49 protein-coding genes and 2 pseudogenes (1 of these 51 running past the window's edge) are annotated in these 56,162 nt (G+C 68.5%); 23 read left to right on the top strand and 28 right to left on the bottom strand.

Annotated features, from left to right (window positions below; translation table 11 throughout):
• A protein-coding gene (locus F1599_RS24700; protein WP_149318681.1) for a LysR family transcriptional regulator crosses the window boundary here: on the top strand, window positions 1–905 show its 3' portion. It extends 19 nt beyond the left edge of the window; 905 of the gene's 924 nt are visible here — the last part of the coding sequence; the start codon falls outside the window, past its left edge; it ends in the stop codon at window positions 903–905.
• Between the two features lie 86 nt (window positions 906–991).
• Here F1599_RS24700 and F1599_RS24695 read toward each other — a convergent pair whose 3' ends face one another.
• Complete coding sequence (locus F1599_RS24695; protein WP_150084820.1) at window positions 992–2,002, bottom strand: LacI family DNA-binding transcriptional regulator; 1,011 nt, start codon at window positions 2,000–2,002, stop codon at window positions 992–994.
• A gap of 291 nt (window positions 2,003–2,293) precedes the next feature.
• Between F1599_RS24695 and F1599_RS24690 the strand changes: the two genes are divergently transcribed.
• The 3 genes from F1599_RS24690 (at window position 2,294) to garD (ending at window position 6,103) form a co-directional block, all read left to right on the top strand.
• Window positions 2,294–3,430 carry an L-talarate/galactarate dehydratase gene (locus tag F1599_RS24690; protein ID WP_150084819.1) on the top strand — a complete coding sequence of 379 codons (1,137 nt, stop codon included), beginning with the start codon at window positions 2,294–2,296 and terminating at the stop codon, window positions 3,428–3,430.
• A gap of 125 nt (window positions 3,431–3,555) precedes the next feature.
• Window positions 3,556–4,515: a Bug family tripartite tricarboxylate transporter substrate binding protein gene (locus F1599_RS24685; protein WP_150084818.1), complete on the top strand. Its 960-nt coding sequence runs from the start codon at window positions 3,556–3,558 to the stop codon at window positions 4,513–4,515.
• Window positions 4,516–4,540: 25 nt separating this feature from the next.
• Window positions 4,541–6,103 carry a galactarate dehydratase gene (gene garD / locus F1599_RS24680; RefSeq protein WP_150084844.1) on the top strand — a complete coding sequence of 521 codons (1,563 nt, stop codon included), beginning with the start codon at window positions 4,541–4,543 and terminating at the stop codon, window positions 6,101–6,103.
• On the opposite strand, the gene eutC is transcribed toward garD, so the two are convergent.
• The 3 genes from eutC to F1599_RS24665 form a co-directional block, all read right to left on the bottom strand.
• Window positions 6,081–6,866 carry an ethanolamine ammonia-lyase subunit EutC gene (eutC, locus tag F1599_RS24675; RefSeq protein WP_149318478.1) on the bottom strand — a complete coding sequence of 262 codons (786 nt, stop codon included), beginning with the start codon at window positions 6,864–6,866 and terminating at the stop codon, window positions 6,081–6,083. The two genes, garD and eutC, sit on opposite strands and share 23 nt — an antisense overlap.
• Window positions 6,867–6,884: 18 nt before the next feature.
• On the bottom strand, window positions 6,885–8,267 hold the full coding sequence (locus F1599_RS24670) for an ethanolamine ammonia-lyase subunit EutB (RefSeq protein ID WP_149318479.1): 1,383 nt from the start codon (window positions 8,265–8,267) through the stop codon (window positions 6,885–6,887).
• Between the two features lie 407 nt (window positions 8,268–8,674).
• Entirely contained in the window at window positions 8,675–9,376 is a 702-nt protein-coding gene (locus F1599_RS24665; protein ID WP_190286448.1) for a FadR/GntR family transcriptional regulator, read from the bottom strand.
• A 297-nt stretch (window positions 9,377–9,673) separates the two neighbouring features.
• Here F1599_RS24665 and F1599_RS24660 point away from each other — a divergent pair, with 297 nt between their 5' ends.
• The 5 genes and pseudogenes from F1599_RS24660 (at window position 9,674) to F1599_RS24640 (ending at window position 15,427) form a co-directional block, all read left to right on the top strand.
• Complete coding sequence (locus F1599_RS24660; RefSeq protein ID WP_223819869.1) at window positions 9,674–10,627, top strand: (Fe-S)-binding protein; 954 nt, start codon at window positions 9,674–9,676, stop codon at window positions 10,625–10,627.
• Window positions 10,624–11,343, top strand: a pseudogene (locus tag F1599_RS24655) (LutC/YkgG family protein); the annotation flags it as partial. The gene F1599_RS24660 and the pseudogene F1599_RS24655, both read left to right, overlap by 4 nt.
• Window positions 11,344–11,471: 128 nt before the next feature.
• Window positions 11,472–12,917: a LutB/LldF family L-lactate oxidation iron-sulfur protein gene (locus tag F1599_RS24650; RefSeq protein WP_150084816.1), complete on the top strand. Its 1,446-nt coding sequence runs from the start codon at window positions 11,472–11,474 to the stop codon at window positions 12,915–12,917.
• Between the two features lie 180 nt (window positions 12,918–13,097).
• Window positions 13,098–14,819 (top strand): lactate permease LctP family transporter, encoded by a 1,722-nt coding sequence (locus F1599_RS24645; protein WP_150084815.1) that lies wholly within the window; start codon window positions 13,098–13,100, stop codon window positions 14,817–14,819.
• 176 nt (window positions 14,820–14,995) lie between these two features.
• Entirely contained in the window at window positions 14,996–15,427 is a 432-nt protein-coding gene (locus F1599_RS24640; protein ID WP_149318483.1) for a hypothetical protein, read from the top strand.
• A gap of 56 nt (window positions 15,428–15,483) precedes the next feature.
• On the opposite strand, the gene F1599_RS24635 is transcribed toward F1599_RS24640, so the two are convergent.
• From F1599_RS24635 to F1599_RS24605, 7 genes are all read right to left on the bottom strand, one after another.
• Entirely contained in the window at window positions 15,484–16,674 is a 1,191-nt protein-coding gene (locus F1599_RS24635; protein WP_150084813.1) for a M24 family metallopeptidase, read from the bottom strand.
• 7 nt (window positions 16,675–16,681) lie between these two features.
• Window positions 16,682–17,650: a Bug family tripartite tricarboxylate transporter substrate binding protein gene (locus tag F1599_RS24630; protein ID WP_149318485.1), complete on the bottom strand. Its 969-nt coding sequence runs from the start codon at window positions 17,648–17,650 to the stop codon at window positions 16,682–16,684.
• A 197-nt stretch (window positions 17,651–17,847) separates the two neighbouring features.
• The gene (locus tag F1599_RS24625) at window positions 17,848–18,447 is read right to left on the bottom strand and encodes a TetR/AcrR family transcriptional regulator (protein ID WP_149318486.1); all 600 of its coding nucleotides are present in this window, start codon (window positions 18,445–18,447) and stop codon (window positions 17,848–17,850) included.
• A 121-nt stretch (window positions 18,448–18,568) separates the two neighbouring features.
• Window positions 18,569–18,922, bottom strand: coding sequence for a DUF1428 domain-containing protein (locus F1599_RS24620; RefSeq protein WP_149318487.1), 354 nt, complete (start codon window positions 18,920–18,922; stop codon window positions 18,569–18,571).
• Window positions 18,923–19,111: 189 nt separating this feature from the next.
• Window positions 19,112–20,248, bottom strand: a complete 1,137-nt coding sequence (locus F1599_RS24615; RefSeq protein WP_149318488.1) for a CaiB/BaiF CoA transferase family protein — start codon at window positions 20,246–20,248, stop codon at window positions 19,112–19,114.
• Window positions 20,249–20,317: 69 nt separating this feature from the next.
• Complete coding sequence (locus tag F1599_RS24610) at window positions 20,318–21,307, bottom strand: Bug family tripartite tricarboxylate transporter substrate binding protein (RefSeq protein WP_150084812.1); 990 nt, start codon at window positions 21,305–21,307, stop codon at window positions 20,318–20,320.
• A 244-nt stretch (window positions 21,308–21,551) separates the two neighbouring features.
• Window positions 21,552–23,342 (bottom strand): acyl-CoA dehydrogenase family protein, encoded by a 1,791-nt coding sequence (locus tag F1599_RS24605; RefSeq protein ID WP_150084811.1) that lies wholly within the window; start codon window positions 23,340–23,342, stop codon window positions 21,552–21,554.
• Between the two features lie 321 nt (window positions 23,343–23,663).
• On the opposite strand from F1599_RS24605, the gene F1599_RS24600 reads away from it, so the two are divergent.
• Entirely contained in the window at window positions 23,664–24,644 is a 981-nt protein-coding gene (locus tag F1599_RS24600; protein WP_150084810.1) for a tripartite tricarboxylate transporter substrate binding protein, read from the top strand.
• Between the two features lie 26 nt (window positions 24,645–24,670).
• Here the strand turns inward: F1599_RS24600 and F1599_RS24595 are convergent, their stop codons facing one another.
• Window positions 24,671–25,729: a DnaJ C-terminal domain-containing protein gene (locus tag F1599_RS24595; RefSeq protein WP_190286447.1), complete on the bottom strand. Its 1,059-nt coding sequence runs from the start codon at window positions 25,727–25,729 to the stop codon at window positions 24,671–24,673.
• Between the two features lie 253 nt (window positions 25,730–25,982).
• Here F1599_RS24595 and F1599_RS24590 point away from each other — a divergent pair, with 253 nt between their 5' ends.
• Complete coding sequence (locus F1599_RS24590) at window positions 25,983–26,879, top strand: LysR substrate-binding domain-containing protein (protein ID WP_149318493.1); 897 nt, start codon at window positions 25,983–25,985, stop codon at window positions 26,877–26,879.
• On the opposite strand, the gene F1599_RS24585 is transcribed toward F1599_RS24590, so the two are convergent.
• Genes F1599_RS24585 through F1599_RS24575 form a run of 3 tightly spaced genes read right to left on the bottom strand, consistent with a single transcriptional unit; the run spans window position 26,876 to window position 29,473 of the window.
• The gene (locus F1599_RS24585; RefSeq protein ID WP_150084808.1) at window positions 26,876–27,652 is read right to left on the bottom strand and encodes an enoyl-CoA hydratase/isomerase family protein; all 777 of its coding nucleotides are present in this window, start codon (window positions 27,650–27,652) and stop codon (window positions 26,876–26,878) included. The two genes, F1599_RS24590 and F1599_RS24585, sit on opposite strands and share 4 nt — an antisense overlap.
• A complete protein-coding gene (locus F1599_RS24580; protein ID WP_149318495.1) occupies window positions 27,645–28,238 on the bottom strand; it encodes a cysteine dioxygenase family protein in 594 nt (197 codons plus the stop codon). The genes F1599_RS24585 and F1599_RS24580 overlap by 8 nt, the downstream gene beginning before the upstream one ends.
• Complete coding sequence (locus F1599_RS24575) at window positions 28,235–29,473, bottom strand: CaiB/BaiF CoA transferase family protein (protein WP_149318496.1); 1,239 nt, start codon at window positions 29,471–29,473, stop codon at window positions 28,235–28,237. The genes F1599_RS24580 and F1599_RS24575 overlap by 4 nt, the downstream gene beginning before the upstream one ends.
• 163 nt (window positions 29,474–29,636) lie before the next feature.
• Here F1599_RS24575 and F1599_RS24570 point away from each other — a divergent pair, with 163 nt between their 5' ends.
• The 10 genes from F1599_RS24570 (at window position 29,637) to F1599_RS24525 (ending at window position 39,520) form a co-directional block, all read left to right on the top strand.
• The gene (locus F1599_RS24570; RefSeq protein WP_149318497.1) at window positions 29,637–30,434 is read left to right on the top strand and encodes an IclR family transcriptional regulator; all 798 of its coding nucleotides are present in this window, start codon (window positions 29,637–29,639) and stop codon (window positions 30,432–30,434) included.
• 364 nt (window positions 30,435–30,798) lie between these two features.
• The gene (locus F1599_RS24565) at window positions 30,799–31,914 is read left to right on the top strand and encodes a branched-chain amino acid ABC transporter substrate-binding protein (RefSeq protein ID WP_149318498.1); all 1,116 of its coding nucleotides are present in this window, start codon (window positions 30,799–30,801) and stop codon (window positions 31,912–31,914) included.
• Between the two features lie 184 nt (window positions 31,915–32,098).
• Window positions 32,099–33,025, top strand: a complete 927-nt coding sequence (gene livH, locus F1599_RS24560; protein WP_006576581.1) for a high-affinity branched-chain amino acid ABC transporter permease LivH — start codon at window positions 32,099–32,101, stop codon at window positions 33,023–33,025.
• A 10-nt stretch (window positions 33,026–33,035) separates the two neighbouring features.
• On the top strand, window positions 33,036–34,280 hold the full coding sequence (locus F1599_RS24555) for a high-affinity branched-chain amino acid ABC transporter permease LivM (RefSeq protein WP_150084807.1): 1,245 nt from the start codon (window positions 33,036–33,038) through the stop codon (window positions 34,278–34,280).
• Window positions 34,277–35,053: a high-affinity branched-chain amino acid ABC transporter ATP-binding protein LivG gene (gene livG / locus F1599_RS24550; RefSeq protein WP_149318500.1), complete on the top strand. Its 777-nt coding sequence runs from the start codon at window positions 34,277–34,279 to the stop codon at window positions 35,051–35,053. Before F1599_RS24555 ends, livG begins: the two co-directional genes overlap by 4 nt.
• Window positions 35,053–35,754 carry an ABC transporter ATP-binding protein gene (locus F1599_RS24545; RefSeq protein ID WP_149318501.1) on the top strand — a complete coding sequence of 234 codons (702 nt, stop codon included), beginning with the start codon at window positions 35,053–35,055 and terminating at the stop codon, window positions 35,752–35,754. The genes livG and F1599_RS24545 overlap by 1 nt, the downstream gene beginning before the upstream one ends.
• A 304-nt stretch (window positions 35,755–36,058) precedes the next feature.
• Complete coding sequence (locus F1599_RS24540; RefSeq protein WP_223819868.1) at window positions 36,059–36,373, top strand: FeoA family protein; 315 nt, start codon at window positions 36,059–36,061, stop codon at window positions 36,371–36,373.
• 23 nt (window positions 36,374–36,396) lie between these two features.
• Entirely contained in the window at window positions 36,397–38,283 is a 1,887-nt protein-coding gene (feoB, locus tag F1599_RS24535; RefSeq protein WP_149318502.1) for a ferrous iron transporter B, read from the top strand.
• A gap of 17 nt (window positions 38,284–38,300) precedes the next feature.
• Window positions 38,301–38,696 (top strand): DUF6587 family protein, encoded by a 396-nt coding sequence (locus F1599_RS24530; protein ID WP_150084806.1) that lies wholly within the window; start codon window positions 38,301–38,303, stop codon window positions 38,694–38,696.
• Between the two features lie 185 nt (window positions 38,697–38,881).
• Window positions 38,882–39,520, top strand: coding sequence for an OmpW family protein (locus F1599_RS24525; protein WP_395897162.1), 639 nt, complete (start codon window positions 38,882–38,884; stop codon window positions 39,518–39,520).
• Window positions 39,521–39,678: 158 nt separating this feature from the next.
• On the opposite strand, the gene F1599_RS24520 is transcribed toward F1599_RS24525, so the two are convergent.
• On the bottom strand, window positions 39,679–40,887 hold the full coding sequence (locus F1599_RS24520) for a hypothetical protein (RefSeq protein WP_223819867.1): 1,209 nt from the start codon (window positions 40,885–40,887) through the stop codon (window positions 39,679–39,681).
• 828 nt (window positions 40,888–41,715) lie between these two features.
• On the opposite strand from F1599_RS24520, the gene leuA reads away from it, so the two are divergent.
• Window positions 41,716–43,398 carry a 2-isopropylmalate synthase gene (leuA, locus tag F1599_RS24515; RefSeq protein ID WP_150084805.1) on the top strand — a complete coding sequence of 561 codons (1,683 nt, stop codon included), beginning with the start codon at window positions 41,716–41,718 and terminating at the stop codon, window positions 43,396–43,398.
• A 132-nt stretch (window positions 43,399–43,530) separates the two neighbouring features.
• Here leuA and F1599_RS24510 read toward each other — a convergent pair whose 3' ends face one another.
• From F1599_RS24510 to F1599_RS24495, 4 genes are all read right to left on the bottom strand, one after another.
• Window positions 43,531–45,009, bottom strand: coding sequence for an AMP nucleosidase (locus F1599_RS24510; RefSeq protein WP_150084804.1), 1,479 nt, complete (start codon window positions 45,007–45,009; stop codon window positions 43,531–43,533).
• Between the two features lie 183 nt (window positions 45,010–45,192).
• Window positions 45,193–46,215, bottom strand: coding sequence for a Bug family tripartite tricarboxylate transporter substrate binding protein (locus F1599_RS24505; RefSeq protein ID WP_223819866.1), 1,023 nt, complete (start codon window positions 46,213–46,215; stop codon window positions 45,193–45,195).
• Window positions 46,216–46,321: 106 nt separating this feature from the next.
• Window positions 46,322–46,669, bottom strand: coding sequence for an AtuA-related protein (locus F1599_RS24500; RefSeq protein WP_150084803.1), 348 nt, complete (start codon window positions 46,667–46,669; stop codon window positions 46,322–46,324).
• A 2-nt stretch (window positions 46,670–46,671) separates the two neighbouring features.
• The gene (locus tag F1599_RS24495) at window positions 46,672–48,036 is read right to left on the bottom strand and encodes an acyclic terpene utilization AtuA family protein (protein WP_150084802.1); all 1,365 of its coding nucleotides are present in this window, start codon (window positions 48,034–48,036) and stop codon (window positions 46,672–46,674) included.
• Between the two features lie 328 nt (window positions 48,037–48,364).
• Between F1599_RS24495 and F1599_RS24490 the strand changes: the two genes are divergently transcribed.
• Complete coding sequence (locus F1599_RS24490; protein ID WP_149318686.1) at window positions 48,365–49,291, top strand: LysR family transcriptional regulator; 927 nt, start codon at window positions 48,365–48,367, stop codon at window positions 49,289–49,291.
• A 12-nt stretch (window positions 49,292–49,303) separates the two neighbouring features.
• On the opposite strand, the gene F1599_RS24485 is transcribed toward F1599_RS24490, so the two are convergent.
• From F1599_RS24485 to F1599_RS24450, 8 genes and pseudogenes are all read right to left on the bottom strand, one after another.
• Entirely contained in the window at window positions 49,304–50,086 is a 783-nt protein-coding gene (locus F1599_RS24485) for an SDR family oxidoreductase (protein ID WP_150084801.1), read from the bottom strand.
• A gap of 29 nt (window positions 50,087–50,115) precedes the next feature.
• Window positions 50,116–51,039, bottom strand: a complete 924-nt coding sequence (gene gcvA / locus F1599_RS24480; RefSeq protein ID WP_150084800.1) for a transcriptional regulator GcvA — start codon at window positions 51,037–51,039, stop codon at window positions 50,116–50,118.
• Window positions 51,040–51,247: 208 nt separating this feature from the next.
• Entirely contained in the window at window positions 51,248–51,760 is a 513-nt protein-coding gene (locus F1599_RS24475; RefSeq protein WP_149318510.1) for a DUF1269 domain-containing protein, read from the bottom strand.
• Between the two features lie 305 nt (window positions 51,761–52,065).
• Window positions 52,066–53,493, bottom strand: a complete 1,428-nt coding sequence (locus F1599_RS24470; protein WP_150084799.1) for an acetate kinase — start codon at window positions 53,491–53,493, stop codon at window positions 52,066–52,068.
• A 144-nt stretch (window positions 53,494–53,637) separates the two neighbouring features.
• Window positions 53,638–54,507, bottom strand: coding sequence for a flagellin (locus tag F1599_RS24465; protein WP_150084798.1), 870 nt, complete (start codon window positions 54,505–54,507; stop codon window positions 53,638–53,640).
• 27 nt (window positions 54,508–54,534) lie between these two features.
• A complete protein-coding gene (locus F1599_RS24460) occupies window positions 54,535–55,227 on the bottom strand; it encodes a C39 family peptidase (protein WP_149318687.1) in 693 nt (230 codons plus the stop codon).
• A gap of 44 nt (window positions 55,228–55,271) precedes the next feature.
• Complete coding sequence (locus F1599_RS24455) at window positions 55,272–55,751, bottom strand: hypothetical protein (RefSeq protein ID WP_150084797.1); 480 nt, start codon at window positions 55,749–55,751, stop codon at window positions 55,272–55,274.
• A gap of 135 nt (window positions 55,752–55,886) precedes the next feature.
• Window positions 55,887–56,162 (bottom strand): annotated as a pseudogene (locus F1599_RS24450) (hypothetical protein); the annotation flags it as partial.

Here is a 56,162-nt window from a genome sequence, read left to right as displayed (position 1 = left end):
GCCTGTTCGTCGATATCGTCGACGCCGGCAACCTTTCCGCCGCCGCACGCAAGCTCAAGATGACGCGCGCCAACGTCAGCTACCGGCTCAAGGCGCTGGAGGAAGAGCTTGGCGTGCAGCTGCTGCGCCGGACCACGCGCCATGTCGAGCCGACGCCGGTGGGCGCCGGCCTCTACGAGCACGGCCGCAACATCCTCGCCGAGGTGGCCGCGGCCGACGCGCTGATCAGCAATATGGGCAAGACGCTGCAGGGCCATGTGCGGCTGTCGGTGCCGACCGGCCTGGGCCACGCGCTGCTGTCGCCGCTGCTGGTGCAGTTCAAGCACCGCTACCCGGACATCACGCTCGATGTGGTGTTCGACAACCGCATCCACAACCTGGTGTCGGAGGACGTCGAGGTCGCGTTGCGGATCATTTCGACCCCGCCCGATTCGGTGGTCGCGACCGAGATCGGCGAGGTCGATTGGGTGGTGTGCGCCTCGCCGGCCTATCTGGCCGCGCAGCCGGCGCCGCGGACGCTTGCCGATCTGCAGCGCCATGCGATCGTCTGCGCCTCGCCGGTCGGGCAGAAGCTGAAGGCCTTCGGCGCGCGCGCCGGCGAGGACGAACGCGAGCAGGTCGCGCTGGAGCCTACGCTGAGCTCCGAGAATTTCGCCTTCCTGAAGGAGGCCGTGCTGGGCGACGTCGGCATCGGCATCTTTCCGCTCTACGCGATCGGGCGCGAACTCGCCGCCGGCCTGGTGACGCCGGTATTGCGCGACTACCGCATCAGCGTGTTCGGCAGCCGGCTCTACATGCTGACCCTGCCGAACCGCTACCAGACCATGGCGACGCGCTGCCTGCTGACGTTCCTGAAGGGGGAATTGCAGGCGATCTGGCCGCGGCTGGCGGCGATGCCGCAGTGACGCAGCGATTCAGTGACTCCGTGGCGCAGTGGCGCAGTGATGCAGTAACGCGGTGACCACAAGCCGCCGGCGGGCGCGCAGCCCCTTTAATCCGCCCCGCCCGTCGACGCCCGCTCGATCACGCGAAAGCCCACGTCGACGATGCGCGGCTCCACCGGCAGGCCCTTGCACTTGTCCAGGATCAGCCGCGCGGCGGTCGCGCCGATACGCGCGGCATCGACCTGGACCGTGGTCAGCGACGGCGCCATGTGCGCGGACGCCTCGGCATCGCCGAAGCCGCAGACCGCCAGATCCTCGGGCACGCGCAGGCCGCGCGCCTGCGCTTCGACCAGCACGCCCTGCGCCAGCTGGTCCGAGCTGCAGCAGATCGCCTGCAGCCGTGGCTCCTTCTCCAGCAGCTCCGCTAGAGCGCGCCGCCCCAACGGCAGATTGCTGGGCGCCGGCACGACCGCGGTCGGCACCGGCCGGCCGAAGGTCGACACGAAGGCCTCCGAGCGCAGGCGTGCCCGGCGATCGTCGCCGGTGGCGATGCCCACGCGCTGCCAGCCCTTCGACAGGAAATAGCCCGCCACCGCGCTGCCGACCTTGACGTGCGAAAAGCCGACCGCCATGTCCACCGGCCGGTCGCTGAGCTCCCACGTCTCGACCACCGGAATGCCGGACTGCCGCAGCCGCTCGCGCGCCGCCTCCGACTGGATCAGCCCGGTGACGACGATGCCGTCCGGGCGCCGGCCGATCATCGCGTTGAGCAACGCCTCCTCGCGCGAATCGTCGTAGCTGCTCTGGCCGAGGATCAGGTGGTAGCCGGCCGCCTCCAGCGTCTCGGTCAGCGCCTTGATGGTCGGCAGGAACTGCGTCACCGCGATATCGGGCACGACCGCCGCCACCATCAGGCTGCGCCGCGACTTCAGTCCGCCTGCGATCAGGTTCGGGATATAGCCCACCGCCTCCGCCGCCTGCTGCACGCGTTCGATGGTCTTGGCCGACACCATGCCGGGATTGCTGAGCGCGCGGGACGCGGTGATCAGCGACACGCCGGCCTCGCGGGCGACGTCATGCAGGGTCACGGACTTGTTCTGGGCTTTGGTGGGGGCCACGTCGGGGTCTCGGATCAAGGCAAAAGGTAGGGCAACGACAAGGCAACGACAGGGCAACGGATAGGCGGCCTCGGGAAAGCCATTAGCCGGCATCGTGGCGAAGCGCGTTGACAGCGATGATATGACAACGTTAGCATTTCGCCGAAACGTGCCCGTTCCTGTCGCGCCGTACAAAATCGCTGTGCACGGCGCCCGACATTGTAACGGGCTTGTTTTGGCGGCGAAATGACAACGTTGTCATTTCGCACCGCAAGACGAAGACGATTACCCCCCGCCCAACGGAGACACCCCATGACCCTCGCCGCCGACCGCATCGCCTGGATCCGCCTGTCCAGCTGCTTTCTGCCGCTGGCCACCCCGATCAGCGACGCCAAGGTGCTGACCGGCCGCCAGAAGCCGATGACCGAGGTCGCGATCCTGTTCGCCGAGATCACGACCGCGGACGGGCGCGAGGGCATGGGCTTCAGCTATTCCAAGCGCGCCGGCGGTCCCGGCCAGTACGCCCATGCCTGCGAGCTGGCGCCGACGCTGCTGGGCGAAGACCCCAGCGACATCGCGCGGCTGTGGGACAGGCTGTGCTGGGCCGGCGCCTCGGTCGGGCGCAGCGGCATGGCGACGCAGGCGATCGGCGCCTTCGACGTCGCGCTGTGGGACCTGAAGGCGCGCCGGGCGGGCCTGTCGCTGGCCAAGCTGCTCGGCGCGCAGCGCAATGCGGTGCGCTGCTACAACACCTCGGGCGGCTTCCTGCATACGCCGCTCGATCAGCTGTTGGTCAACGCCGCCGCCTCGGTCGAGCGCGGCATCGGCGGCATCAAGCTCAAGGTCGGCCAGCCGGACGGCGCGCGCGACCTCGAACGGGTCGGCGCCGTACGCAAGCAGCTGGGCGACGCCGTGCCGCTGATGGTCGACGCCAACCAGCAGTGGGACCGCCCCACCGCGCAGCGGATGTGCCGCACGCTGGAGCCGTTCAACCTGGTCTGGATCGAGGAGCCGCTGGACGCCTACGACCACGAGGGTCATGCCGCGCTGGCCGCGCAGTTCGATACACCGATCGCCACCGGCGAGATGCTGACCAGCGCCGCCGAACACTGGGACCTGATCCGCCACCGCGCCGCCGACTACCTGATGCCCGACGCCCCGCGCGTGGGCGGCATCACGCCCTTCCTGAAGGTCGCGGCGCTGGCCGAGCACGCCGGCCTGATGCTGGCCCCCCATTTCGCGATGGAGCTGCACATCCACCTGGCGGCGGCGTATCCGCGCGAGCCCTGGGTCGAGCATTTCGACTGGCTCGAGCCGCTGTTCAACGAGCGGCTGGAGATCCGCGATGGCCGCATCGCCGTGCCGACGCGGCCGGGCCTGGGCGTATCGATCAGCGAGCAGGCGCGTGCGTGGACCCGCGCGCAGGCCGAATTCGGCGAGCGCCCGTAACGGCGACCAGCCGACGAGAACCCGGCAGACGGGGCAGTAAACAGGCAGGAATAGACAGAAACAGGCCGGCGCCCAAGACCGGCCGATGCACGACAAGCGCAGACCCCATCCTCAAGGAGACACTGATGAAACGCCTGATCGCCACGCTGGCCCTCGGCCTTGCCACCACGCTGTCCGCCCACGCCGCCTGGCCCGACAAGCCGGTCGCGATGGTGGTGCCCTTCCCCGCCGGCGGCTCGACCGACGTGATTGCGCGCATCCTCGGCGCCAAGCTGCAGGAGCAGACCGGCGCCAGCTTCGTGGTCGAGAACAAGCCCGGCGCGGCGGGCGCGATCGGCGCCAGCTTCGTCAAGCGCGCGCCACCGGACGGCTATACGCTGCTGGTGTCCTCGCTGGGGCCGCTGGTCATCGCGCCGCATCTGATCAAGAGCACGCCCTACGACCCGGCCCGCGATTTCGACTACATCTCGGTGGCGGTGCAGGCGCCCAACATCCTGGCCGTGCCGGCCAACTCGCGCTTCCAGACGTTGCAGGAAGTCGTGGCGTACCTGAAGGGCAATCCCGGCAAGCTGACCTTCGCCTCGGCCGGCAACGGCACCAGCGACCATCTGACCGCCGAGCTGTTCTGGCAGCAGACCGGCACCAGCGGCACGCATGTCCCCTACAAGGGCGGCGCGCCGGCGATGAACGACCTGATCGGCGGCCAGGTCGATGCGACCTTCATGAACATCAATACCGCGATGCCGCACGTCAAGGCCGGCAAGATCCGCGCGCTGGCGATCACCAGCACGCAGCGCTCGCCGGTGCTGCCCTCGGTGCCGACCATGGAAGAAGCGGGCATCAAGAACCTGGTCGTCTATTCGTGGCAGGCCGTGGCGGCGCCCAGGGGACTGCCCGCCGATATCCGGGACAAGCTGCACAAGGGCATCGTCGCCGGGCTGAACGACCCCGCGGTCAAGAACAAGCTGCTCGAGGTCGGCTTCGAGATCGTCGGCAACACGCCCGAACAGTTCACCCGCTTCCAGGCCGCCGAGTCGGCCCGCTGGAAGCGCGTCATCGAAACCGGAAAGATCGCCGCCGACTGACGGCGGCACAGGAGAACCACTCATGATGCAAACGGCGAGCCGCGGCCCCGGCCAACCGCTCTATATCCGCATGCACGAGGCCGACAACGTCGCCATCGTCGCCAACGACGGCGGCCTGCCGGCCGGCGCTACCTTCCCGTGCGGGGTGCAACTGGTCGAAAACGTGCCGCAGGGCCACAAGGTCGCGCTGGTCGATCTCGACGAGGGCGCGCCGGTGCTGCGCTACAACGTCGTCATCGGCTACACGGTCAAGCCGCTGCCGCGCGGCAGCTGGGTCAACGAGCGCGTGCTGCGGATGCCGTCCGCGCCCGAGCTTGATGCGCTGCCGATCGCCAATCGCGTGCCGCCCGCGCTGCCGCCGCTGGAGGGCTACACCTTCCAGGGCTACCGCAACGCCGACGGCTCGGTCGGCACGCGCAACATCCTCGCCATCACGACCACGGTGCAGTGCGTGGCCGGCGTGGTCGACTTCGCCGTGCGCCGGATCAAGGCCGAGCTGCTGCCGCGCTATCCGAACGTCGACGACGTCGTCGCGCTCGAGCACGGTTATGGCTGCGGCGTGGCCATCGACGCGCCCGATGCGGTCATCCCGATCCGCACGATCCGCAACCTCGCGCTCAATCCGAACTTCGGCGGCGAAGTGATGATCGTCAGCCTGGGCTGCGAGAAGCTGCAGCCGGCGCGCCTGATCGAGGCCGGCACGATACCGCTGCAGGTCGAGGGCGGCGCGCCCGATGTGGTGTGCCTGCAGGACGAGCGCCATGTCGGCTTCGGCTCGATGATCGATTCGATCCTGGAGACGGCCGAGCGCCATCTGCAACGGCTGAACGCGCGTCGGCGCGAGACCTGCCCGGCGTCGGACCTGGTCGTTGGCGTGCAGTGCGGCGGCAGCGATGCGTTCTCCGGCGTCACGGCCAATCCCGCGGTCGGCTTCGCCACCGACCTGCTGGTGCGGGCCGGCGCCACCGTGATGTTCTCCGAGGTCACCGAGGTGCGCGACGGCATCGACCAGCTGACCGCGCGCGCCGCCACGCCCGAGGTCGCGCAGGCGATGATCGAGCAGATGGCGTGGTACGACCATTACCTCAGCAAGGGCCGCGTCGACCGCAGCGCCAACACCACGCCGGGCAACAAGAAGGGCGGCCTGTCGAACATCGTCGAGAAGGCGATGGGCTCGATCGTCAAGTCGGGTACCGGGCCGATCCACGGCGTGGTGGCCCCCGGCGAGAAGGCCACGCAGAAGGGCCTGCTCTATGCGGCGACGCCGGCCAGCGACTTCATCTGCGGCACGCTGCAGCTGGCCGCCGGCATGAACCTGCATGTGTTCACCACCGGACGCGGCACACCGTACGGACTGGCCGAAGTCCCGGTGATCAAGGTCGCCACGCGCAGCGATCTGGCACGCCGCTGGCACGACCTGATGGACATCGACGCCGGCCGCATCGCCACCGGCGAGGCCACCATCGAAGAGGTGGGCTGGCAGCTGTTCCGCGCGATGCTGGACATCGCCAGCGGCCGCAAATCGTATGCCGAGCAGTGGAAGCTGCAGAACGCGCTGGTGCTGTTCAATCCGGCGCCGGTGACCTGAGGGCGGCGGCCTCGTTCTGGCCCAGGTCGCCGCTGTCCTCCTTGAGCCGCACGCCGCTGCAGCCGAGCGCGAGCGCGCCGCGCAGCAGCCACGCCAGCCGATCGGCCGCCTGCTGGTAGGACAGTCCCTCGGGCCGCACGTTGGAGATGCAGTTGCGCTGCGCGTCGGTGCGCCCGGGGTGCGGATCGTAGGTCAGGTAGATGCCGAGGCTGTCCGGCGAGCTGAGCCCGGGGCGTTCGCCGATCAGCATCACGACCTGGCGCGCGCGCAACAGCTCGCCGATCTCGTCGCCGAGGGCGACGCGCGACTGCTCGGCGATCGCGACCGGACCGATCCGCCAGTCGGGCAGCCGCTCCCGTACCAAGCTCAGCACCGGCACCGCATGACGCTGCGCCGCCTGTGACGACAGGCCGTCGGCGATCACGAAGGCGACGTCGCACGGCTCCCCCGCCGCCTGGCGCAGCCGCTCGCGACTGTCCCCGTCCAGCCGGCGGCCCAGATCCGGGCGGCGCAGATACTGCGCGCGATCCGCCGCGGCACTGTGGACCCGCAGGTTGGCAAACCCGGCCTCGTCCAGCGCCGCCTCGACGGCCTCGCACGACAGCGGCTGGTGCACCGCGTCGCGCGCCTGCGCATGGGCGAGGCCGAACGCGAGCACCGCATCGGTGGGCTGGCTGTGCCCCGCCCGCCCGAGCGCGATGCGCGCCGAGGTGAACTGGCGCAACCGTTGCCAGGGATGCGGCGGAGCAAGGTTCGAAGGCATCGTTGGCTCCCGGAGCGGTTACAGGTCGTGCGCCAGTTGCAGCAGCGGCTGGCGCTCGGCCGGCTCGACCAGCCTGCCGTCGTCGCCGAGGATGCCCGTGCGCTGCAGCCATGCCTCGAACTCCGGCGCCGGCGCCAGGCCCAGCGTCTCGCGCAGATACAGCGCGTCGTGGAAGGCGGTGCTCTGGTAGTTCAGCATGATGTCGTCCGCGCCCGGCACGCCCATGATGAAGTTGACGCCGGCCACGCCGAACAGCGTCAGCAGCGTGTCCATGTCGTCCTGATCGGCCTCGGCGTGGTTGGTGTAGCAGATGTCGCAGCCCATCGGCACACCGAGCAGCTTGCCGCAGAAATGGTCCTCCAACCCCGCGCGCACGATCTGCTTGCCGTCGTACAGGTACTCCGGCCCGATGAAGCCGACCACGGTATTGACCAGCAGCGGCGAGAACGCGCGCGCCACCGCGTACGCCCGCGCCTCCATGGTCTGCTGGTCGACGCCGTGGTGGGCGTTGGCCGACAGCGCGCTGCCCTGCCCGGTCTCGAAGTACATCAGGTTGTCGCCAACCGTGCCACGCCCGAGCGACAGCGCGGCGGCGCGGGCTTCGGCCAGCAGCGCCAGGTCGATGCCGAAGCTGGCGTTGGCCTGTTCGCTGCCGGCGATCGACTGGAACACCAGGTCCACCGGCGCGCCCTGCTCGATCGCGCGCAGCGTGTTGGTGACATGGGTCAGCACGCACGATTGCGTCGGCACGCCGTGCCGCTCGCGCAGCTCGTCGATCAGCCGCAGCAGGGCCACGATCGACGCCAGGTTGTCGCCGGCGGGATTGATGCCGATGGTGGCGTCGCCGCAACCGTAGAACAGGCCATCGATGATCGATGCGGCGATCCCCTTGGGGTCGTCGGTCGGATGGTTCGGCTGCAAGCGCACCGACAGCCGGCCCGGCAGCCCGATCGTGTCGCGAAAGCGCGTGACCACGCGGCATTTGCGGGCCACCGCGATCAGGTCCTGGTTGCGCATCAGCTTGCTGACCGCCGCCGCCATCTCCGGCGTGATGCCCGGCGCCACCCGCGCCAGCACCGTGCCGTCGGTCTCATGCAGCAGCAGCCAGTTGCGGAATTCGCCGACCGTCAGCGCGGCGATCTCGGCGAAGGCATCGGCGTCGTGGCGATCGACGATCAGGCGCGTGACCTCGTCGCTTTCATAGGGAATCAGCGCCTCGTTCAGGAAGCGCGACAGCGGCAGGTCGGCCAGCACCATGCGCGCGGCCATCCGTTCTTCCTCGGTGTCGGCCGCGAGGCCGGCCAGCTGGTCGCCCGAGCGGGCCGGGCTGGCCTTGGCCAGCAGGGTCTTCAGGTCCGCGAACGCATAGCGCCGCGCGCCGATCGTTTCAGTGAACGCCATCTGTTCCCCCGGCAAGGAGTGGTGGCCCGGTCATCGCGCAGCTTGGCGTAGCTTGACGCGGCTTGGCGTGGCTTGACGCGGCTTGGCGCGATGGCGGGGCCCCTGGTCCGCAATATAGCGCGCAAACGTTACGGGAGCGGGGGGAGGGGCATATCGCGGGGTGGCTGGGCGCAAGGCGTACCCGTTTCTGCGTGCCGCTATTGCTGGCTCGGCGACCCGACCATGGGCTGGATTTCCGGGGTTGTGACGGCTCCCGCGGCTCGTTTGAGCGTCCCACCGTAGGGCGATCCGCCCGTTCAGCAGGTGTGACCGTACCCGTTTCTGCGTACGTTCGCGAAGGTTTTCCCGGGGGAGGCATCCGACTCCAAAATACCGAAGAAAGCGCGTCGCTTCCCTGGTCCTCGCCGTTACTCCGCCCGGCTTCGCACGTAATCGATATGCGCCTGCATCGCCGTGCGCGCCTCTTCCGGACGCCGCGCCAGGATCGCCGCGCACAACGTCCGATGCTGCAGCAGCAGTTGTTCGGAGGCCTCCGGGTCCTGCTCGCGCAGGCCGGTGCCATTGGTCGTGATGTGCTCGCGCAGCATGCCGATCACGCTGGTATGCAGGTGCAGGAACATCGTGTTGTGCGAGGCCAGCGCGATCGCCTCGTGCAGCTTGGCGTCGGCATCCGCCTCCGCCTGCTTGTCGTCGCGGCCTCGGGCTCGCTCCAACTGGTCCAACAGCGCGCGGATCCGCCGCAGATCCTGCGTGTCGGCGCGCAGCGCGGCGAAATAGGCGGTGGCGCCTTCCAGCACGCGGCGAAATTCGAGGATGTCCTCGCGCAGCGCCGGATGATCGGCCACCAGCTGGCGCCACGGCGAGGCGATGCCGCTGCGCAGCTGCTCGGTGACGAACACGCCGGCGCCGCGCCGGCTCTGCAGCAGGCCGCGCGCGGCCAGCCGCTGGGTGGCCTCGCGCACCGTATTGCGAGCCACGCCGTAGGTCTCGGCCAGGACGCGCTCGGCCGGCAGGCGCGTACCGGCCGGCCACGTGCCGTCCAGCAGCGCGGTCTCGACCTTGCGCATCACCTCTTCCACCCGGCCGCGCTCGCGCATGCCTGCCGCCATCGTTTTCTCCCTTCGCATCGCCATGCCACGTGCTGGTCCGCCGACCGGCCCGCCACCGGGGCTGGCCACCTGGTCCGCCACCCTGCTTGCCGCCCGGTTCGCCAACTGGTCCAACCAATTTGAACCTTGTCGCCGCAGCGGGAATTATGCCGCCGAAGCGGACGCGCCTTGCGGTGCCCGATCGCGCCCCGGTCCCACCCATTGCGCCCCATCGCGCCCGCCATCAGACGCATGACGACGTCCCCAGCACCACGCATCGAGCCCGCCATTGCAGGCGGGCCATCTCCGGAGCGAGACATGATTCCGAGGCAATACCCCGAGGCCCCCGCCGAGGTGTACCTGTTCGCGACCTGCCTGGTCGACCTGTTCGTGCCGCAAGCCGGCCTGGATGCGGTCCGCCTGCTCGAGCGCGAAGGGCTGACCGTGCATTTCCCGCGCGGGCAGAGCTGCTGCGGCCAGCCGGCCTACAGCAGCGGCAACCCCGAGCAGGCGCGCGCCGTCGCACGCGCGCAGCTGGACCTGTTCGCACAGCCCTGGCCGATCGTGGTGCCCTCCGGCTCCTGCGCCGGCATGATGCGCCATCACTGGCCCAGGCTGTTCGAGGACGACGCCGTCGCCGGGCCGAAGGCGCGCGCGCTGGCCGAGCGCGTGTACGAACTGAGCGAGTTCCTGCTGCGCGTACTGAAGGTCCGCTTTCCCGCTGCGGCGGCCTCGGGGTCGAAGTCCAGATCGGGGTCGGGGTCGGACTCGGGCTCCGGATCCGCCCGACCCGAAACCGTGGTGCTGCATACCTCCTGCGCGGCCCGCCGGGAGATGGGAACGCGCGTGCACGGGGTCGAGCTGATCGACGCGTTGCCTGGCGTCGCACGGCTGGAACACGAGCGCGAGTCCGAATGCTGCGGTTTCGGCGGCACCTTCTCGCTCAAGCATCCGGACATTTCGGGGGCGATGGTGCAGGACAAAGTCCGCTCGGCCTGCGCGACCGGCTGCGACACGCTGGTATCGGCCGACTGCGGCTGCCTGCTCAATATCGGCCACGCCGCGCGCCGGCAGGCGCTCGGGCTCAAGGTCGAGCACATGGCCACGTTCCTGTGGCGCCGCCTTGGCAGCGGCGATGGCAGCGGTGACAGCGGTGACGATGGCAGCCGTGACAGCATCGGCGGCGGAAGCGGCGGCAGAGGAAGCGGCGGTAGCGGCGGCAGCGGCGGCGGTCGGGATGTGGCCATCGCCGGAACGGAGCCACAGCGATGAACGCCGACGACGCCCGCACCCGCATTCTCGAACGGCTGCGCGCCGCCGCGCCGGATGCAGCGAACGCAGCCGACGGCCACGCCGCCGCGCCAACGCTGAGCCGGCGCATCGATGCGCATTTCGACGTCCGGCGCGCGATGCACGCGCCCGCGGACGCCGCCACGCTGACGGACGCGATGCAGGTCAACTTGCAGGCCGCCCACGCCGAGGTGTGGCGCACCGACAAGGCCGGCTGGCCCGCGCTGCTCGCCGGGCGCCTGGCCGCCGATGGCGTGCACCGGCTGCTGTTCGATTCCCAGGGTCCCGAGGGCGCCGCGCTGTCGCGCGCCCTCCCGTCTACCGTGGAAGCCGTCGCCTATCAACGCCCCATCGAAGACTGGAAACGCGAGCTGTTCGACACCATCGACGCCGGCTTCACGGTGGCGCGCTCCGGCATCGCCGGCACCGGCACGCTCGTGCTCGTGCCCGACGCGCGCGCACCGCGCACGGTCTCGCTGGTGCCGCCGCTGCATGTGGCGCTGGTCTACGCCGACACGCTGCATGCCGACCTGCACGCGGCCATGCGCGCCGAACGCTGGCAGGACGGCATGCCGACCAACCTGGTGCTGGTGTCCGGCCCGTCGAAGACCTCCGACATCCAGCAGACGCTGGCCTATGGCGCGCATGGACCGCGCCGGCTGTGGGTGCTGATCGTCGAGCGCGCCGGCAAGGCGCCATCGGCCGCTGTATCGGCCGCTGTATCGGGCGCTGTATCGGGCGCTGTATCGAGCGCGTTATCGGCCGCGGTATCCGCCACGCCATCGAGCGCGGTACCGGGCGCGGTACCGGCACAGGGAGAATCCGCATGAGCGCGACCCCGATGCATTTCGTCCCCTCCGCAGATTTCAAGGCGCGCTCGCGCGCGGCGCTCGACGACCCCAAGCTGCGCAGCAGCTTCCGCGGCGCGATGGACTTCCTGCAGAACAAGCGCGCGATCCAGTTTCCCGACGGCGACGAGCTGCAGGCGCTGCGCGATCTCGGCGAGGCGGTGCGCCAGCACGCGCTGGCGCATCTGCCCCAGCTGCTGGAGCAACTGGAAGCGAAGCTGACCGAAGCGGGCGTGCAGGTCCATTGGGCACAGACCCCCGACGAGGCCAACGCGATCATCGCCGGCATTGCCGAGCGCCACGGCGCCCGCAGCGTGATCAAGGGCAAGTCGATGGCCAGCGAGGAGATCGCGCTGAACCATTACCTGGCCGAGCGCGGCATCCGCAGCCTCGAGTCGGACATGGGCGAATACATCGTCCAGCTGGCCGGCGAAGGCCCCTCGCATATCGTGATGCCGGCGATCCACAAGACGCGCGGCGATATCGCCGCGCTGTTCGCGCAGCATATCCCCGACACGCCCTACACCGAGGACGTCGACACGCTGATCCAGACCGGCCGCCGCGCGCTGCGTCACGCCTTCGTCGAGGCCGATATCGGCCTGTCCGGCGTCAACTTCGCCGCCGCCGATACCGGCACGCTGTGGCTGGTGGAAAACGAGGGCAACGGCCGGCTGTCGACCACCGTGCCGCCGGTCCATATCGCGATCATGGGCATCGAGAAGGTGGTGGCGAGCCTGGACCATATCGTGCCGCTTGCCACATTGCTGACGCGCTCGGCCACCGGCCAGGCGATCACCACCTACTTCAACCTGATCACCGGTCCGCGACGCGCCGGCGAGCTCGACGGCCCGCGCGAGATGCACGTGGTGCTGCTCGACAACGGCCGCACCCAGGCCTATGCCGACGCGCAACTGCGCGCGACGCTGCAGTGCATCCGCTGCGGCGCCTGCATGAACCACTGCCCGGTCTATACCCGCATCGGCGGGCACGCCTACGGCACGACCTATCCGGGCCCGATCGGCAAGATCATCTCGCCGCATCTGCTGGGACTGGACGCCACCGCCGACCTGCCGACCGCGTCGAGCCTGTGCGGCGCCTGCGGCGAGGTTTGCCCGGTGCGGATTCCGATTCCCCAGTTGCTGATCCGGCTGCGCACCGAGGCCAACCGCAATCCCGACGAGGCGGTGCAGCACCCCTTGCGCGGCCAGGGCGCGCGCTACAGCCGTGGCGAACAGCTGATCTGGCGCTTCTGGCGCGGCGCGTTCGCCCATCCGCGCCTGTATCGGCTGTTCCGCTGGGCGGCGACGCGGCTGCGGGCCTTCACGCCATCGCGGCAGATGGGGTGGACCGACCACCGGGAGCCCCTGCGGCCGGCCGCGCGCAGCCTGGCCGATCTGCTGCGCGAGCGCGGACAACCCGAATAAGCCCGGCACCCTCGCCGACAAGAGCCCCTCGTCCCCGCCAAAGCGCGGACCCAGCGGCTTCCGAAGACGCTGGATTCGCGCATTCGCGGCAACGACGCGGTGGCAACCGCAACCTCGTCGGTGGCTTCGCCGGCCACGATTTTTTCCTTTCTAGACTCGCATCCCTCGGAGGAGACCGATATGCAAACCTGGCAACAGGTCTATATGCCGCTGGGCAGCCTGTGGCTGTCCTCGCTGGCGGCCGCCATTCCCATCCTGTTCTTCTTCGTCGCGCTGGCGCTGCTGCGCATGAAGGGCCATGTGGCCGCCGCGATCACGCTGGCGCTCGCGCTGGCCGTGGCCATCGCCGGCTACGGCATGCCGGTGCCGCAGGCGCTCGCCGCCGCGGGCTACGGCTTCCTGTACGGCCTGTGGCCGATCGCCTGGATCATCGTCACCGCGGTGTTCCTCTACAAGATCGTCGTCAAGACGGGCCAGTTCGACGTGATCCGCGCCTCGGTGCTGGCGATCACCGACGACCAGCGCCTGCAGGTGCTGCTGATCGGCTTCGCCTTCGGCGCCTTCCTCGAGGGCGCAGCGGGCTTCGGCGCGCCGGTGGCGATCACCGCCGCGCTGCTGGTCGGCCTCGGCTTCAATCCGCTCTACGCGGCGGGACTGTGCCTGATCGCCAATACCGCACCGGTGGCCTTCGGCGCGATGGGCATCCCCATCATCGTGGCCGGCCAGGTCACCGGCATCGATCCCTTCCATATCGGCGCGATGGCCGGCCGGCAATTGCCGCTGCTGTCGCTGGCCGTGCCGTTCTGGCTGGTGTTCATGATGGACGGCGTCAAGGGCGTGCGCGAGACCTGGCCCGCCGCGCTGGTCACCGGCGCAAGCTTCGCGGTGACGCAGTACTTCACCGCCAACCATATCGGGCCGGAGCTGCCGGACATCACCTCGGCGCTCGTCAGCCTGGTGTCGCTGTCGGCCTTCCTGAAGGTGTGGCAGCCGCGCAGCGCGACGCGCACCGCCGGCGCCTCGCTGCGTGCCGGCCACGGCGGCGCCGCGGCGCTCGGCGGCTTCGGCGACATGGGCGGCTTGCCGACGATCGGCGCCACGAACCAGCGCAAGGCCTCGCCCTACACGCTCGCGCAAACGGTGCGCGCCTGGGCGCCGTTCGGCATCCTGACCGCGATCGTCACGGTCTGGAGCCTGCAGCCGTTCAAGGCCCTGTTCGCCTCCGGCGGCGCGCTGGCCGGCACGGTGCTGAAGTTCCCGGTGCCGTGGCTGGACCAGCTGGTCGTCAAGACCGCGCCGATCGTCGCCGCGCCCAAGGCCTACGATGCCGTGCTGAAGATCGACCTGCTGTCCGCCGTCGGCACCGCGATCCTGCTGACCGCGCTGATCTCCGCCGTGCTGCTGCGCATGTCGCCGCGCGCGCTGGTGGCGACCTTCGGCGAGACGCTGCTGGAGCTGCGCCGCCCCATCCTGTCGATCGGACTGGTGCTCGCCTTCGCCTTCGTTGCCAACTACTCGGGCATGTCGTCGACGCTGGCGCTGCTGCTCGCCGGCACCGGCGCGGCCTTCCCGTTCTTCTCGCCGTTCCTCGGCTGGCTCGGCGTATTCCTGACCGGCTCCGATACCTCGTCGAACGCGCTGTTCTGCTCGCTGCAGAGCACGACCGCGCATCAGATCGGCGTCTCCGACACGCTGCTGGTCGCCGCCAACACCACGGGCGGCGTGACCGGCAAGATGATCTCGCCGCAGTCGATTGCGGTGGCGTGCGCCGCGACGGGACTGGTCGGCCGAGAGTCGGAGCTGTTCCGCTTCACGGTCAAGCACAGCCTGCTGTTCGCGGTGATCGTCGGCATCATCACGATGGTGCAGGCGTATTGGTTGACGGGGATGATTCCGGGCTAGGACGCCGATCGCCACGTGCACGCTCTTCGATGGACGGCGGCGAAAAGCGAAAGCAGGGGATTGGGTGGGATGGGATAGTGCCGCATCGATCGAGTCGGTGCGCTGTTGGGCCACTACGATGACTGCCTGTGCCGACGATCGATGCCGACCGTTTTCACCTCTGCCCAAACATGTCCATGAGCACCGCCCACGATCCTTACGCCACCGGCGACGATGCAATGCCTATCGATCCTCATCGCTCGAGGCCTTTTCGACGCCGCGACGAGTCGATGTCCCGGGAAGACCTGGTCCATCTGGTCCGCAAGCAAGCCGCAGCAACCGTCGCACCGTGGGGAGTGTTCGCCGCCGTGGGCACCGGGATAGGCCTGATCCTCTCGGTAATGGGGTACATGAACTCCACCACTCAGGACAAGGTGGACAAGGGAACCGGCCCGCTCAGTGTTCAGATTGTCGAGTTGGACAAGCGGCTGAGCGGCCGGCTCGATGCGCTGGAGGGCCGGCTCGGAGCGCTGGAGGGCCGGCTCGGAGCGCTGGAGGTTCGAGTCGGGGCGGTTGAGACCCGGCTGGAGCGGATGGACGCCAAGCTCGACCGCCTGCTTGGCAAGTAGATCGCTGCGGGGCCCATCCGCATGCCGCCGCGAATGGCCCGCCCCTGCCTCCCCGCCTACTCCACCGTCGCGTAAGCCAGCGTCTTCGGCGTCTTGACGATGACCTCGGGTCGCTCGCCCACGATTACCGTGTCGTCGAGCCGGAAGCCGCCGAGTCCATAGACATACAGCCCCGGCTCGGCGGAATACACCTCCCCTGCCAGCAGGGGCCGCGTATTGAACGCCATGTCTTCCGGATACTCATGCAGCATCAGGCCGACGGCATGGCCCGTCCGGTGGAAGACGTACTGCGCGCAGTCGGCCCGCTCGATCACCTGCAACGCCGCGGCATCCATGTCGCACACGCGTTTGCCCAGCACCGCCGCTGCCACCGCGGCGTCGGTAGCTTCCGCGGCCACCGAGTACAGGCGGGCCTGCTGGTCCGTCGGCTTGCCGCAGAACCACGTGCGCTCGTTCTCGACGTAGAGTCCATTCAGGCGCGGCAGCACCAGGTTGACGATCGTGTCGCCCGCCGAGATGCGCGCGCCGCAAGCCGCGCCGTCGCCGTGGGGCGAAGCGGATGCGGGCCCGGACAGCGTCCAGCATTTGAGAATGTCGAAGTCCTCGCCGGGGAAACGGCGAGCGGCTTCCTCGACCATCAGGGCCGCCATGGCATGGTCCAGTTCCTGGACCAGCCGGCCCGCGCGGATGTTCTCGCGATAGCGATCCTGTACCCAATCGGTCAGCGCCCCGAGCTCGCGCATCACCTGCAGTTCCTCGGGATGCTTGACCCAACGCAGGCCACGCATGTCGCCCATGGACGGCCGCAGTGTCAGCTCGGGCAGATGGCGCTGTGCCGCCGTCAGGATCGGATGTGCGACATCGACGGCGATGCGCGACATGCCGAGACCCTTCTCAGCCAGAAGCCCGGCGACGACCTCGGGCAGCTGCGGCACCAGCGGCAGGCGATTGGCAACGCGTGGGTGCTCGGCGTAATAGGTGATATCCGACAACCATACCTTCCCCTTCTCGGTGGCGAAGCGCATATGGTTGGTCGACAGTTCGTTCATCACCGCGAAGGTGTCGCCATTACGCGGAACGACCACGAAGACCGGCCGTTCCCATGGCCATACGTCCAGCTGGAAGTTGGTCGCGAACTGGAAGAAGTCGGGCGTGCCGAAGACCAGCGCATCGACGCGCAGCCGATCCATCAGCTTGCGCATCGACGCCAGGCGGTATTCGTGGACGGCTTTTGTCAGATGAGGCATGGCTTGATCAGAGAGAAATGCCGAGTTTGCGGATGATCGGACCCCAGGCTTCGGAGTCGCGCTTCATGTAGCGCTCCACGTCCGTGGAGGGGCCCTTGATCGGTTCGAGGAACTGGAAGGCGAGTTTTTCCTTCAGTTGCGGGTCGTCCAGCGCCTGGTTGATATCGGCGTTGATCTCATGCACCAGCGCGGCCGGCGTTCCGGCCTTGGCGACGATCGCATACCAGCCCGGCACCGCGATGTCATAGCCCAGTTCCTTGAAGGTGGACACGTTGGGCAGCGCCGCAAGGCGCTTGTCGCCGGTGACGGCGAGCGGCACGAGCTTCTGTCCGGCGATGTTGGCGTGCACGCCCGCCACCACGTTCATCATCACCGGGGTCTGTCCGTTCATCAGGCTGGTGGCGCCGCCCGGGCCGTTGAAGGGGACATGCTGCAGCTTGATGCCGGCCTTTTCGGCCACCAGCTCCATCGCGAGATGGGTGGAGTTGCCGACGCCGCCCGATGCGAAGCTGATCTCGCCCGGACGCGCCCTGGCCATCTGCACGAACTCCTGCAAGGTCTTGACGCCCAGCGACGGTGCGGCGACGAATACAAAGGGCGAGTTCGCCAGCATCGCGACCCCGACCAGATCCTTCGACGGGCGATAGGGCAGCTTCGGATACAGATGAGGGTTGAAGCTCAGGTTCGACACGCCGGCAAAGAACAGCGTGTAGCCGTCGGCCGGCTGGGACAACACGTAGTTGATGGCCAGCGCGCCGTTGGCACCAGGCTTGTTTTCGACCACGACGGCCTGCTTCCACGCGTGTCCCAACCGTTCGGCCAGCGCCCGCGCCAGTACGTCGTTGCCCGTTCCGCCCGCCTGCGGCACCACCAGCCGTACCGGCCGGGCGGGGTAGGTTTCAGTCTGCCCGATACCCGGCAGCGCCGCCGCCAGCACTGCGCCCGCAGTCCAGCTCATCCATGTTCGCCGTTTCATGCTGCACTCACCTTGTCTTCGATCCATCCCGGCCGATCCATCCGGTCGATTCATCTCGGTCGAGAATCACTTCGACCGCCACCCGCGGCTGTCGAATCGAGACGCAATGTACCATGTGGTACATTGCCGGGTGTAGCGAGGGTATACGCGAATCACCGGGGGAAATCAGGGGCTGGTGCGTAGCGGCAGCGAGGGGATCAGGGCCGACGGTGGCGCGCCATCATTTCGGCGAAGTACTCGATGGCAGCGGTCGTGCCCTTGCGGTCGCCGGTGGTCACCAGATCGAGCAGCAGCCCGCGAATCGTGGCGACTTCGACGCGGGCGAGCAGCCTGGCCTCGGTGCGGCTCATCCCCAGATTGCGCTCGAAGCGTTCGGCCAGCATGCCGGTCCAGCTGCCGATCACGTCCTCGAGAAAGCCGCTGAAGCGTTCGCGGTCGCGGATGGCGCGGCCGTATATTTCGAACACCAGTTGCATGATGGGCAGGTAGTTCGACGCCGAGTATCGCTGCCAGGCGGAGACAAGCGCCGTCTTCGGATCCGTGCCTTCGGCCAGTGTCTGCTGCCGCGCCTGCTGTTCGGCATGCCGGATGCGATGCAGCAGCGCCTGCCAGAATCCGTCCGCGGAACCGAAGTAGTAGATCAGCATGCGATGGCTGGTACCCAGGGCCTCCGCGACGCTGCGCAGCGACAGATCGCCCAGGCCGTGGTTGAGCACATGCTCGGTGGCCGCATCCAGCAGTTGAAGGGCTTGCTCGCTGGTCGCGCGCTTGCTGGTGTCGGATTTCTTCGTGGGCATCGGGTAGCGGTCGGTAGGCGGGACAACGACAGGCAGCGTCGCGAACCGCGATTCTAGCCGCGGTCCGCCCCATCGCAAGCCATTCCGCCGCTACGCCCTGGCGGGCGAGGCGGCCCGGCGCTCAGGCCTGGACGATCGTCTCGAAGCCGCCGTAGATCATCCGCTGCCCATCGAAGGGCATGTTCTGCATGTCGTTCGCCAGCCGCGGATCGGCCAGCGACGCCTTCATGCCCTCGTCCCGCTTCTCGCGCGAGGGCCACTCGATCCACGAGAACACCACCGACTCGTCGTCCTTGCGCTGGACCGCCATGGTGAACGACGTGACCTTGCCCTCGGGCACATCGTCGCCCCAGCACTCGTACACCCGGAGGGCGCCGTACTCCTTGAACACCTGCGCGGCCTTCTGCGCCATTTCGCGGTAGGCCTCGCGATTGGCGGTGGGCACGGCAATGACAAAACCGTCGACATAGGACATGGTGGTCTCCTTGGGAATCGATTGGCACCGGCGCTCATGTCCGCGCCGGGTGGCGCAGCCGCACGCTCGGAATGCGTCTCGTTACCATAGTGCAAGAACCGCAATGTCCAAAGTGGACAGCAGGCCAGCCCTCCCGCCTGGCTCTTCCGCTTGACTCTCCCGCTTTACTCTCCCGCTTTACTCTCCCGCTTAACTCTCCCCGTCGCGAGGCAGGAAGCGGTCCCCCTCGGCCAGCGGCGCGAAGCGATAGGTCGCCGGCGTGCGCGACAGCTTCACCGGCGCGCCCAGCCCGCGATAGCCGCCCTCCATCTCGACCACCATCTCGCGATGCGCCGTATGGGGATGCTGCAGGGCAGCCGGCACCGACAGCACCGGCGCGCACGGCACACCGGCCTGCACCAGCGCGTCGGCCAGCGCCTTGCCGTCACGCGTGCCGAGCAGCGCCTCCAGTTCGGCCTTCAGCGCGGATCGATTGACCGAGCGCGCCCCGGCCGTCGCATAGCGCTCGTCGTCGGCCAGTGCGGCCACGCCAAGGTGCTCGCACAGGATGCGGAACTGCCGGTCGTTGCCGACCGCGAGAAAGATGGGATCGGTGGCGGTGGCCACCGTGTCGTACGGATAGATGTTCGGATGGGCGTTGCCCGTGCGCTGCGGCGCCTTGCCGCTCATGAACCAGTTGGCCGCGTGCGGATGCAGCAGCGACAGGCCGGAGTCATACAGCGCGGCCTCGACGAACTGCCCGCGGCCGCTGCGCTCGCGCTCCTGCAGGGCGAGCAGCACGCCAAGCGCGGCGTTCAGCCCGGTCACCATGTCGACCACCGGCAGGCCGACACGCAGCGCCTCGCCGTCCGCCTCGCCGTTGATGCTCATGATGCCCGCCATCGCCTGGATCGCGGCATCGTAGCCCGGCAGGCCGCCGAGCGGTCCGTCGGCGCCGAAGCCCGACACGCGGCAGTGCACCAGGCGCGGGAAGCGTTGCGACAGGGCCTCGTAGCCCAGGCCCCATTTCTCCATGGTGCCGGTCTTGAAGTTCTCGATCAGCACGTCGGCGTCGGCCAGCAGCGCAAGCAATACCTCGCGCTCGGCCGGCGCCGCCAGATCGAGCCGCATCACGCGCTTGTTCCGGTTCAGGCCGAAGTAGTAGGACGCCACGCCGTCCTTGAACGGCGGCCCCCACGTCCGCGTGTCGTCGCCCTGCGGCGGCTCGATCTTCAGCACATCGGCGCCGTGGTCGCCCAGGATCTGCCCGCAGTACGGGCCGCCCAGGATGCGCGACAGGTCGACCACCCGGATACCGGCGAGCGCGCCGGTGCTTGCTTGCGTCATCGGATTCCCTTGCTCGTTGCCATCGTCGGCGCCATCGTGGGCGCTGTCATCAATCCAGGTCGATCCGGCTCAGTCCAGTTGCGCGCCGGACTTCTGCACCACCGCGCGCCACTTGCCGACCTCGGCCTTGATGAAGCCGCCCAGTTGCTCGGGCTTGGTCGAGGGCGCGAACTCGAGCCCTTGCCCCTGCAGCGTCTTGCGGACCTCCGGCTGCTTCAGCGCGTCGGCAAAGGCCGCGTTGAGCTTGCCGATGACTTCCTTGGGCGTACCGGCCGGCGCCACCACGCCGAAGAACACCGACACGTCGAAGCCGGCGACGCCCTGCTCGGCGACCGTCGGCACATCGGGCAGCGCCTGCGAGCGCTCGCGGGTGGTCACGCCGAGCGCGCGCAGCTTGCCGCTCTTGATGAAGGGGAGCGCGGTCAGCACGTCGGTAAAGGTCATGCTGACCTGGCCGCCCAGCAGATCGTTCAGCGCCGGGCCGGTGCCCTTGTACGGAATGTGCTGGAAGTCGGTGCCCGCCAGGTTGTTGAACAGCACGCCGGCCAGGTGCGACGACGCGCCGTTGCCGGACGAGGCATAGGTCAGCTTGCCGGGATTGGCCTTGGCATAGGCGATCAGCTCGGTGACGTTCTTCGCCGGCACCGACGGATTGACCACCAGCACATTGGGCAGATGGCCGATCTGGATCACCGGCGTGAAGCTCTTGACCGGGTCGTAGTTGATCTTGCGATAGAGGCTGACATTGATCGCCAGCGGCGCCGAGGTGCCGAACATCAGCGTGTAGCCATCAGGCTCGGCGCGCGCGACGGCCTCCGCACCGATATTGCCACCGGCGCCGGCGCGGTTCTCGACTACCACCGGCTGGCCCAGCGTGTTCTTCAGCGAGGCGGCGAGCGTGCGCGCCATCGCGTCGGTCGGGCCGCCCGGCGGATAGGTCACTACCATCATGATCGGCTTGGACGGATAGTCCTTCTGCGCGAAGGCCGGCGCGATGCCGGCGCACAGCGTCAGCGTGGAAGCGGCGGCGAGCGCCGCGATGCGTTGCCATGGGGTCATGTCATGTCTCCTTGTCGGGCCATGCGCCGTCGGGATTCATCGTCCCGGGCGCTTGTTCGGATCGTTGTTGGTTGGGGATTCGCTGCGAGGCATTGCGCCTCGCGACGGGTGAGCCTGTGAGCCTGTGGGTCTATGGATCTGCGGGGTCGCGGGTCTGCCGGTGTGCGCGTCCGCGCGTCTGCGCGTCTGCGGGCCGCAGGGCCCCCGGGCCGGCGGACCGGCTGGTCGGGTCGCCAGTAGATCTTCAGAACAGATCGACCTGATCGACCGCCCCGGCCGGCTGCACCGCGCCTTCGGCCGCCGGCGCCACGGTGTCGGCCAGCCAGTCCGGCTCGGCGCCGCCCGCCAGCGGATCGCGCGGCAGCACGCGGTGGATCAGCACCAGCTGCGCCAGACGCATGCGGCGGACCGAGCCGATACGGCCCGCTTCCCACGCCATCGCTACCGCGCTGGTCACGTGGTACAGCGCGGATGCGGCCTGGCGCGCGAGCACATCGCCGGCGGCATCGGCCTGCGCGGCGTCGGCCGCCAGCGTGCAGGCGCGTTCCAGTGCGCGGTCGAACGCCGCGCGCGCGTTGGCGTGCATCAGCGTCTGCACCAGCAGAGATTGCAGATGGGCCCGCAGCACCGGCAGGGCGCCCTCGCGCCGGATCGCGCGCAGTACGTCGAGCGCGACGATATTGCTGGTGCCTTCCCAGATCGAGCCGAGGTGGGCGTCGCGCACCAGCCGCGGATCGCTCCATTCCTCGATGTAGCCGCAGCCGCCGCGAATCTCCATGGCGTCGCCGGTGACCTTGCGCGCATCGCGGCAGGCGCGGAACTTGATCAGCGGCGTCAGGATGCGCATCAGCGGATAGGCGTCAGCCTCGCCGGCGTCGGCCCGGCGCAGCGCCTCGGCGGTCTGGAACACCATCGTGCGGGCCTGCTCGGTCGGCAGCGCCAGCTTCAGCAACTGGCGGCGCATCAGCGGCATGTCGATCAGCCGCTTGCCGAAGGCACGGCGCTCCCGCGCGATGAACAGTCCTTCCGACAATGCCCGCCGCATCAGTCCGGCGGCGCGCACGCCGTTGGAGAGGCGCGAGTTGTTGATCATGTCCGCCATCTGCACGAAGCCGCGGCCCGGCTCGCCGACCAGCCAGGCGTGCGCGCCTTCGAGGCAGATCTCGCCGCTCGCCATCGAGCGCGTGCCCAGCTTGTCCTTCAGGCGGATGATGCGATAGTGGTTCGGGCTGCCATCGGCCAGCCGGCGCGGCAGCAGGAACAGCGACACGCCCTTGATGCCGTCGGGCGCACCATCCGGACGCGCCAGCACCATCGCCAGCTCGGCGTCGGGATTCGAGCAGAACCACTTGTCGCCGGTCAGGCGCCAGCCGCCCTGCGCCTCGGGATCGGGGATCGCGCGCGTGGCCGTGGCCGCCACATCGGAGCCCGCGCCCTGCTCGGTCATGAACATCGCGCCCTGGTACAGGTCCTCGAACACCTGCGTGGTCAGGTTCGGCAGGAAGCGCTCGACCAGCGCCGGATCGCCGAACTTGCGCAGCGTGCGCGTCAGCGAATCGGTCATCGACAGCGGGCAGCACAGGCCGAACTCCGCCTGCACGAACAGATAAGTCAGCGCGTACTTGGCGGCCGCCGGCATCGGCTGCGGCCAGCCCAGCACGCCGCCGCGATGCGATACCGCCGCCAGGCCGAACTCGGCAAAGGCCACGCGTTCGAGCTCGACATAGGCCGGATGCTTGTCGATGCGCTGCGCATCGATGCCGGTGCGCGTGCGATGCGTCAGCGTCGGCGGATGGTGATCGGCGGTATTGGCCAGCGCATCCAGCACGCCCCCCGCCAGCGCGCCCATCCGGTCCAGATGCGGCAACAGGTGCTGGTACAAGTCGGCCGGCAGATACAGCGGCAGCAGCGCGCGCAGGTCGGGATCGCTGGCAAACAGATTGACGCCATGCTGGTCCGGCACCGGATGTACGGACGGCGTCGCCGCGGCGGCGGGTTGCGATGAAACGTCCTGACGGACGGCGCTGGTCGGCATGCTTGTCTCCTCTTCCCACTTCTCGATATGCGGCCGGGACCGAGCCCGCCGGATGCTGGAATGTTCGAGGAAGCAGCGATTTGCGTCCAATACTAATAATGGCTTGGACGATATGTTTTTTGTATAGGCGCCCACACAGGGGATTCACCTCGCTACGCTCTCATGCGTCGCTTGCAGCGCTAGGGACAAACCCGCCCTGTCACACCACCAGACCGCAACGCGTTGCATACTGTCCCGCCACGGCCGAGCCGTGCGAGCCGGGCGGGACAGCCTGGCCGTCGTATCGACACCGTCGCATCGACACCATACAAAGGAGACAACATGCAACGACGCCAAATCCTGCGCCTGGCCGGCGCGGCATGGGCGGCGGGCGTGGCCGGGATGCCGGTCGGACGCCTGCACGCCGAGGACTTTCCCAGTCGTCCCATCAAGCTGATCGTGCCCTACGGCGCCGGCGGCATCACCGACCAGATCGGCCGCGCGCTGGCCGATGCGGCCGGGCGCGAGCTGGGCCAATCGATCATCGTCGAGAACAAGCCCGGGGTCAGCGGCACGCTGGGCGCGACGCAGATGGCCACCAGCGAGCCCGACGGCTATACGCTGACGATGGCGCCGGTGGTGATCTTCCGCTTGCCGCACGTGCAGAAGATGCGCTACGACCCGCTGAAGGACCTGACCTATATCTCGATGATCGCGGACTACAACTTCGCGGTCGCGGTGCGCACCGATGCCAAGTGGAAGACCATGCAGGAGCTGGTGGCCGAAGCCAAGGCGTCGAGCCGCGGCATCAGCTACGGCACCACCGGCATCTACGGCAGCCAGCATCTGACGATCTCGGAACTGGCGCGCATCACGCAATCGAACTGGACGCATGTCCCGTACAAGGGCGACGCCGAGGCCATCACCTCGCTGCTGGGCGGCCAGTGCGACGTGGCGATGCTGACCAACACGCTGCTGCCCTATGTGAAGAACGGCCAGTTGCGCGTGCTCGCGGTGCTGTCGGAAAAGCGCGCGCCGGACTTCCCCGATGCGCCGACGCTCAAGGAGATCGGCTATCCGGTCTGGTCCAATTCGCCGTTCGGCATCGTCGGCCCCGCCGGCATGAAGCCCGAGGTCGTCAAGAAGCTCGACACCGCGTTCCGCAACGCGCTGAAGGACCAGAAGCTGCTGACGGTGACGCAGCAGTACGGCATGTCGACCAACTATATGGGTCCGGAGCAGTACACCGCCTATGCGCAGAAGGCCTTCAAGAGCGAGGGGGCGATCATCCGGCGGCTGGCCGAGGCCATGAAGAACCAGTAAGGATTCATTCAGGGTTCATTCAGGGTTCATTCGCCGGCGCCGCGGCCGAGTTCGCGCAGCAGCGTCTGCTGCGACTCGGTCAGCGCGCGCAGCCGCGACGGCAGATCGATGACCACCGTCAGCAGCAGATCGCCGGTCTTTTGTTTGGCGCGATCGTGCAGGCCCATGCCGCGCACGCGGATCACGGTGCCGCTGCGCGTCATCGCCGGGATCTCGGCCATCACGGTCTTGCGAAAGCGCACCACCGGCACGCGGCCGCCGAGGCAGGCCAGCACGAAGTCGATCTTCAGTTCGCGCGTCAGGTCCAGCCCATCGACGCCGAACACGCGGTCCTTGCGCACCCGGACCTTGCACATCAGATTGCCGTTGGGGCCGCCGTCGATGCCGGCACCGCCCATGCCGCGGGCGCGCAGCACGGTGCCGTCGATCACGCCCGGCTTGATCTGCACGCGCAGTGCCTTGTCGACGCGGACCTTGCCGGTCCCGCCGCAGGCGTCGCAGGGAGCCGGCTCGACGCCGCGACCCGCGCAGCGCTCGCAGGCGCCATACGCGTGGAACAGGCCGCGTCGCACCTGGCCCGTGCCGGCGCACGGCTTGCAGGCCATCATGCGGATGCCGCGTGCATCGCAGTGCAGGCAATCGACGGTCATCCTGACGCGGGTCGATGCCATGCCGCCCAGCACCGCCGTTTCCAGCGCGATGCTGGTCTCGCACAGGTAGTCGACGCCGGCCTTGCCCTGCGCGTTGCGGCGCGGGCCGCCATGCGGCCAGGCCTCGCGGGCGGGACGCGGTCCGTGGGCGCCGCGGCCGTTGCCGGTGCCATTGCCCGCGCCATTGCCGGCGCCGTGGCTGGAACCGCCACGCGGCGCGGCGCGCTCGGCGTCATAGGCCATCCGGCGGCCGGCATCCTTGAGCACCGCGAAGGCATGCTGCAATCGCTTGAACCGCTCTTCCGCGGCCTGCGGATCGTCCGGATTGCGGTCCGGATGCCACCGCATGGCCAGCCGCCGGTACGCCTGCCGGATCTCGTCCGCCGTGGCCGTCGGGGCAACGCCTAGGGTCTGGTAGTGGTCATGGTGCGTCACGGGGGCCTTGTGTTCGCCGTTGGCGCAGCCCGCACTGCTGCTGCGCGCTACCTGTTCAGCCGGCACATCGAAGGGATAACGGCATGCCGCGCGCAAACTGTAGGCATAGAATGAGGCCCGCTTCTCCGTTACCGGCGCTCGTTACCGGCCCGTTACCGGCCCGTTATCGCGCCGGTTGCCGCGCCGGTTGCCGCGCCGGTTGCCGCCCTCTTCAACGAACCTTCATCGAAGCGTCATCGAACGCCGCCCTGCCATGGAGTTCCGCCATCTGCGCTATTTCCTCGTGCTGGCCGACGAGCTGCACTTCGGCCGCGCCGCGCGCCGGCTGTCGATCTCCCAGCCGCCGCTGTCGCTGAACATCCAGCAGCTGGAGGCGTCGGTCGGCGCCCGGCTGTTCGAGCGCGACAGCAAGGGCGTGAGGCTGACCGCGGCGGGCCGGGCCTTCCGCGAATCCGCCACCGCGCTGCTGGCGCAGGCCGAGGAGGCGCGGCTGCTGGCCCGGCAGATCGAAGCCGGCGCCGTGGGCCGGCTGCGCGTGGGCTTCGTCGGGTCGATGCTGTATCGAGGCCTGCCCCAGAAGCTGCAGCAGTTCGAGGCCGACCAGCCCGGCATCCAGATCGCGCTGACCGAACTCAATTCGCAGGAACAGATCGAGGCGCTGCTGCACGGGCAGCTCGACGTCGGCTTCATCCACACCAGCCGGGTGCCGGACGAGCTGGCGGCGCGGCTGATCCACAGCGAGCCCTTCGTCTGCTGCATGCCGGCCGCCCATCGGCTGGCAACCCGGCGGACCATCGCGCTGACCGAGCTGCGCGGCGAGCCGTTCGTGCTGTTCTCCCGCAATGCGTCGCCCGACTACTACGCGCGCATCGTCGACATGTGCGCGGCCGAGGGCTTCTACCCGCAGATCCGCCACGAGGTCCGGCACTGGCTGTCGGTGGTGTCGCTGGTCTCGCAGGGAATGGGCGTGGCGGTGGTGCCGGCGGCCCTGCGGCATTCGGCGCTGGCCGGCGCGGCATTTCGGCCGCTGAAGCACAGCACCGTGCCGTCGGAGGTCTATTGCGTCTGGAAGGCGGCGCCCGATCATCCGGCGCGCGATCGCTTCGTCGGCATCTTCCCCACGCCGGCCGCGCGGCAACGGACCGCCTAGCGGGCCGACGCCGCGCGATACGCGCGGATGCGCTCGCGCAAACCGGGCCGCGCGGCCGAATGGACCAGCGCGGCGAGCTGCCTGGCGAGTTCGTCGCCGTCTGCGCGGGAGGCGGCATGGATCGCCGCCTGCGTGTCGGTGTCGAGCCGGCGCGCCTGACGCGCCAGCGCCTCCAGCGCGGTGTCGGGCTTGCCGTGTTCGTCGGCCTCGAAGTCCCGCGAGGCCAGGCCCGTGGCGAGGGCCGTGTCGGCATCGATGGTGGCGCCGGCGCCGATCCATTGGCGCGCCAGTGTCGGCCCGACGCGGGCGGCAAGCCGCGCGGTCCCCAGCACCAGCCCGAAGGCCGCGCCGGGGAAGGCGAAGCGGCTGTCGGCCGCCACCCAGCATTGTTCGCAGGCCGCCGCCAGATCGGCGCCGGCGCCCATGGCCCGGCCGTGGACCCGCGCGACGGTGGTGAATGGCGCCGTATAGACGGCCTGCAGCATCAGTTCGACGCGGACGAAGCGGGCCAGCAGCGTGTCATCCGTTTCGCCGTCGAGGTCGGCGAGGTCGAAGCCGGTGCAGAAGTGTTTGCCCGCGCCTTCGATCAGCAGCAGCCGCGTGCCGTCGCGCTGGCAGGCGAGGACCGCGTCGTGCATCGCCTGCACCAGTTCGGCCGACAAGGCATTGCCCCGTTGCGGACGATTCAGCGTCAGTCGCGTGATATCGCCTTGCCGGTCGACCAGCAGCGCCGGCTGCGCGGTGGCGGCGACGGTCGATGCGTCGTCAGACATCGGCAGCGGCCCACAGATTCGGCGCGAAGCGGTTGGCATAGCCGGAGACGAACTCCTTCGGCGCGCCGGTCGCGGGATCGAAGACATGGCGGCGAATGCGGCCGATATTGCCGCCGTACAGGTGGACGCTGACCGAGACGCGGTCGTCGAAGGCATTGCGCACGCGGTGGATGTCGCCGAGCGACGGCGAAACCGCCGCCACCTGCCCGGCCTCGAGCCGGGTTTCCTCGCCGTCCTGATGGATGCCTCGATCGTCGAGGCGATAGCGGATGTCGATCTCGGCCCCGCGCAGCACGCCGATCCAGCCCCACACCGTGTGGTCGTGCACCGGGGTCTGCTGGCCCGGCCCCCAGACGAAGCTGACGACCGAGAAGCGATCGAGCGGATCGCCGTACAGCAGGTATTGCTGGTAGTAGGTCGGATGCGGCTGCGCCAGTTCGTCGGGCAGCCAGTCGTCGCGGGCGACCAGCGCCTGCAGCAGGGGCCGCGTGCCTTCGAGCAAGGCCGCCTCGTCGCGGTCGGGTCCTTCCATCAGCGACGTGACGCCGGCAACGAAGGTCCGCAGCGGTTCGATGGTGCGACTCATGGCGTTTTCTCCTGCGTTTGCTTCTGCGTTCGTTCCTGCGATTGCTTCTGCGTTTGCCCCTGCTGCTCCTGCCCGGCGCCGCCGGCATGGGCGGCGCGAACCGCCTCGGTATGCTCGCCGAGCGCGGGCGGCGGCCGGCGCACCGGCAGACCCATGCCGTCCAGCCGCAACGGCGAGACGAAGGTCCGCGTCGCCACGCCGCTCGGCAGCGTCAGCGGGCGCACCCACTCCATATGTTCGACCTGCGGATCCTGCAGCGCGGCGGCGTAGTCGTTGATGCGCGCGTGCGGCACGCCGGCGGCCTGGAAGGCCGCGATCCAGTGATCGACGCCGGCGCGGGCAAAGCGCTGCTCCAGCAGGTCCTTCAACGCGACCTGGTTGGCCGCGCGATCACGGGTGGTGGCAAAGCGGGGGTCCTCGGACAGTTCGGGCATCTCGACCACGCGCACGACCTCGAGCCACAGCTTCTGGTTGCCGGCCGCGATCGCGAAGTAGCCGTCGGCCGCCTGGAACGCCTGGTACGGCGCGTTGCGTGGATGCGCCGAGCCGAGCTTGGCCGGGCTGCGGCCGGTGCCGAAGTACTCGCTGGTCTGCAGCGCGGCGATGCCCAGCGTGCAGCCATACATCGGCACATCGATATGCATGCCGGCGCCGCCGGCGCGCACGCGGGCCAGCGCGCTGGCAATGGCGAAGGCCCCGTACAGGCCGGACGCGAAGTCCGCCAGTGGCACGCCACACTTGACCGGGGCGCCGTCCGGCTCGCCGGTCACGCTCATCACGCCGGCGGCGGCCTGGATGGTCAGGTCGAAGCCGCCTTCGGTGGCGCGCGGCCCGCTCTGGCCATAGGCCGACACCGAGCAGTAGACGAGCCCCGGGTGGTCCTCGCGCAGGCTCGCATAGCCCAGCCCCAGGCGGTCCATCACGCCAGGCCTGTTGTTCTCGACCACCACGTCGGCCTCGAGCATCAGTTGGCGCGCCAGCGCGACGTCTTCCGGCTGCTTCAGGTTCAGCACCACCGAGCGCTTGTTGCGATTCAGCGAGGCGAAGTTCTCCGAGAAGCCGGCCGAAATCGGGGGCCATTGCCGCAGCGTATCGCCGTCGGGCGGCTCGATCTTGACGACGTCGGCGCCCATGTCGGCCAGCAGCATGCCGCAGAACGGCCCGGCGGCGACCGTGCAGAACTCCAATACCTTGACGCCGGCGAGCGGCAGATCCTTCTCGTTCAGATCGGACATGACAGGGGCAGCGATGGGAATGGCGCCGGTTGGGCGGGGAGGCACGCCCGGGGGCCGGGTTGCCGGCGCCCGGGCATGCGAGGCATTATATGGACGTGCCGGAATACGGGACAACGGTTCCGTATATGAGAACGCCCAGGCTGGGCACGCAAGCCGCCAAACCATGAACAACACCCTGATCAAAGGCCTCGGCATCGTCGAACTGCTGGCGCACAGCGACCGGCCGCTGGGACTGACCGAGATTGCCAACCGGCTCGGCATGGCCAAGAGCAATGTCCATCGGTTGCTGCAGGCGCTGACCGAGCTGCGCTATGTGATCCGCGACGAGGACACCGCGGCCTACAGCGCGTCGATCAAGCTGTGGGAGCTGGGCTCGGCCGTGCTGGGCCGGCTGGATCTGCGCCGCCACGCCGAGGGCTGGATGGAAAGGCTGATGCACGACAGCGGCGAAAGCGTCCACCTGTCGGTGCTCGATCGCGGCGAGGTCGTCTACGTGCACAAGATCGACAGCCCCAATCCGGTCCGCGCCTACACCCAGATCGGCGGCCGCGCGCTGGCGCACTGCGTGGCGACAGGCAAGGCCATGCTGGCTTTCCAGCCGCCCACCGTGCTGCAGCGGATGTCGACCGCGCTAGAGAGCGCCACCGCCAATTCGATCGTCGAACCGGCGCGCTTCCTGCAGGAGATGGACAAGGTGCGGCGGCAGGGCTATGCGGTCAATCGCGGCGAATGGCGGGAGTCGGTCCATGGCGTGGCCGCGCCGATCGTCGACGGGCATGGCCAGGTCTTCGCCGCGGTCGGCCTGTCCGGGCCGGCGGAGCGCTTCAAGCCGCAGAAGCTGCGCACGTTCGCGGAAATGGTCCAGCACGCCGCGGCCGAGATTTCGTCGAGCCTGCGTGGCGGCACCCGGCACGGCGCGCTCGCGCTGGCCACGCGCGGCATGGTGACCACCGGCCGCTGAACCCCGCGCCAAACCGCATTACCCCCCATCGGAAGGGCCTCGGCGCGTTCGAGTGTTCCGCGAAAGCCACAACAGCCTCGGATTGGTGCAGCGCGCATAGGCCGCTCCAAGATTCACCTTATAATGCCGCCACCTGGCCGACACCGAACGGACTTACCCGGTCCTCATCGGTGCGGTGGGCAGGCGGGCGATTGGCCTGCGCAATAACAAGAACGTGGTCAAGTAGTGCCCTTTCAGGCCTGAGCCGCGGTCGTGCATGCGCGCCCCCGACCAGCCTGTCAAGTCGCCGGGGAGTTCTTCGATTTTGCGCACGTCCGAGGCCCGCGCCTGGATGATTCGAACAAACACGATCGAGGAGCTCCCAATGAAGCATTCCCGTCTTACCTCCCTTTCTCTGGCCGCCGCGCTGCTCACCCTGGGTGCCGCCGCGCATGCGGAAACCGTCAAGATCGCCATCGCCGGCCCGATGAGCGGCTCGGTCGCGCAGTACGGCGACATGGTCAAGGCGGGCGCGCTGACCGCCATCGAGCAGATCAACGCTGCCGGCGGCGCCGGCGGCAACAAGCTCGAAGTCGTGCTGATGGACGACGCCTGCGAACCGAAGCAGGCCGTGGCCGTCGCCAACAAGATCGTCAGCCAGAACATCCGCTATGTGATCGGCCACGTCTGCTCGGGCTCGACCATTCCGGCCGCGGACATCTACGAGAACGAAGGCGTCGTGATGGTGACGCCGTCGGCCACGGCGCCGCAGCTGACCGAAGGCAAGAAGCGCAAGATGATCTTCCGCACGATCGGCCGCGACGACCAGCAGGGCCCGGCCGCCGCGCAGTACATCATCGGCAAGGTCAAGCCCAAGAAGGTCGCCGTGCTGCACGACAAGCAGTCGTACGGCCAGGGCATCGCCGCCTCGGTGCGCAAGGACCTGGAAGCGGCCAAGATCCCCGTGGTGCTGTTCGAAGGCATCAACGCCGGCGATTCGGACTACTCGGCCGTGATCACCAAGCTGAAGTCGCAGGGCGTGGACTTCGTCTACTTCGGCGGCTATCACCCCGAGATGGGCCTGCTGCTGCGCCAGGCGCGCGAGCAGGGCGTCAAGGCGACGTTCATGGGACCGGAAGGCGTCGGCAACAAGGACGTCACCGCGATCGCCGGCCCGGCTTCGGAAGGCATGCTGGTCACGCTGCCGGCCGACTTCTCGGCCGACCCTGCCAACGCGGCGCTGGTCAAGGCCTTCGCCGACAAGAAGCGCGATCCGAACGGTCCGTTCCAGATGCCGGCCTACGCGGGCGTCAAGATCATCGCCGACGCGATCGCGGGCGCCAAGAGCACCGATCCGGTCAAGGTCGCGGCGTACATGCACAAGAACGCCTTCCAGACCCCGATCGGCAAGGTCGAATACGACGCGCAGGGCGACCTCAAGTCGTTCAAGTTCGTCGTGTTCACCTGGCACAAGGACGCCACCAAGACGGCCGCCAACTGATCGCCGGCGCGGTCCGTGCCAACGCCCCGTTCGTCACCGAACGGGGCGTTTTGATATGCCGGGCCGCTTCGATCGCGCCCTTCCCCGCGCGGGAAGGGCCCGCCGCGACAGGCACGCCGGCCTCACCGAAGCGGCCCGAACGGGCTGAACCCGGCCGACGTGCTGTACAGACGGGACGTACCCCATGAACGAATTCCTACCCCAATTCACCCAGCAGCTGGTCAACGGCCTGACGCTGGGTGCGATCTATGCGCTGATCGCCATCGGCTACACGATGGTCTATGGCATCATCGGCATGATCAATTTCGCCCACGGCGAGATCTACATGATCGGCGCCTATGTGGGCCTGGTGACGCTGACCGCGATCGGCGTGGCCGCCGGTTATCCGCTGCCGCTGGTGCTGGGCGCCGCGCTGCTGGTGTCGGTGATCGTCACCGGCCTGTACGGCTTCGCGGTCGAGCGGGTCGCCTACCGGCCGCTGCGCGGCGGACCGCGGCTGGTGCCCCTGATCTCCGCGATCGGCATGTCGATCTTCCTGCAGAACTACGTGCAAATCGGCCAGGGCGCGCGCGACGTGTCGGTGCCGGTGCTGATCAGCGGCGCGCTCGAGCTCGAGATGGGCGGCGATTTCACGGTGACCGTGCCGTATTCGCGCCTGCTGATCGTCGGCGTGACGCTGGTGCTGATGATCGCGCTGACGCTGTTCATCGGCCACTCGCGCATGGGCCGCGCCTGCCGCGCCTGCGCCGAGGACATGCGCATGGCCAATCTGCTGGGCATCGACACCAACCGCGTGATCTCGTTCACCTTCGTGCTGGGCGCGATGCTGGCCGCCGCGGGCGGCGTGCTGATCGGGCTGACGATCGGCAAGCTGAACCCCTTCATCGGCTTCGTCGCCGGCATCAAGGCCTTCACCGCCGCGGTACTCGGCGGCATCGGCAGCATTCCGGGCGCGATGCTCGGCGGCGTGCTGCTGGGCCTGGCCGAGACCTTCGCCTCGGGCTACATGCCGGCCGAATACAAGGACGTGGTCGCGTTCGGCCTGCTGGTGCTGATCCTGCTGTTCCGTCCCACCGGCCTGCTGGGCAAGCCGGACGTGGAAAAAGTCTGAGGACCGCGCCATGAACTCCTCCATTTCGATGACGCAATCGCTGAAGAACGCCGTCTCGGCGGCGGTGCTGACCGCCATCCTGACGATCCCCATCCTCGGCCTGCAGCTCAAGCTCGAGGGCTATCGCGTGGTGCTCGAACCGCACTGGCGCCCGGTGTGGATCGCGGTGGCCGCGGTGTTCCTGTTCCAGCTGTTCAAGCCGGTGATCCACCGCACCACCTCGGCGGTCAGGCTGCCGGCGCTGCCCACGCTCGCGCCGGGGCAGCAGCGCGCCGCGGTCTGGGTGTTGCTGGCGGTCGGGCTGATCTGGCCGTTCTTCGGCTCGCGCGGCGCGGTCGACGTCGCCACGCTGGCGCTGATCTACGTGATGCTCGGCCTGGGCCTGAACATCGTGGTCGGCTTCGCCGGCCTGCTCGACCTCGGCTATGTCGGCTTCTACGCGGTGGGCGGCTACACCTATGCGCTGCTGAACCAGGCCTTCGGGCTGTCGTTCTGGGAATGCCTGCCGATCTCGGCCGGCATGGCCGCGCTGTTCGGCTTCCTGCTGGGCTTTCCGGTGCTGCGCCTGCGCGGCGACTACCTGGCCATCGTGACGCTGGGCTTCGGCGAGATCATCCGCCAGTTGCTGAACAACCTGACCAGCCTGACCGGCGGACCGGACGGCATCTATGGCATCCCGAAGCCGACCGTGTTCGGCATCCCGATGACCCGCAGCGCCGGCGAGGATGGTGCCCGCACCTTCCACGACCTGATCGGCCTGGACTACAGCGGCGAGCACATGGTGATCTTCCTGTACCTGCTCGCGCTGTTGCTGGTGGGACTGACGCTGTTCGTCACCAGCCGGCTGATCCGCATGCCGATGGGCCGCGCCTGGGAGGCGCTGCGCGAGGACGAGATCGCCTGCCGCTCGCTGGGCCTGAATCCGACCCGCATCAAGCTGTCGGCCTTCACGCTGGGCGCGACCTTCGCGGGCCTGGCCGGCGCGTTCTTCGCCGCGCGCCAGGGCCTGGTCAATCCCGAATCGTTCACCTTCATCGAGTCGGCGCTGATCCTGGCCGTGGTGGTGCTGGGCGGCATGGGTTCGCAACTCGGCGTGATCATCGCCGCGATCCTGCTGACGGTGCTGCCCGAGGTCGCGCGCGGCTTCGCCGAATACCGGATGCTGCTGTTCGGCCTGGTGATGGTGCTGATGATGATGTGGCGCCCGCAGGGCCTGTTGCCCGCCAGCCGCCCGCACGTGGAGTTGCCGCAATGAGTGCACAAAGCGCAGAACTGTTGAAAGTGTCCGGCCTGCAGATGCGCTTCGGCGGCCTGCTGGCGGTGGACGGCATCGATTTCAGCGTCCGCAACGACGAGGTGTTCGCCATCATCGGGCCGAACGGCGCGGGCAAGACCACGGTGTTCAATTGCGTCGGCGGCTTCTACAAGCCCACCGCGGGCGAGGTGATGCTGGACGACCGGCCCATCGCCGGCCTGCCGAGCCATATGGTGGCGCGCCAGGGACTGGTCCGCACCTTCCAGAACATCCGGCTGTTCAAGAACCTGACGGTGGTCGAGAACCTGATGGTGGCGCAGCATCGCCGCGTCAAATCGGGGCTGCTGCACGGGCTGTTCGCCACGCCGGCCTATCGCCGCGCCGAGCGCGAGGCGCTGGAGCGCGCCGCCGAATGGCTCGACCGCATGGGCCTGCGCGCGGTGGCCAACCGCGAGGCGGGCACGCTGTCGTACGGCCACCAGCGGCGGCTGGAGATCGCGCGCTGCATGATCACGCAGCCGCGCCTGCTGATGCTGGACGAACCGGCCGCGGGCCTGAACCCGCAGGAGAAGGTCGAGCTCAAGACGCTGATCGACCAGCTGCGGCGCGAGTTCGGCATCGCGGTGCTGCTGATCGAGCATGACATGAGCCTGGTGATGGGCGTGTCCGACCGCATCCTGGTGATGGAGCACGGCCGCCCGATCACCATCGGCAAACCCGAGGACGTGCGCAACGACCCGCGCGTGATCAAGGCATACCTGGGAGAGGACTGATGCTGAAGCTGGAACAGGTCCATACCCATTACGGCGCCGTCGAGGCGTTGTGTGGCGTATCGATCGAGGTCAACCAGGGTGAGATCGTCACGCTGATCGGCAGCAACGGCGCGGGCAAGACCACGCTGATGATGACCATCTGCGGCAGCCCGCGCGCGTCCAGCGGGCGCGTGCTGTTCGAGGGCCGCGACATCACCGGCTGCTCGACGCACGAGATCATGCGCATGGGCATGGCGATCTCGCCCGAGGGCCGGCGCGTGTTCCCCAGCCTGACCGTGCTGGAGAACCTGAAGATGGGCGCGTTCTTCGCCAAGCGCGACGAGATCGAGGCGGGCATCGAGCATGTGTTCAAGCTGTTCCCGCGGCTGGAGCAGCGCGCCTCGCAGCGCGCCGGCACCATGTCCGGCGGCGAGCAGCAGATGCTGGCGATCGGCCGCGCGCTGATGAGCCGGCCGCGGCTGCTTCTGCTCGACGAGCCGACCCTGGGTCTCGCGCCGATGATCATCGCGCAGATCTTCGACATCATCCGCACCATCCGCGAGGACGGCGTGACGGTGTTCCTGGTCGAGCAGAACGCCAACAAGGCGCTGCAGGTGGCCGACCGCGGCTATGTGCTGGAAACCGGCAAGGTGGTGCTGGCCGATACCGGCGCGAACCTGCTGGCCAACGATCAGGTGCGCAACGCGTACCTGGGTGGCTAGGGCGCGGTCGAAGCCAGGGCCGGGATCGACGCACCGCAGCCAGGCATCGGCCCGGCCACCGCAGCCTTTACCGGGGCGTCGGTGGCCGGGCCGCTGTCCTTCCGGCACCCCACGATGCCACAGGGCACATTGCGGTACGTCAGGCGGCACGCCGAGCGGCACCCCACGCCAGTACGGCACATCGAGCGGGAGTGAATGCAGTACAATGCAAACGATTCTCATCTACGCCCGCTGATTCATCACTAAGCAAGCGGTCAGGTAGTACCGGCGCCACGCCGGCAACCCGCCCGCGGGACCAAAGCACATGCGCTTGTCAGAATTGCCGCGGCGCACCGCGGCCATCGTACTGTCGGTCGACGACAGCACCCCGAACGATCCCATCGCCCGACGCCTGCGCGAACTCGGCTTCGTGCCCGGCGAGGCCGTGCAGATCATTACCTTCGGCCCGTTCGGCAAGGACCCGCTGGTCGCCCAGGTCGGCAGCACGCGCTTCGCGCTGCGCCGCGCCGAAGCCGCCCGCGTGACGGTGCAGCCCGAGGGCGCCCGCACCGCCAATCCGGCCGCTGCGAGCAATACGGCTGCTGCAGGCAATACCGCCAATACAGCCGGTACCGCATGAAGCGGACCGATTCGAATTACGCCATGTCCGTCGCTACTTCTCCCGCCACTCCCGCTTCCGCCGCCACCGCGCAGGCGCCGCTGCGCGTCGCGCTGGTCGGCAACCCCAATTGCGGCAAGACCGCGCTGTTCAACCGGCTGACCGGCAGCCGCCAGAAGGTGGCCAACTACGCCGGCGTCACGGTCGAGCGCAAGGAAGGCTATTTCGTCGCGCCATCCGGCCGGCAGGTCCGCATCCTCGATCTGCCGGGCGCCTACAGCCTGCACGCGACCAGCCTGGACGAAGCCATCACGCGCGACGTCTGCATGGGCAACCGCCCCGGCGAGGCCGTGCCCGACCTGCTGGTGTCGGTGGTCGATGCCACCAATCTGCGGCTGCACCTGCGTTTCGTGCTGGAACTGCGCCGCCTCGGCCTGCCGATGGTGGTGGTGCTCAATATGAGCGACGCGGCCGAACGCCGCGGCATCCGCATCGACCGCGACAAGCTCGCCGCCGCGCTGGGCGTGCCGGTGGTGCAGACGGTCGCCGTGCGGCGCGGTGGCGCCGCCGCGCTGCTGTCGGTGCTCGACGGCGCGCTGCCGTCGGCCCCGCCGCCTCCGCCTGCCCCGGCCGACGACTTCGACACGCATGCCGAGGTCAAGCGCCTGCTCGACGCGGCGGTGACGATGCCGACCGCATCGGCGAGCCTCGAAGACCGTATCGACCGCGTGGTGCTGCATCCGGTGTTCGGCCTGGCGATCCTCGCCGTGCTGCTGTTCCTGATGTTCCAGGCCGTGTTCTCGTGGGCCGAGCCGCTGATGGAGAGCATCGAGGGCGGCGTGGCCTATGCCGGCGAACTGGTCGGCGGCCTGCTGCCCGATGGACTGCTGCGCAGCCTGATCGTCGACGGCCTGATCGCCGGCCTGGGCAGCGTGGTGGTGTTCCTGCCGCAGATCCTGATCCTGTTCCTGTTCATCCTGACGCTGGAGGAATCGGGCTATCTGCCGCGCGCGGCCTTCCTGCTCGATCGGCTGATGATGGGCGCGGGGCTGTCGGGCCGCTCGTTCATCCCGCTGCTGTCGAGCTTCGCCTGTGCGATTCCCGGCATCATGGCGACCCGCACGATCCAGGACCCGCGCGACCGGCTGACCACGATCCTGGTCGCGCCGTTGATGACCTGCTCGGCACGGCTGCCGGTCTATGCGCTGCTGATCGGCGCCTTCATTCCGGCGGACACGGTGATGGGCGTGTTCAACCTGCAAGGGCTGGTGCTGTTCGCCCTGTATGTGGCCGGCATTGTCAGCGCGCTGGTGGTCGCCTATGCGCTGAAGTTCTTCCGCCGTGACCGCACCGAGCATCCGCTGCTGATGGAACTGCCGGCCTACCGCATTCCGAATCCGCGCGACGTCGCGATCGGGCTGTGGGAGCGCGCCCGCATCTTCCTGTCGCGCGTGGGCAAGGTGATCCTGACGCTGACGGTGCTGCTGTGGTTCCTGGCCACCTTCCCGTCCCCGCCCGAAGGCGCGACGCTGCCGCCGATCGACTACAGCTTCGCCGGCATGATCGGCCACGCGCTGGAGAAGGTATTCGCGCCGGTCGGCTTCAACTGGCAGATCTGTATCGCGCTGGTGCCGGGCCTGGCCGCGCGCGAAGTGGCGGTCGGCGCGCTGGCGACCGTCTACGCGCTGTCGGGCAGCGAGGACACGGTGGCGGCGCAGCTCGCGCCGATGATCGCCGCGCAGTGGTCGCTGGCCACCGCGCTGGCGCTGCTGGCGTGGTTCGTGTTCGCGCCGCAGTGCATCTCGACGCTGGCCGTGATCCGCCGCGAGACCAACTCGTGGAAGGTGATGGCCGCCTCCACGCTCTATCTCGCGGGCCTGGGCTATCTGGCGGCGTTCGTCACGTATCGCGTGGCGCTGCTGTTCAGCTGAGGCAGCCGGAAACCATCATGTCGCTCTATCACGCCGTCGAATCCGTGCTGGTGCCGCTGATCGTGCTGGTGTGCGCGCTGTCGGTGGCGGCGCGCTACATGCCGCGCACGCGCGAGCGCGCCAAAGCCGCGCTGGCCGCCAGCCTGGGCGGCGCGCAGGCACGCGGATGGCGCGCGCGGCTGGTGGCACGGCTGGCGCCGCAGGCGGTAGCGGCCGGCTGCGCCACCGGTTGCGACAGCGGGGGCTGCAACAGCTGCGACAGCAATACATCCGGCAATACATCGGGCAATACGTTGGGCAATACATCGGGCAATGCGTCCAGCCCCGCCCCGTCCGCGCACGAGAAGCCGATCCGTATCGTGCGCAAGCCGCAGGGCAAGGGCCGGGGGCAGATACACGACAGCGCGCGGTAGCACGCCGCAGCCGCACGCCATAGTAGAGAGGGCCAGCTTTTGCTGGCCCTTTGCTTTAGGTCAAACGGGTCCGCAGGCACCACGGGCACACTCGGCATGGGGTCTTTCCCAGTCCTGTCGATCACAACATGAGCCCGATGCAATCTCCTCGTACCCGATTGGCAACGGTCGCCGCGGCGGCCGTCATGATGGCCTTCCCGCCGCTGCACGCCAACGCGGCCGACGCTGCAACCAACACGGCAACCGGCGCCGCAGCTGGCACTGCGGCCGTCACCCAGCCCGAAGGCAACTGGATGATCCGCCTGCGCGGCACCTATCTCGACTTTGCGCAGAAGTCCGACCGCGTCGGCGGCGCCGGCGCCTCGGACCGGATCGGCGTCAACAACAAGTGGATCCCCGAGCTGGACGTCACCTATTTCTTCACGCCGCATATCGCCGCGGAACTGGTGCTGACCATTCCGCAGAAGCACGACGTCCATCTCGACGGCAATCGGATCGGCACGTTCAAGCACCTGCCGCCGACGCTGCTGGTGCAGTACCACTTCCTGCCGCACGCCACCTTCCGGCCCTATGTCGGCGCGGGGCTGAACTTCACGCGGATCTGGGGCGCGGATCTCGCCGGCAACACGCTGTCGCTGGACCGCTGGAGCATCGCGCCCGCGCTGCAGATCGGCATGGACTACCGGCTGACGCGCAACTGGTACCTGAATGCGGACATCAAGAAGGTGTGGCTCTCCAGCGATGTGAAGGCGGCCGGCGTCAAGGTGTCGGAGGTCAAGCTGGACCCGTGGCTGTTCAGCGTCGGTGTCGGATATCGGTTCTGAGGGCCGGTCCCATTGGCACGCAGAAACGGGTACGCTCGTCTCTCGCTGCCTCTGATCTGGACCGAAAAACGCCCCCACGGATTGTCGCCATGGGGGCGTTTCGCATGGCACGGCAAGGCGCGACATGGCGCGCTGGTTGCGCGCCAACTGCGCGCGCATCAGATTGCGGTGCCCGCGATCGTCACCGACAACCGTTGCCCGGTCTTCCTGACGCTGCAGCTCGCGGTCAGCGAGAAGTCGCCCGGGGTCAATGGCGTCACGCCGACCTGGCCCGGATGCGTGGCCGGGGTCACGGCGATATTGCCGGCCTGCTGCCAGTCCCACGCCTCGCATTCGAGGAAGGTCAGCGCGTTGCCGCGATGCCTGACGGTCGCGGTGACCGGGATCGGCAGCGGCGGCATCGTCGCGATGCGCAGCGGTTGCGGACCGTCGTAGACCAGCGCCCAGGTCGGCTGCTCGGTCACCGTCAGCCCGGCGCTTGGCGTGGCATCGAGGGCCTTGCTGGTGGCCGTGACCTTCAACAGGCTCTGCAGCGGATCGGCCCCGTTGGGACGGCTGGTGTTCAGCGTGAAGCCGCGCCCGCTCGCCGTGGGCTGGACCGACAGCGACGGCGAGGTGCTGGCGTACGACCATTGGCCGTCGAACTGCGCGGTCGCATCAAGGCCGTCGCTGCGCATCACGCGCGCGGACAGCGTGGCCGGATAGCCGTTCAGGATCGAGATCGCGTCGATCGGCGTGCCGTTGCGCAGCAGCTCGAGCGTGTAGGCGTAGCTGCCGTTCTTCAGCACCACGACGGCGATCCGCGCGGCCAGCGCGACGCCATTGGGCGCCGTCACGCCGACGGTGACCGTGCCCTCGACCGTGCTGGTGGTGGACGGATTGACGCCGTGCAGCGTCGCGCGCTCGCGATCGGCACTGAGCTGGATGCCGGCGGCCGAGCTGGCCCAGGCCCAGTCGTGCACGGCGGCCGACACATCGATACCGTCGCCATCGAGCAGCGTGGCGCGGATCTGCCGCGTTTCGCCATTGGCCAGCGTCAGCAGCGGATGCGAGACCGCGAGGCTGTAGTGGTGGCTGGCGGCGACGGTGATCGTGGCCGTCTGCACCGGCAGCACGATGGCCTTGCCGTCGGCACCGTTGATGGTGGCGACGACCTGCACGTTGACGGTACCGGGGGCGATGCCGGTCACGACCGCGGCACCGGCGACGGTGGCGCTCGGTCTCACCGTCGCGACGGCGGGATCGGACGAGGTCCACGCGTAGCTGCCTTGGGCGGTAACGTCCTTGCCATTGCTGTCGACGATGACGGCGGCCAGCGTCAGCGTGCGGCCCACGCCGACCTGTCCGGCGGATTGCCCGAGTGTCACGGTATAGCTGACCGTTGTCGGGGAGCCGTTGGACCCGGGTCCCGACGATCCGCCGGAACCCGAGCCCGAACTCGGACCCGCTGCCGCACCATCGCTGCCGCCGCCTCCGCCGCATGCGGCCAATACCATCGCTGTCAGCGCCGCCGCGAACCAGGCGAGCGCCTTCGACCCCGTTCCCGTTCTCATGATGTCTCCCCGTTTGCTGGGCCAATGTCCCCATTCAGGCTAGGCGCGACGGCGGCGTCGCTGTACCGGCCAGGCGGTGGACGATGGCCGCGGTTTGCGTGGGGCAGCGCGCGTTCAGGTACGAGACCGGGAGCGCGATCTCATCCATTTGGCCGAGACCGCGGTGTGGCGTCACACCACCGCAGCGTGCGCGCTTGACGAGTCGACGCTCGATGCACTACGCTTTGTGGCTGCTACACCGTAGAGCCTCGTCGAATCGCGTCGAATCGCATCGAAGCTCGACACCACTCACACCAGCCAGCACGATGTCCGTTGCAACGACCGTCCACCGCCAAGCCGCCGATGCCCTGCGCATCGCCGCGTCGGCGCGCGCGCGTCATGCGGTCGCCATCGATGGCCTCGGCTCGGTCCGCGCGCTCGCCTGCGCCCTCTCCTCGCTACAACTAGACCTACCGATCGGTTGCCGGGCCTAGCGCCCCGTGGCAGTTCGGCAGCCTGTCGCCACCTTTCCGTTCGCATTGGCACGCCGCAATCGGCCTCGATTGCGGTCCTGATCGCGCCCGATCGGCATTCGATCGTCCGCGTGCCATCCGTCCCGCTTTTCTTTCGCTATCGCGATTCCCTCGCGAGGAGGACCCGTTCATGCTGCGCAACCCCGCCGTCAAATACCGCCCCGCCGCCACCGTCGATCTGCCGGATCGCAGCTGGCCCAACCAGCGCATCACGCGCGCGCCGATCTGGATGAGCACCGATCTGCGCGACGGCAACCAGGCGCTGATCGAGCCGATGAGCGTGGCGAGCAAGCTGCGCTTCTTCGAACAACTGGTGAAGATCGGCCTCAAGCAGATCGAGGTCGCGTTTCCGTCGGCATCGCAGACCGATTTCGACTTCGTGCGCATGCTGATCGAGCAGAACCGCATTCCCGACGACGTGACCATCGTCGTGCTGACGCAGGCGCGCGACGACCTGATCCGCCGCACCATCGAATCGCTGCGCGGCGCGCCGCGTGCGGTCGTGCATCTGTACAACCCGATCGCGCCGGCGTTTCGCCGCATCGTGTTCGGCGCGAGCCGCGACGAGGTCAAGGAGATCGCGCTGGCCGGCACGCGGCTGATCCGCGAACTGACCGATGCGATTCCCGGCACCGCGTGGACCTACGAGTATTCGCCCGAGACCTTCAGCATGACCGAGCTCGATTTCGCGCTCGAAGTCAGCGACGCCGTCGCCGACATCTGGGAGCCGGGCCCGTCGCGACCGATGATCCTGAACCTGCCGAGCACGGTTGAGTGCAGCACGCCCAATGTGTTTGCCGACCAGATCGAATGGATGCATCGGCATCTGGCGCGCCGCGCCGACATCGTGCTGTCGGTCCACCCGCATAACGATCGCGGCACCGCGGTGGCGGCGGCCGAACTGGCCGTGATGGCCGGTGCCGATCGCGTCGAGGGCTGCCTGTTCGGCAACGGCGAGCGCACCGGCAACGTCGACCTGGTCACGCTGGCGTTGAACCTCTATACGCAGGGCGTCGATCCGCAGCTGGACTTCTCCGATATCGACGAGGTGCGCCAGTGCGTCGAGCATTGCAATCAGCTGCCGGTACACCCGCGCCATCCCTATGCCGGCGATCTGGTGTTCACGGCGTTCTCTGGCTCGCATCAGGACGCGATTCGCAAGGGCTTCGCCCAGCAGAAGCCGGATGCCATCTGGGAGGTGCCGTACCTGCCGATCGATCCCGCCGACCTGGGCCGCAGCTACGACGCGGTGATCCGCGTCAACAGCCAGTCCGGCAAGGGCGGCATGGCCTATCTGCTCGAACAGGTGCACGGGCTGTATCTGCCGCGCCGGCTGCAGATCGAGTTCAGCCGCGCGGTGCAGCGCATGACCGACGAGACCGGGGCCGAGGCCAGCGCGGACGATCTGTTCGCACTGTTCCGTCGCGAATATCTCGATGTCGATGCGCCGCTGCGCTATGTGTCGCATCGGATGATGTCCGGCGCGGACGATCAGGTCGAGATCGAGGCGACGCTGGTGCAGGATGGCGCCACGCGCGTGGTGCGCGGCAAGGGCAACGGTCCGATCGACGCCTTCGTGCGCGCGCTCGGCATGCCGGTGCGCGTGATGGACTACCACGAACACGCGCAATCGTCCGGCGCCGATGCGCGCGCGGCCTGTTATGTCGAGGTACGGGTAGGGGAATCAGCGACCGGCTTCGGCGCGGCGATCGACGCGAATCTGGTGACGGCGTCGTTGAAGGCGGTGGTGTCGGGGGTCAATCGGCATTTGCGGGCGGCACAGCTGAGCGGCGCCGACCAGCAGGCCGCCTGAGACACGCCGCGCACCTTGCGACACCGCAGGTTGGCTTCCCTCTCCCGCTCACGGGAGAGGGGACACCATAGCGATACCGGCGGCGTCGCGCGTCACCGTGTCACCGTGTCACCGTGTCACCGTGTCACCGTGTCACCGGAACGCCGGCTCGTCGAAGCTGCGCAGCTTGCGCGAGTGCAGCGCCTCGACGCCGTTCTCGCGCAGGATGCGGATCGCTTCGAGCCCGATCGTCATATGCTGGCTGACGCGCTGGCGATAGAAGGCGTTGGCCATGCCGCGCAGCTTCAATTCGCCGTGCAGCGGCTTGTCCGAGACGCACAGCAGCGTGCCGTAGGGCACGCGCAGGCGGAAGCCGTTGGCCGCCACCGTCGCGCTTTCCATGTCGATCGCGATCGCGCGCGACTGGTTGAACCGCGCGTACAGCGTCTTGGACTTCAATTCCCAATTGCGGTCGTCGGTCGAGACCACGGTGCCGGTGCGCATCCGCGTCTTCATCTCGTTGCCCGACAGCCCGGTCACGCGCGCCACTGCCTCTTGCAGCGCGACCTGGATCTCGGCAATCGGCGGCACCGGCACCCATGGCGGCAGGTCCTGGTCCAGCACGTGGTCGTCGCGGACATAGGCGTGCGCCAGCACGTAGTCGCCAAGCTGCTGCGAGCGGCGCAGGCCGCCGCAATGCCCCACCATCAGCCAGCAATGCGGGCGCAGCACCGCCAGATGGTCGGTCATCGTCTTGGCATTCGACGGGCCGACGCCGATATTGACCAGCGTGACCCCGAGCCGGTCCTCGCGCACCAGGTGATAGGCCGGCATCTGCGGCAGCGCGCGCGGATACAGCGCCATATCGGGCTCGGCCTCGCCGTGGTTCTGCACGATATCGCCGGGCTCGACGAAGCGGATGTACTCGTCGCCATCGGCGCTGGTCATCAGCGAACGGCCCAGCGCGACGAACTCGTCGACATAGCGCTGGTAATTGGTGAATAGCACGAAGCGCTGGAAGTGCTGCGGCGCCGTGCCGGTGTAGTGGTACAGCCGCTGCAGCGCCAGATCGACGCGCTCGGCGGGAAACAGCGACAGCGGCCAGGCCTCGCCGGGCACGGGCTCGTAGGTGCCGTTGGCGATCCCGTCGTCGATGCGGCTCAGTTCTGGCAGCACGAACGACGCCTCGAGTTCGCGGGCCTGCGTGTAGCTGATATCGGTGGTCGACGCCTCGATCACGAAGGGCAGCGGAATCGGCCGCCGGCTGGTGCCCACCACCACCGGCACGCGGTGATAGCGCATCAGCCGTTCGATCTGGTCGCGGTAGTAGTCGGCAAACAGATCGGGCCGCGTCACGGTGGTGCCATAAACCCCGGGATACGCCACCGTGCCCCACGACGGCCGGCTGTCGGTCACCATCGTTTCGATATTGACCGAGATGCCCAGATAGGGATAACAGGCATGCGCCGCCGAGGGCAGCGGCTCGCCGCGGGCGAAGGCATCGAAACGCGCGCGCACCGCGCCGACCGCGTTGTCGTAGATCTCGCCGATGCGCGCCAGCGCGGCTTCTGGGTCGGTGAACTCGGCCAACTGGTCGGCCGGATGGGCGGAAGAGAAGATCGAGGCTTGCATGCGACGATCATACTCCGGAGCGCACGCGCCCTGCACATGACCGTGCTGGCGACCCGGCAAACCATCGCGATGCCGCTCCAGCGAATGCGGGAGCGGCATGCGGGAACGGCTGCCCGGCTTATTTCCTCGGCTTACTTCGCCGGCTTATTTCCTCGGCTCACTTCGCCGGCTTGTTCGCCCGCCTTATTCCGGCTGGATATTGGCGGCGCGGATGATGCGCCCCCATTTGGCCGATTCCTGCTGCTGGAAGGCCGCCAGTTCGGCCGGCGTGCTGGTAAAGATCTCGGTGCCGGTGCTGCGATAGAAGTTGCTTGCGGTCTGGCTGCGCGCCGCCTTGACGAGCAGCTCGTTCAGCTTCGCGACCACCGGCTGCGGCGTGCCCGCCGGCGTGTACGCCGCGAACCAGTAGCTCATCTCGTAGCCCTTGACGCCCGCCTCGTCGATGGTCGGCACATCCGGTGCCAGCGGCGAACGGGTCTTGCCGGACACGCCGAGCGCGCGCAGCTTGCCGCTCTTGACCTGCGGCAGGCCGGTCGCGGTATCGGTGATCATCATCTGGATCTGGTTGCCGAGCAGGTCGGTGACCGCCAGCGGATTGCTCTTGTAGGGCACGTGCAGCAGCTGGACCTGCGCCATCTGCTGGAACAGTTCGCCGGCGATCCGCGACGACGAGCTGCCGCTGCCGAAGCTCAGCTTGCCCGGCTGCTGCTTGGCCAGCGCGATGAACTCGCCCACCGTCTTCACCGGCAGTTGCGGATTGACCACCATGATCTGCCCGCCCTTGCCCAGCGCGGTAATCGGCGTGAAGTCCTTGACCGGATCGTAGGGCAGCTTCTTGAACAGATGCTCGTTGGCCGCGTGCGTGGTGTTGGTCGTGATCAGCACCGTATAGCCGTCCGGCGCGGCCTTGGCGACGTCGGAGGCCGCGATGAAGCCGTTGGCGCCCGGCTTGTTGTCGACCACCACGGTGACCTTCGCATCGGTGGTCATGGCCTGGCCGATGGCGCGGGCCAGCTGGTCGGTGGCGCTGCCGGCGGCGAAGGGCACGACGAAACGGACCGGCTTGTCGGGGAATTCCGCGCGCGCCGGCGCGGACGGCAGCGCCAGCGCGGCGAATGCCGTCAGCGCGACCAGCGCGGGGAGCAGTGTCTTCAGGCGCGGCGCCGGTTGCGTTCGCACGGCCGCGGGCAGGAATCGGGATAGCATGGTGTGGTCTCCTCTGGGTGTTTTATCAGGTCGGTGATCAGGTCGGTGATCAGGTCGGTGATCAGGCCAGTCGTCGGGTCAGGATGAACCGATGCGTGGCGCCGAGTCAGCCGCCTCCGCGCAAGCCCGGCGGCAAGGGAATCTCCAACTGCAGCAGCAGGAAGGACAGCGCCTTGCCGTGCGCGTCGAGATTGAGCGCATCGTTGACGCCGCCGTCGAGCACGCCGTCGAGGACGAAGTTCATCGCATGCAGGCTGGGCACGACGTAGCGCGTCACCGCGGCGGGACGGCGATGACGGAACAGCGTGCGTACCGCGTCCTCGGTCACGTGTGCGAGCAGATGCGCGAAATCGCGCTCGTCATAGGCGATCACGCTGATGTTCGAGCGGTCGCCCTTGTCGCCGGTGCGGGCGTGCGCGAGACGATAGAGGGCAATGGTGTCGGACGTCGTCATGTTCAGCCTTCGATCATCGTGTGGCGCGGCGACACCGCATCGCGCGGCACCAGGCAGGACATCGCGTTCAGCCGCGGACGCAGCGCGGTGCGCACGCCGCCGCCGCCGGCAGGTCCGCAGCAATAGAGCGCGTTGACCTCGCGCAGCAGCGCCTCGGCCACGGCCTTGTCCTCGTGCGCCAGCGCGGCGCGCAGCCGCACGTCCTGGCTTTGCGCTTCATCTGGTTGCGGCGCGGACAGCCATGCGCCGCCATCGTCGGCCAGCACGCTGAGCACGCCGATCAGGTCGAGCCGCACCGGCGCCTCAATGCCCAGCATCGCCATCCGCTTGCGCACGATGTCGCCGGCCAGGCGCGCGCGCGCCGCGGCGTTCGGTCCGGCGTAGGAGATCTCGCCCTCGGCGATCCAGCCGCCTTCATGAAACAGGTTGGCCTTCAGTTGCTCGGGACGCGCGTGGCCGCGGATATTGCGCACCGCGACGCGGTCCGGACCGACCTGCTCGACCGTGACCGCGCTGATGTCGGCCACCACGTCGGGCGTCAGATAGGCGGCGGGGTCGTGGACCTCGTACAGCAGCTGTTCCTTGACGGTACGCAGGTCGACGCAGCCGCCGGTGCCGGCCGCCTTGCCGATCTCGATGCCGCCATCGCTGTCGAGTCGCACGATCGGATAGCCAAGCGCATGGACGTCGGGAACGTCCTTGATGCCGGGATCGGCGAAATAGCCTCCGGTCACCTGCGCACCGCATTCGAGCAGATGGCCGGCCATGGTCGCGCGCGCGAGGCGGTCCCAGTCCTGCCAGGACCATTTGAAATGCGCCATCGCCGGGCCGACCGCCAGGGCCGGGTCGGCGACGCGGCCGCACACCACCACTTGTGCACCGGCGATGAGCGCATCGGCAATGCCCTGCGCGCCGATATAGGCGTTGGCGCAGACGAAGCGGCGCTCGGGAAAGGCCTCGCCCAGGAGGCCCGACAGCAGCGCGCGGCCGGCATCGCCGGACAGATCGTCGCCCTCGACCACGGCCACGCGCGGCCTGGGCAGGCCCAGTTCGGCCGCCAGCGCCTGCACGCGTCGCGCGGCGCCGTGCGGATTGGCCGCGCCGAAATTGCCGATGATCGGAATACCGTGCGCCAGGCACAGGCCCAGCACCGGGGTCAGCAAGGCGTCGAGCAGCGGCTCGTAGCCGCGCTCGGGATCGGCGCGCCGGGCCAGGTGGGCCAGCGCCAGCGTGCGCTCGGCCAGCGTTTCGAAGATCAGCGCGGCCGGGCCGCCGTCGGCGATCAGCGTGCGCACCACGGGCAGCGCGGCGTCGATGCGATCGCCGGAGAAGCCGGCACCGGAGCCGATCGAGAGGGAAGAAGCCATGGCGGGCGCGATATCAGGAAGTCGACGGTCGGAATCAGGACCAACAGGGATCAACAAGGACCAACAAGGACCAATACGGAACCGCGCAGATGCGCGGCCGGTCCCGGCATTCTAGGCACGATGGCGAATTCGGAAAAACGGATTATTTGGATTAATCTAGCGGTCCGGCCGATCAATGCGCGGTCCGTCCGTGGTCGATTCGCGACCGATCCGTGGTCAATTCGCGGCCCGCTCGCCGTGCATTTGCCGTCCGTGCGCCATCCATGCGCCGTCCATTCGCCGTCCATTCGCCGTCCATTCGCCCTCGATCAACCATCCTTTCGCCGCCATGAACCTGTCCGTCAAGCATCTGCGCGCCTTCGTCGCACTGGCCCAGCAGCGCAATTTCACACGGGCGGCGCAGGCCTGCCATCTGTCGCAGTCGGCGTTCAGCGCGCTGATCCGCACGCTGGAGGAACAGGCCGGCGCGCGGCTGTTCGAGCGCACCACGCGCTTTGTCGAGCTCAGTGCCGAGGGTCGCCGCTTCGAGGAGGTGGCCGAGCGGCTGCTGGCCGATTTCGAGGACGCCTTCGCCGACCTGCGCGACCATGCCGAGCGCCGCAAGGGCCGGGTCGCGATCGCGGCGCTGCCGTCGATCGCCGCCGGCGATCTGCCGCCGGTGCTCGCCGCCTTCCGCGCGCGCTATCCAGGCATCGCGCTGGCGCTGCACGATGTGCTGGCCGACGGCTGCATCGATCTGGTACGGCGCGGCCGCGTCGATTTCGCGCTGGCGCCGGCGCCCGGCCAGGATGCGGACCTGAAGATCGAGCCGCTGGTGGCGGATTCCTTCCACGTGATCTGCCCCGCCGATCATCCGCTGGCCTCGCGCCGCAGCATCGCCCCGTCCGCGCTCGCCGGCCTGCCGTTCATCCATCTGTCGCGCACCAGCAGCGTGCGGCAGCATCTGGACGCCGCGCTGCATCCGACGCGGCTCAATGGCGTGATGGAGGTCGAGCATCTGGCCACGGTGGCCGGGCTCGTGGCCGCGGGCCTCGGCGTCACCGTGGTGCCGTCGCTGGCGCTGTTCCAGTTCCAGCTGCCCAATCTGGCGATCCGGCCGCTGCGGCTGGAATCGCTGGTGCGCGACATCTGCCTGGTGCGGCTGCGCGACCGCGGTGATTCGGCCGCGGCCAGCGCGATGCTCGACTACGTCTACGCGCACTTTCGCAAGCGGGGCGGCGCGCAGGATGCCGCGCGGCCGACGCGTCCGAAGTGAGTCAGACGTGAGTCAGAAATGAGCCAGATAGCCGCCGTCGACGGCAAGGACGTGGCCGGTGACATAGGACGCCGCCGGCGAGGCCAGGAACACCGCGGCGCCCGCGATCTCGTCCGGCTGGCCCCAGCGGCCCAGCGAGGTACGGCGCTGCAGCCAGTCCTTCACGCCGGCGTCGCCGACCATCGGCTGGTTCGGCTCGGTGGCGAAGAACCCCGGCGCAATCGCGTTGACGGTGAGGCCATCGCGCCCCAGGTCCGCCGATAGCGAGCGCGTCAGCGCATCAAGCGCGCCCTTGGTGGCGGGATACAGCACGTCGTCGCCCCGCGCCACCTGCCCCGCGATCGAGCTGACATTGATGATGCGGCCATAGCTACCGCGACGCATGCGTATCGCTGCATGCCGGCACAGGTTGTACGGCGCGACCAGATTGGTTTCCATCATCGCGCGCAGATCGCCGGTATCGAGCTCGGCCATGGTCTGCCGATTGCGCGCGCCGGCGTTGTTCACCAGGATGTCGAGCCGGCCATATTGGCTGTCGATGCTGTCGAACGCCTTCGCTACCGCGGTCTCGTCGGTAATGTCGAGCACCAGCGGACGGGCGCCCTCACCGAGCGTGGCGACGGCCTGCTCGACACGCTGCGCATTGCGCGCGGCCACCAGCACGGTGGCACCGGCGTCGATCAAGCCTTTGGCAATGGCGATGCCAAGACCCTGCGCACCGCCGGTAACCAGCGCCACGCGGCCGGTCAGCGAGAAGGGATGGGAGGAGGAATGGGATGGGGTATGCGCGCACATGCGGGGAAATATACCGCAGGGAGGCGAGCTTATCCCTGTGGTGTCTGCCTGGTTTGTTCGATCAGCCAGTCGCGAAACGCCACAACGCGTGGATCGTCGCTGCTGCTCTCCGGATAGACGAGGTGATACGCATAGTCCTGCGCCACGCTGACCCCGATGTCGAACAGTCTGACCAGACGGCCCGCCGCGAGGTCGTTGGCGATCATCGGCAGTTCGACCAGGCCGACGGCGCCGCTGTCCAGCACGGCCTGCACGACGTGCGTGGAATCGGCGAAGGCCATGCAGCGGCTGTCGTCGAAGTTCTCGATGCCGGCCGCCGCCATCCACATCGGCCAGTCGGGCCAGACGATGCCATCGGTCCGGCAATCGACATGGCACAGCGTGTGGTGCAGCAGATCGCGCGGCTCGTGCAGCGGGGGGCCGGATTCGAGCAGGCGGGGACTGCAGATCGGTACCACCACCGTGCCGAACAGACGCTCGGCGCGTGCGCCTTCGTAGTGGCCGGCGCCGAAGCGGATCGCGACGTCGATATCGTCGGCCTCGAAATCACGGACCTGCTCGCTGATATCGAAGGTCAGCTCCAGGCCGGGATTCGCGGCGCGAAATTGCGGCAGCCGAGGCAGCAGCCAGTTGGACGCGAAGCGCGCCTCCAGCGATATCCGAAGATGCGTCGCGCCCCGCGCCATGCGCCGGGCGCGCGCGGTGGCGCGGCGCAGATTGTCGAGCGCATCGGCGGTGGCCTCGTACAGGACCGCGCCGGCGGGTGTCAGCTGGATGGTGCGGCTGGTGCGCGTAAACAGCGTGATGCCGAGCTGTTCCTCGATTTCCTTGATCTGGTAGCTGACCGCCGCGGGCGTCAGGCCAACCTCTTCGGCCGCGCGAGTGAAGTTCAGATGCCGCGCCGCCGCTTCGAAGGTCCGGAGGGCGCGCGTGCCCGGCAGCATACGATTCATCGATCTTCAGGCGAGATGGGAGGGTCGGCCGAAAACTACCGGTTTCTCGGCGAAGGGTCAATGCGCGGGGAGTCGCGCCGAGCCGGCGCGCAGAGAGAGAACGTGGTGCACGGGCACGGGCCCTGCACCACGTATCATCGGACCTTCAGACCATCAAACCATCAAACCATCAGACCATCGAACAGCCGAAGCAATGCATCGCGCCGGATCAGGGGAATGCCGGCACCGCCGGGTCCATCCCCGCGAAGCGGGCTTCCGGATGCGAGCTGCGCAGCAGCGTTTCGATTTCCTCGACACGGCCGCGCGGCACGTCGACCATCAGCAGGATCTTGCCGTCGGCGATATCGGCCTCGAAGGGCTTGAGCCGGCTGTTCGGCGCGGAGCTGCCGATCATGCTCGAGGCCCAGGCCCCGAACACCGCGCCGAGCACCGCCAGCACGCCGACCAGGCCCCATTGCGGGGTATCGCTGACGATCGGGAACATCGCGACCACCACGCCGGCGACCACGCCGACCGCACCACCGATCATCAAACCCATCTCGGCGGCGTGAACGATATCGGAGGTCTGGAACAGATTGGCTTCATGCAGGCCGGTCATGTCCATGCCGTCGCGGGCGACGAAGTGGATGTGCCGGTGTTCGACGCGATTGATCAGCAAATCGTCCATGGTGCGCCGAGCGCTGACCACGTCGGGCAATAACCAGTAGATGCGTTTGCGCATGACGGATTCCTCCGAGCGAGGTCCCGTCCGTGGGCTGCCGAGGCTGGCAGGTGGCGGCAGAATCCGCCAGCGGGGCGGGTTTTACTTTTGTACGCCACCAGGCAGGGAATCGCAAGCGAAGCCGTGGGGTGCAGCGCACCGTGCCGGCGCCGCGTCGCGTAGCCGTCACGCCGGCACAGGGCCGACGTGACGGCGATGACGCCAGGGCAACGCCAAAAGCCGAAGCTGGGGGCGAAGTCCGAGCCGAAGCGAACCCGCGCCAAAGCGCAAGCCCGAGCCGAAGCCCGAGCCCGACCCGAAGCCGCTCAGAACGTGATCGGCAGCCGCACGTTGACCTGCAGATCCGGCGTATCGCGCGTCAGCCCCGCGCCGACCGAGATATTGAGCGTATAGCGGTCGCTGAAGCGGTACGAATAGCCGACCAGCAGCGAGCCCTGCGTGATCCGCACCGAGCCGGGCACGGTCTGTCCGTTCTGCTTGGTCGGCCAGATGATGCTCTGGTCGTAGCCGATGCTGAATGACGCCCGCTCGTTCAGCGCCAGGCCCATGCCGAAGTTGAAGCCGAAGATGTCGCCCGGCTCGATCTTGCCCAGCGGCTCCTTCTGGCCGTTCAGCACGGTACGGCTGACGTTGTCGCGGCCAAAATTGTGCAGATAGCTGAAGGTGCCGAAGAACACCGCAGGATCGGTCGGCAGCAGCCACGTGATGCCCGGCTGGATCGCGTGGAAGCCGGTGCCGGTCGGCATGCCCAGCGGCAGCCCGGTGCCGGTGGTATTGCCGATGCAGCGCTGCACGCAATCGGTGACCACGTCGAACGGGCTCTTGCCGGTATTGGACTTGTAGCGCAGCCAGCCGACGAAATACGGCATGCGGTCGTTGCCGTAGTTCAGCTGATAGCGCAGCGTCGCCTCGACATCGCCCAGTCCGCTGCCGCTCGAATTGAAGACGTTGTCGACCGCGGTGCCGGTGAAGACTTCGCGGCTGATGGTCGAGCCCGAGCTATGCACGTATGGCACCTTGGCCTCGATTTCAAGCCGCTTGGTAATGCCGTAGCGGAAGGCGACCGAGGCGACATAGGTCGAGGTCTTGACCTCGCGCACGTCGATCAGCCCGATCAGGATCGCCGGAATCACCGTGTAGCCGACCAGCGCCACGCGGTTGTTGGACGAATAGCCGTACTGGAACGCCGGCTCGACCACCAGCCGGCCGGGCGGCGTCAGCACGCCGGGCTGATCGAAGATCGGCGCGATCTCCGGCGGACGCGTGTCGCGCTCGGGCGGCCGGCCCACCGGTTCCTGCGCCTGTGCGACGGTGGTGCTGCCGTTCGCGGGGCCCTGTGCGGGGCCCTGTGCCGGACCTTGTGCCTGATTGACCGGCACGTTGCGCGTATTCGGCAGGCCGGTGTTGCCGCTGGCGGCAGCCGGCGCCGTCGCCGCGCCGGTCGCGATATCGGCGCCGGTCACACCGGGGCCGCGCTGCCCGCCGCGCTTGTTCGCCAGCGCATCGGCGCCGACGATGCTGCGCAACTCGCGGATCGTGGCCTCTTGCTGGGCCATCGAGCGCTTCATCGCGTCGAGCACGGCGGCCTGTTCCGCGACCTCGCGTTTCAGGGCTTCCAGCTTGGCGGCCGTCGGCCCTTCGTCGGGCAGATTCTGCGCATGCGCCAATCCCCCCAGCAATAGCAAGGTCGAGCATCCCGCCTGCCGGATGCCCTGCATCGACCTTTTTCTCATGACTCTCCTCCCCCCGGATGGCGGACTGGTTCAGGAGTCCGCGACCTGTTTGCGTTGTTGCCATGCACCCCTGTGTGTCCGGATGCGACCGCGTGCATCCGTTGCTTCCGCTTGCTTCGTGTGGTCCCGTATGCGTGTTTGGCTCTACCGCATGCTCGCCGCCCGTTGCAGGGCGCTGTTCAATGCCGCGCCGGCGACCCCCGCGCGGAACGCCTGCAAGGTGTTCACGCCCGCATCGATGGTCAACAGGCTCTGGATCGACTGGTTGTTGAGCGAGTTCTGGATCACGGTCGCCGGCGTGCCCGCCAGCGCCCCCGCGTTGAAGCTGTTGCCCGGCCCGTTCTGGATCAGATTGAGCAGGCCGTTGGTGGTGACCGAACCGGTCGCGGTGGCGATCACCGCCGGCGCCGGCATCGGCGGCGTCCCCGAAGACGGTGGAGGCGATGGCGCCGCCACCGTGGCGGTGCCCGGCGTGGAGGTGGACGTGCCTGGCTGTCCCGCGCTCGCCGAGGAACTGGCGCTGCCGCTGCCGGGCGTCGAGGTGCCCTGCCCCGCCTGCCCGGCCTGCCCCAGCGCGTTGGCCGCGACCGAGCCCGCATTGGCCGCGCTCTGCAGCGCGGCGGCAAGCCGTCCTGCCTGTTCCGAGGTGATGCGGCTGACGTCGGGAATCACCAGGCTGGTCGATACCACCAGGTTGCCGTTGATATAGACGGCGCGTTCGATGCCGAACGAGACCTGCAGGCCGCCGGTCTCGAAGCCGCCTCGCAGTTCTTCCAATCGTGCCGATGCGACCGGTTTCCAGCCGGCCATGCCGCTGCGCGCGGCAGCGATGGCATCGTGATGCGGATCCGCGGCGGGGTAGGACGCCAGTCCGGCGTCCAGCCCGTCCTCGCGCGGGGCCTGCGTGCTCCACGCCTGGCCGGCGCAGGCCAGTCCCGCGCCTAGCAGCATCGCTGCCGCGGCCGAATTGGCAGCGCCACGGGCGGCGCCGCGGCGCGCCGGCCGCGTAGTCATGGCTTGTCGATACATGGTGACGGGTCCCTAGAAGTCTCCAGCGCCATGCTTTGGCATGACGGTAAAGAACAGACTGTCCCGATTGACCCCCATCCAGTACGGCCCACTGGGTGCGACGCGCCAGTCCGAAGCCTGGTTGAAGCGCGCGATATCGGTGCGGTTGTGGATCACGAACAGAAGACTACTGTCCCAGATCCGTTCGAAGTGTTCGCGAGACAACGCTCGCGTACCGAGGGCGGGATCGCCAACCAACACCCGATTGCCGCGTACCCCCTTGACCACGACGAAATGGTGGTAGCCGTTCTCGACCACCAGCACGATCGCCGGGACCTGGGTTTCCTCGAGCTTGGACAGCGGCAGTTCGAAGCCGTCGGCCATGAAGCCGCGCGTTTCGAGGAAGCGCTTCATGTCCAGCAGCGAGAAGCCCTCGCGCTGGATCTTGGCGCGATCGCCGGTCAGGTACATCTGCTGGAACACTTCGGCTTCCGTGACCGGATGGCCGTACTGATAGGTAAGCAGGGTCGCCACTGCGGCCGAGCCGCAGCTGAAGTCGTACTGCTGCCGGATGGTGGTCTTGAAGCGTGCCTCCTTCAGGCTCACTGTCCGGACCTTGTAGTCGCTGCCGGCCGGTGGAATCACCACCGTATCGGCGGCGTGCGCCGGCACCATGGCCGACGCCCAGGCGAGCGCCGCCAGCGCGGCAAGGCGTGGCAGGTTCATGGCCTGCTTCATGGCCTGCTTCATGGCCCGCTTCATGGCCCGCTTCATGGCCCAAATCGCACGTTCAGAATCGTCGCGTTCTGGATCAGCGTGTTGGCGCCGGTGTTCTGTATCACCGTGGGCAGGCCGCTCGCATTGGCGAACGCCCCATCCGAAATCGCGTTGCTGCCGGTGATGACGCGATTGGCGGTGTTGTCCGCCACGACGCCAGCCAGCCGCATGTCGTTGACCACCACTTCGGCGCCGCCACGGATATCGGCCAGCGCGTCGGTGCCGACCGGCTTGCCGAAGCCGGCGAGCACGGTGCCCGTCTGCCCTTGTGCCGATGCGTCGACCGTTGTCCGCGGTGTCGCGGCCACGGGGGTGTCCTTGCTGTTGTCTTCCGGCATGCCGACGGTGGTCGGCATCGCGGCCGTCGGGCTCGCCGCTTCTGGCGCGGCGGACGGCTCTGCCGCGGCGTGCAGGCCGGGCCAGAGCAGGAATGCTGTCGTCAAAGCGCCGACAGCGGTGCGGACCGCTCGCATGATGGTGCCTCCTTGTGTCCCGTCGAACGGGCGTCCCGACGCGTGGCCGGGACGCCCACTCCTGCAGAGCAACACCGCGCAAGGCGCGATGCCGGTGCGCCATCCACGCACCGGCATGCGCGAGCGCGCAGCGTCTTACCTGCCTACAGCCAGGTTGGCCTGGACCGTGACGGCTTGTTGCACCAGCGAGCCGAGGCCGCTGTTCTGGTTGGCAATCATGATGCCGGCCGCCGACTGCCCGACGCTGCTCATCGCGTTGGACATGTTGAACGTGCCTGCATCGGCCAGCGCCGCACCACCGGCACCACCGGCACCGCCGGTCGCACCGTTGCCCACGCCGCCGGTACCGCCCGCGCCCGCGCCACCGGCACCGCCGGCACCGCTGGTCGCGCCAGCCGCGCCGACCGCGCC

This window comes from Cupriavidus cauae, assembly GCF_008632125.1.
GTDB lineage: Bacteria > Pseudomonadota > Gammaproteobacteria > Burkholderiales > Burkholderiaceae > Cupriavidus > Cupriavidus cauae.
This window is presented reverse-complemented; position numbering and strand designations above follow the sequence as displayed.

Excerpts from the sequence above, each read along its gene's own strand:
- F1599_RS24580 (WP_149318495.1), bottom strand. The coding sequence starts at position 28,238 with ATGAGTCGCACCATCGAACCGCTGCGGACCTTCGTTGCCGGCGTCACG.
- F1599_RS24540 (WP_223819868.1), top strand. The coding sequence starts at position 36,059 with ATGCGCTTGTCAGAATTGCCGCGGCGCACCGCGGCCATCGTACTGTCG.
- F1599_RS24620 (WP_149318487.1), bottom strand. The coding sequence starts at position 18,922 with ATGTCCTATGTCGACGGTTTTGTCATTGCCGTGCCCACCGCCAATCGC.
- F1599_RS24645 (WP_150084815.1), top strand. The coding sequence starts at position 13,098 with ATGCAAACCTGGCAACAGGTCTATATGCCGCTGGGCAGCCTGTGGCTG.
- F1599_RS24545 (WP_149318501.1), top strand. The coding sequence starts at position 35,053 with ATGCTGAAGCTGGAACAGGTCCATACCCATTACGGCGCCGTCGAGGCG.
- F1599_RS24630 (WP_149318485.1), bottom strand. The coding sequence starts at position 17,650 with ATGAAACGGCGAACATGGATGAGCTGGACTGCGGGCGCAGTGCTGGCG.
- F1599_RS24570 (WP_149318497.1), top strand. The coding sequence starts at position 29,637 with ATGAACAACACCCTGATCAAAGGCCTCGGCATCGTCGAACTGCTGGCG.
- livH (WP_006576581.1), top strand. The coding sequence starts at position 32,099 with ATGAACGAATTCCTACCCCAATTCACCCAGCAGCTGGTCAACGGCCTG.
- leuA (WP_150084805.1), top strand. The coding sequence starts at position 41,716 with ATGCTGCGCAACCCCGCCGTCAAATACCGCCCCGCCGCCACCGTCGAT.
- F1599_RS24640 (WP_149318483.1), top strand. The coding sequence starts at position 14,996 with ATGAGCACCGCCCACGATCCTTACGCCACCGGCGACGATGCAATGCCT.
- F1599_RS24500 (WP_150084803.1), bottom strand. The coding sequence starts at position 46,669 with ATGACGACGTCCGACACCATTGCCCTCTATCGTCTCGCGCACGCCCGC.
- F1599_RS24685 (WP_150084818.1), top strand. The coding sequence starts at position 3,556 with ATGAAACGCCTGATCGCCACGCTGGCCCTCGGCCTTGCCACCACGCTG.
- F1599_RS24555 (WP_150084807.1), top strand. The coding sequence starts at position 33,036 with ATGAACTCCTCCATTTCGATGACGCAATCGCTGAAGAACGCCGTCTCG.
- F1599_RS24670 (WP_149318479.1), bottom strand. The coding sequence starts at position 8,267 with ATGGCGTTCACTGAAACGATCGGCGCGCGGCGCTATGCGTTCGCGGAC.
- F1599_RS24460 (WP_149318687.1), bottom strand. The coding sequence starts at position 55,227 with ATGAACCTGCCACGCCTTGCCGCGCTGGCGGCGCTCGCCTGGGCGTCG.
- F1599_RS24590 (WP_149318493.1), top strand. The coding sequence starts at position 25,983 with ATGGAGTTCCGCCATCTGCGCTATTTCCTCGTGCTGGCCGACGAGCTG.
- F1599_RS24495 (WP_150084802.1), bottom strand. The coding sequence starts at position 48,036 with ATGGCTTCTTCCCTCTCGATCGGCTCCGGTGCCGGCTTCTCCGGCGAT.
- F1599_RS24650 (WP_150084816.1), top strand. The coding sequence starts at position 11,472 with ATGAGCGCGACCCCGATGCATTTCGTCCCCTCCGCAGATTTCAAGGCG.
- F1599_RS24615 (WP_149318488.1), bottom strand. The coding sequence starts at position 20,248 with ATGACGCAAGCAAGCACCGGCGCGCTCGCCGGTATCCGGGTGGTCGAC.
- F1599_RS24465 (WP_150084798.1), bottom strand. The coding sequence starts at position 54,507 with ATGACTACGCGGCCGGCGCGCCGCGGCGCCGCCCGTGGCGCTGCCAAT.
- F1599_RS24625 (WP_149318486.1), bottom strand. The coding sequence starts at position 18,447 with ATGCCCACGAAGAAATCCGACACCAGCAAGCGCGCGACCAGCGAGCAA.
- F1599_RS24665 (WP_190286448.1), bottom strand. The coding sequence starts at position 9,376 with ATGGCGGCAGGCATGCGCGAGCGCGGCCGGGTGGAAGAGGTGATGCGC.
- F1599_RS24530 (WP_150084806.1), top strand. The coding sequence starts at position 38,301 with ATGTCGCTCTATCACGCCGTCGAATCCGTGCTGGTGCCGCTGATCGTG.
- F1599_RS24565 (WP_149318498.1), top strand. The coding sequence starts at position 30,799 with ATGAAGCATTCCCGTCTTACCTCCCTTTCTCTGGCCGCCGCGCTGCTC.
- F1599_RS24490 (WP_149318686.1), top strand. The coding sequence starts at position 48,365 with ATGAACCTGTCCGTCAAGCATCTGCGCGCCTTCGTCGCACTGGCCCAG.
- feoB (WP_149318502.1), top strand. The coding sequence starts at position 36,397 with ATGTCCGTCGCTACTTCTCCCGCCACTCCCGCTTCCGCCGCCACCGCG.
- F1599_RS24455 (WP_150084797.1), bottom strand. The coding sequence starts at position 55,751 with ATGCGAGCGGTCCGCACCGCTGTCGGCGCTTTGACGACAGCATTCCTG.
- garD (WP_150084844.1), top strand. The coding sequence starts at position 4,541 with ATGCAAACGGCGAGCCGCGGCCCCGGCCAACCGCTCTATATCCGCATG.
- F1599_RS24485 (WP_150084801.1), bottom strand. The coding sequence starts at position 50,086 with ATGTGCGCGCATACCCCATCCCATTCCTCCTCCCATCCCTTCTCGCTG.
- F1599_RS24510 (WP_150084804.1), bottom strand. The coding sequence starts at position 45,009 with ATGCAAGCCTCGATCTTCTCTTCCGCCCATCCGGCCGACCAGTTGGCC.
- F1599_RS24505 (WP_223819866.1), bottom strand. The coding sequence starts at position 46,215 with ATGCTATCCCGATTCCTGCCCGCGGCCGTGCGAACGCAACCGGCGCCG.
- F1599_RS24585 (WP_150084808.1), bottom strand. The coding sequence starts at position 27,652 with ATGTCTGACGACGCATCGACCGTCGCCGCCACCGCGCAGCCGGCGCTG.
- gcvA (WP_150084800.1), bottom strand. The coding sequence starts at position 51,039 with ATGAATCGTATGCTGCCGGGCACGCGCGCCCTCCGGACCTTCGAAGCG.
- F1599_RS24470 (WP_150084799.1), bottom strand. The coding sequence starts at position 53,493 with ATGAGAAAAAGGTCGATGCAGGGCATCCGGCAGGCGGGATGCTCGACC.
- F1599_RS24525 (WP_395897162.1), top strand. The coding sequence starts at position 38,882 with ATGATGGCCTTCCCGCCGCTGCACGCCAACGCGGCCGACGCTGCAACC.
- F1599_RS24660 (WP_223819869.1), top strand. The coding sequence starts at position 9,674 with ATGATTCCGAGGCAATACCCCGAGGCCCCCGCCGAGGTGTACCTGTTC.
- F1599_RS24690 (WP_150084819.1), top strand. The coding sequence starts at position 2,294 with ATGACCCTCGCCGCCGACCGCATCGCCTGGATCCGCCTGTCCAGCTGC.
- F1599_RS24610 (WP_150084812.1), bottom strand. The coding sequence starts at position 21,307 with ATGACCCCATGGCAACGCATCGCGGCGCTCGCCGCCGCTTCCACGCTG.
- livG (WP_149318500.1), top strand. The coding sequence starts at position 34,277 with ATGAGTGCACAAAGCGCAGAACTGTTGAAAGTGTCCGGCCTGCAGATG.
- F1599_RS24635 (WP_150084813.1), bottom strand. The coding sequence starts at position 16,674 with ATGCCTCATCTGACAAAAGCCGTCCACGAATACCGCCTGGCGTCGATG.
- F1599_RS24575 (WP_149318496.1), bottom strand. The coding sequence starts at position 29,473 with ATGTCCGATCTGAACGAGAAGGATCTGCCGCTCGCCGGCGTCAAGGTA.
- F1599_RS24600 (WP_150084810.1), top strand. The coding sequence starts at position 23,664 with ATGCAACGACGCCAAATCCTGCGCCTGGCCGGCGCGGCATGGGCGGCG.
- F1599_RS24475 (WP_149318510.1), bottom strand. The coding sequence starts at position 51,760 with ATGCGCAAACGCATCTACTGGTTATTGCCCGACGTGGTCAGCGCTCGG.
- F1599_RS24605 (WP_150084811.1), bottom strand. The coding sequence starts at position 23,342 with ATGCCGACCAGCGCCGTCCGTCAGGACGTTTCATCGCAACCCGCCGCC.
- eutC (WP_149318478.1), bottom strand. The coding sequence starts at position 6,866 with ATGCCTTCGAACCTTGCTCCGCCGCATCCCTGGCAACGGTTGCGCCAG.